Annotated in this window: 46 protein-coding genes (2 of these 46 only partly in view); 35 read left to right on the top strand and 11 right to left on the bottom strand. The window is 72.8% G+C overall.

Features of this window, described 5'->3' with window-relative positions:
* Nucleotides 1-3,177, bottom strand: partial view of an ATP-dependent helicase gene (locus IH54_RS0104935; protein WP_031513094.1) — the 5' portion only. 1,479 nt of this gene lie to the left of the window's left edge; only the first 3,177 of its 4,656 coding nucleotides appear in the window; the start codon lies at nt 3,175-3,177; the stop codon falls past the left edge of the window.
* A 91-nt stretch (nt 3,178-3,268) separates the two neighbouring features.
* Here IH54_RS0104935 and IH54_RS0104930 point away from each other — a divergent pair, with 91 nt between their 5' ends.
* From IH54_RS0104930 to recX, 7 genes are all read left to right on the top strand, one after another.
* Nucleotides 3,269-4,126, top strand: coding sequence for an AraC family transcriptional regulator (locus tag IH54_RS0104930; RefSeq protein WP_052397073.1), 858 nt, complete (start codon nt 3,269-3,271; stop codon nt 4,124-4,126).
* Nucleotides 4,127-4,133: 7 nt separating this feature from the next.
* A complete protein-coding gene (locus tag IH54_RS0104925) occupies nt 4,134-4,880 on the top strand; it encodes an AzlC family ABC transporter permease (RefSeq protein ID WP_052397089.1) in 747 nt (248 codons plus the stop codon).
* A complete protein-coding gene (locus IH54_RS0104920; RefSeq protein ID WP_234343362.1) occupies nt 4,877-5,206 on the top strand; it encodes an AzlD domain-containing protein in 330 nt (109 codons plus the stop codon). Before IH54_RS0104925 ends, IH54_RS0104920 begins: the two co-directional genes overlap by 4 nt.
* Nucleotides 5,207-5,263: 57 nt before the next feature.
* Nucleotides 5,264-5,458: a DUF3046 domain-containing protein gene (locus IH54_RS0104915; protein WP_031513085.1), complete on the top strand. Its 195-nt coding sequence runs from the start codon at nt 5,264-5,266 to the stop codon at nt 5,456-5,458.
* A 243-nt stretch (nt 5,459-5,701) separates the two neighbouring features.
* The gene (locus tag IH54_RS0104910) at nt 5,702-6,742 is read left to right on the top strand and encodes an AI-2E family transporter (RefSeq protein ID WP_107060095.1); all 1,041 of its coding nucleotides are present in this window, start codon (nt 5,702-5,704) and stop codon (nt 6,740-6,742) included.
* A gap of 228 nt (nt 6,743-6,970) precedes the next feature.
* Nucleotides 6,971-8,083 (top strand): recombinase RecA, encoded by a 1,113-nt coding sequence (gene recA / locus IH54_RS0104905; protein WP_031513081.1) that lies wholly within the window; start codon nt 6,971-6,973, stop codon nt 8,081-8,083.
* Between the two features lie 4 nt (nt 8,084-8,087).
* Entirely contained in the window at nt 8,088-8,678 is a 591-nt protein-coding gene (recX, locus tag IH54_RS0104900; RefSeq protein ID WP_063762205.1) for a recombination regulator RecX, read from the top strand.
* Between the two features lie 15 nt (nt 8,679-8,693).
* Here recX and IH54_RS0104895 read toward each other — a convergent pair whose 3' ends face one another.
* Nucleotides 8,694-10,415: an FAD-dependent monooxygenase gene (locus IH54_RS0104895; protein WP_078861943.1), complete on the bottom strand. Its 1,722-nt coding sequence runs from the start codon at nt 10,413-10,415 to the stop codon at nt 8,694-8,696.
* 326 nt (nt 10,416-10,741) lie between these two features.
* On the opposite strand from IH54_RS0104895, the gene IH54_RS0104890 reads away from it, so the two are divergent.
* Nucleotides 10,742-11,494 carry a response regulator transcription factor gene (locus IH54_RS0104890; RefSeq protein WP_031513075.1) on the top strand — a complete coding sequence of 251 codons (753 nt, stop codon included), beginning with the start codon at nt 10,742-10,744 and terminating at the stop codon, nt 11,492-11,494.
* Nucleotides 11,495-11,521: 27 nt separating this feature from the next.
* Nucleotides 11,522-12,949: a sensor histidine kinase gene (locus IH54_RS0104885; RefSeq protein ID WP_031513073.1), complete on the top strand. Its 1,428-nt coding sequence runs from the start codon at nt 11,522-11,524 to the stop codon at nt 12,947-12,949.
* Nucleotides 12,950-12,957: 8 nt separating this feature from the next.
* Here IH54_RS0104885 and IH54_RS0104880 read toward each other — a convergent pair whose 3' ends face one another.
* Nucleotides 12,958-13,974 carry a TAXI family TRAP transporter solute-binding subunit gene (locus IH54_RS0104880; RefSeq protein ID WP_052397072.1) on the bottom strand — a complete coding sequence of 339 codons (1,017 nt, stop codon included), beginning with the start codon at nt 13,972-13,974 and terminating at the stop codon, nt 12,958-12,960.
* 118 nt (nt 13,975-14,092) lie between these two features.
* Between IH54_RS0104880 and miaB the strand changes: the two genes are divergently transcribed.
* Both miaB and IH54_RS0104870 read left to right on the top strand, forming a co-directional pair.
* Complete coding sequence (gene miaB, locus IH54_RS0104875) at nt 14,093-15,583, top strand: tRNA (N6-isopentenyl adenosine(37)-C2)-methylthiotransferase MiaB (RefSeq protein ID WP_031513069.1); 1,491 nt, start codon at nt 14,093-14,095, stop codon at nt 15,581-15,583.
* Nucleotides 15,584-15,628: 45 nt separating this feature from the next.
* A complete protein-coding gene (locus IH54_RS0104870; RefSeq protein ID WP_031513067.1) occupies nt 15,629-16,360 on the top strand; it encodes a hypothetical protein in 732 nt (243 codons plus the stop codon).
* Between the two features lie 112 nt (nt 16,361-16,472).
* Here the strand turns inward: IH54_RS0104870 and IH54_RS0104865 are convergent, their stop codons facing one another.
* Nucleotides 16,473-16,730 (bottom strand): antitoxin, encoded by a 258-nt coding sequence (locus tag IH54_RS0104865; RefSeq protein WP_052397071.1) that lies wholly within the window; start codon nt 16,728-16,730, stop codon nt 16,473-16,475.
* 197 nt (nt 16,731-16,927) lie between these two features.
* Here IH54_RS0104865 and miaA point away from each other — a divergent pair, with 197 nt between their 5' ends.
* From miaA to hflX, 5 genes are all read left to right on the top strand, one after another.
* The gene (miaA, locus tag IH54_RS0104860; protein WP_031513063.1) at nt 16,928-17,851 is read left to right on the top strand and encodes a tRNA (adenosine(37)-N6)-dimethylallyltransferase MiaA; all 924 of its coding nucleotides are present in this window, start codon (nt 16,928-16,930) and stop codon (nt 17,849-17,851) included.
* Between the two features lie 105 nt (nt 17,852-17,956).
* Nucleotides 17,957-18,508: a membrane protein gene (locus IH54_RS0104855; protein ID WP_031513060.1), complete on the top strand. Its 552-nt coding sequence runs from the start codon at nt 17,957-17,959 to the stop codon at nt 18,506-18,508.
* Between the two features lie 44 nt (nt 18,509-18,552).
* Nucleotides 18,553-19,461 (top strand): diaminopimelate epimerase, encoded by a 909-nt coding sequence (gene dapF, locus IH54_RS0104850; RefSeq protein WP_031513058.1) that lies wholly within the window; start codon nt 18,553-18,555, stop codon nt 19,459-19,461.
* 195 nt (nt 19,462-19,656) lie between these two features.
* Nucleotides 19,657-21,870, top strand: a complete 2,214-nt coding sequence (locus tag IH54_RS0104845) for a RelA/SpoT family protein (protein WP_031513056.1) — start codon at nt 19,657-19,659, stop codon at nt 21,868-21,870.
* Between the two features lie 299 nt (nt 21,871-22,169).
* Nucleotides 22,170-23,666, top strand: coding sequence for a GTPase HflX (gene hflX / locus IH54_RS0104840; RefSeq protein ID WP_031513054.1), 1,497 nt, complete (start codon nt 22,170-22,172; stop codon nt 23,664-23,666).
* A 97-nt stretch (nt 23,667-23,763) separates the two neighbouring features.
* On the opposite strand, the gene IH54_RS0104835 is transcribed toward hflX, so the two are convergent.
* Complete coding sequence (locus IH54_RS0104835; protein ID WP_031513052.1) at nt 23,764-24,930, bottom strand: trypsin-like serine peptidase; 1,167 nt, start codon at nt 24,928-24,930, stop codon at nt 23,764-23,766.
* A 225-nt stretch (nt 24,931-25,155) separates the two neighbouring features.
* Here IH54_RS0104835 and IH54_RS0104830 point away from each other — a divergent pair, with 225 nt between their 5' ends.
* The 5 genes from IH54_RS0104830 to IH54_RS0104810 all read left to right on the top strand — a co-directional run bounded on the left by IH54_RS0104830 (nt 25,156) and on the right by IH54_RS0104810 (nt 31,756).
* Complete coding sequence (locus IH54_RS0104830; protein WP_031513050.1) at nt 25,156-26,550, top strand: diaminobutyrate--2-oxoglutarate transaminase; 1,395 nt, start codon at nt 25,156-25,158, stop codon at nt 26,548-26,550.
* Nucleotides 26,551-26,605: 55 nt separating this feature from the next.
* A complete protein-coding gene (locus IH54_RS0104825) occupies nt 26,606-28,465 on the top strand; it encodes an IucA/IucC family protein (protein WP_043179791.1) in 1,860 nt (619 codons plus the stop codon).
* 41 nt (nt 28,466-28,506) lie between these two features.
* Complete coding sequence (locus IH54_RS0104820; protein ID WP_324607742.1) at nt 28,507-29,217, top strand: GNAT family N-acetyltransferase; 711 nt, start codon at nt 28,507-28,509, stop codon at nt 29,215-29,217.
* A gap of 78 nt (nt 29,218-29,295) precedes the next feature.
* On the top strand, nt 29,296-31,059 hold the full coding sequence (locus IH54_RS0104815) for an IucA/IucC family protein (RefSeq protein ID WP_043179789.1): 1,764 nt from the start codon (nt 29,296-29,298) through the stop codon (nt 31,057-31,059).
* A gap of 73 nt (nt 31,060-31,132) precedes the next feature.
* Nucleotides 31,133-31,756 (top strand): FHA domain-containing protein, encoded by a 624-nt coding sequence (locus IH54_RS0104810; RefSeq protein ID WP_031513044.1) that lies wholly within the window; start codon nt 31,133-31,135, stop codon nt 31,754-31,756.
* Between the two features lie 4 nt (nt 31,757-31,760).
* Here IH54_RS0104810 and IH54_RS0104805 read toward each other — a convergent pair whose 3' ends face one another.
* Both IH54_RS0104805 and IH54_RS45290 read right to left on the bottom strand, forming a co-directional pair.
* Entirely contained in the window at nt 31,761-32,954 is a 1,194-nt protein-coding gene (locus IH54_RS0104805; RefSeq protein ID WP_159011642.1) for a serine/threonine-protein kinase, read from the bottom strand.
* 11 nt (nt 32,955-32,965) lie between these two features.
* Nucleotides 32,966-34,129 (bottom strand): FHA domain-containing protein, encoded by a 1,164-nt coding sequence (locus tag IH54_RS45290; RefSeq protein WP_052397069.1) that lies wholly within the window; start codon nt 34,127-34,129, stop codon nt 32,966-32,968.
* Between the two features lie 102 nt (nt 34,130-34,231).
* Here IH54_RS45290 and IH54_RS0104795 point away from each other — a divergent pair, with 102 nt between their 5' ends.
* Nucleotides 34,232-36,202, top strand: a complete 1,971-nt coding sequence (locus IH54_RS0104795; protein ID WP_031513038.1) for an ATP-dependent DNA helicase — start codon at nt 34,232-34,234, stop codon at nt 36,200-36,202.
* A 79-nt stretch (nt 36,203-36,281) separates the two neighbouring features.
* Here IH54_RS0104795 and lexA read toward each other — a convergent pair whose 3' ends face one another.
* Entirely contained in the window at nt 36,282-37,061 is a 780-nt protein-coding gene (lexA, locus tag IH54_RS0104790; RefSeq protein WP_031513036.1) for a transcriptional repressor LexA, read from the bottom strand.
* A 583-nt stretch (nt 37,062-37,644) separates the two neighbouring features.
* On the opposite strand from lexA, the gene nrdR reads away from it, so the two are divergent.
* The 7 genes from nrdR to IH54_RS0104755 all read left to right on the top strand — a co-directional run bounded on the left by nrdR (nt 37,645) and on the right by IH54_RS0104755 (nt 45,167).
* Entirely contained in the window at nt 37,645-38,157 is a 513-nt protein-coding gene (nrdR, locus tag IH54_RS0104785; protein ID WP_031513034.1) for a transcriptional regulator NrdR, read from the top strand.
* A gap of 118 nt (nt 38,158-38,275) precedes the next feature.
* On the top strand, nt 38,276-41,155 hold the full coding sequence (locus IH54_RS0104780; RefSeq protein ID WP_031513032.1) for a vitamin B12-dependent ribonucleotide reductase: 2,880 nt from the start codon (nt 38,276-38,278) through the stop codon (nt 41,153-41,155).
* A gap of 157 nt (nt 41,156-41,312) precedes the next feature.
* Nucleotides 41,313-41,918, top strand: a complete 606-nt coding sequence (locus tag IH54_RS0104775; RefSeq protein WP_078861941.1) for a YdbC family protein — start codon at nt 41,313-41,315, stop codon at nt 41,916-41,918.
* A gap of 95 nt (nt 41,919-42,013) precedes the next feature.
* Nucleotides 42,014-42,676: a phosphoglycerate mutase family protein gene (locus IH54_RS0104770; protein WP_031513028.1), complete on the top strand. Its 663-nt coding sequence runs from the start codon at nt 42,014-42,016 to the stop codon at nt 42,674-42,676.
* Between the two features lie 124 nt (nt 42,677-42,800).
* Entirely contained in the window at nt 42,801-43,706 is a 906-nt protein-coding gene (locus IH54_RS0104765; protein WP_031513026.1) for an ADP-ribosylglycohydrolase family protein, read from the top strand.
* 48 nt (nt 43,707-43,754) lie between these two features.
* Nucleotides 43,755-44,447: a ribonuclease HII gene (locus tag IH54_RS0104760; RefSeq protein WP_031513024.1), complete on the top strand. Its 693-nt coding sequence runs from the start codon at nt 43,755-43,757 to the stop codon at nt 44,445-44,447.
* Between the two features lie 54 nt (nt 44,448-44,501).
* The gene (locus tag IH54_RS0104755) at nt 44,502-45,167 is read left to right on the top strand and encodes a hypothetical protein (protein WP_031513022.1); all 666 of its coding nucleotides are present in this window, start codon (nt 44,502-44,504) and stop codon (nt 45,165-45,167) included.
* Between the two features lie 33 nt (nt 45,168-45,200).
* On the opposite strand, the gene IH54_RS0104750 is transcribed toward IH54_RS0104755, so the two are convergent.
* Together IH54_RS0104750 and IH54_RS0104745 are read right to left on the bottom strand one after the other, a co-directional pair.
* Nucleotides 45,201-45,794, bottom strand: coding sequence for a hypothetical protein (locus IH54_RS0104750; protein ID WP_031513020.1), 594 nt, complete (start codon nt 45,792-45,794; stop codon nt 45,201-45,203).
* Nucleotides 45,795-45,988: 194 nt separating this feature from the next.
* On the bottom strand, nt 45,989-48,172 hold the full coding sequence (locus IH54_RS0104745; protein ID WP_031513018.1) for a RecQ family ATP-dependent DNA helicase: 2,184 nt from the start codon (nt 48,170-48,172) through the stop codon (nt 45,989-45,991).
* Nucleotides 48,173-48,305: 133 nt separating this feature from the next.
* Between IH54_RS0104745 and IH54_RS0104740 the strand changes: the two genes are divergently transcribed.
* Complete coding sequence (locus tag IH54_RS0104740) at nt 48,306-49,562, top strand: DUF4192 domain-containing protein (protein WP_052397068.1); 1,257 nt, start codon at nt 48,306-48,308, stop codon at nt 49,560-49,562.
* Here the strand turns inward: IH54_RS0104740 and IH54_RS0104735 are convergent.
* Nucleotides 49,474-50,784, bottom strand: coding sequence for an alpha/beta fold hydrolase (locus tag IH54_RS0104735; protein WP_031513014.1), 1,311 nt, complete (start codon nt 50,782-50,784; stop codon nt 49,474-49,476). The genes IH54_RS0104740 and IH54_RS0104735 overlap by 89 nt on opposite strands.
* A 273-nt stretch (nt 50,785-51,057) precedes the next feature.
* On the opposite strand from IH54_RS0104735, the gene IH54_RS0104730 reads away from it, so the two are divergent.
* From IH54_RS0104730 to IH54_RS0104710, 5 genes are all read left to right on the top strand, one after another.
* Entirely contained in the window at nt 51,058-52,974 is a 1,917-nt protein-coding gene (locus IH54_RS0104730) for a glycogen debranching N-terminal domain-containing protein (protein WP_031513012.1), read from the top strand.
* Between the two features lie 82 nt (nt 52,975-53,056).
* Complete coding sequence (locus tag IH54_RS0104725) at nt 53,057-53,791, top strand: NUDIX hydrolase (protein WP_031513010.1); 735 nt, start codon at nt 53,057-53,059, stop codon at nt 53,789-53,791.
* Between the two features lie 64 nt (nt 53,792-53,855).
* Nucleotides 53,856-55,640, top strand: a complete 1,785-nt coding sequence (locus IH54_RS0104720) for an ATP-binding cassette domain-containing protein (RefSeq protein WP_063762201.1) — start codon at nt 53,856-53,858, stop codon at nt 55,638-55,640.
* A 105-nt stretch (nt 55,641-55,745) separates the two neighbouring features.
* Nucleotides 55,746-56,654 (top strand): FadR/GntR family transcriptional regulator, encoded by a 909-nt coding sequence (locus IH54_RS0104715; protein WP_043179843.1) that lies wholly within the window; start codon nt 55,746-55,748, stop codon nt 56,652-56,654.
* Between the two features lie 254 nt (nt 56,655-56,908).
* On the top strand, nt 56,909-57,671 hold the start of the coding sequence (locus IH54_RS0104710) for an RNA polymerase sigma factor (protein ID WP_031513004.1). The gene runs 809 nt beyond the window's last position; the window shows 763 of its 1,572 coding nt (coding positions 1-763); the start codon lies at nt 56,909-56,911; its stop codon lies off the right edge, out of view.

Below are 57,671 nucleotides of genomic sequence, written 5' to 3'. Positions count from 1 at the left end.
CCCGAACCGCGCCGCCGCCTCCGCCGTGGTGAAGGGCCCGTGCGTGCGCGCGTAGCGGGCCGTCAGGTCGCCCAGCGGATCCTTGACCGGCTCGGTGAAGGCAACGGGCACGCCCACCGGCAATGCCGTACCGAGCGCGTCCCGCAGCCGCCCGGCGTCCTCGACCGCCGCCCAGTGCTCGGCGCCGGCGATCCGCACCCGGATCGCGCGCCTGGCAGATTCCAGGTCGTGCGCCCACGCAGGTTCGGCGCCCCTGGCGGCAAGCTCGGGCCAGGTCAGCGGGCCGAGCATCCGCAGCAGATCCGCCACGCCCTCGGCGTCCTTGATCCGCCGTTCGTCGGTCAGCCACTGCAGTTCGCGGTCCAGCTCGGCCATCACCTCGGCGTCGAGAAGCTCCCGCAGCTCGGCCTGGCCCAGCAGCTCGGCGAGCAGCCGGGAATCCAGCGAGAGCGCCGCCGCCCGCCGCTCCGCCAGCGGGGAATCCCCTTCGTAGAGGAACTGCGCAACGTAGCCGAACAGCAGCGACCTGGCGAAGGGCGAGGGCTCGCCGGTGGTGACCTCGACCAGCCGCACCCGGCGCGCCTCGATGTCACCCATCAGCTCCACGAGCCCGGGAACGTCGAAGACGTCCTGCAGGCACTCGCGCACCGCCTCCAGCACGATCGGGAAGGACCCGAACTCCGAGGCGACCGCCAGCAGCTGCGATGCCCGCTGCCGCTGCTGCCACAGCGGGGTCCGTTTGCCGGGGCTGCGGCGCGGAAGCAGCAGGGCGCGGGCGGCACACTCGCGGAACCGGGAGGCGAACAGCGCCGAACCGCCGACCTGGTCCGTGACGAGCTGCTCGACCTCGCCCTTGTCGAAGACGACGTCGGCGGCGCCCACCGGCGACTGCTCCGGATCGAACTCCGCGCCCGGGTGGGCCGGCGCGACGTCCAGCAGATCCAGGCCCATCAGATCGGCGTCCGGCAGCCGCAGCACGATGCCGTCGTCGGCGTGCATCGCCTGGGCGTCCAGGCCGTACTTCTCCTGGAGTCGCGCGCCGAGCGCCAGCGCCCACGGCGCGTGGACCTGCGCACCGAAGGGTGAGTGGACGATCACCCGCCAGTCGCCCAGCTCGTCGCGGAAGCGCTCGACCACGATCGTGCGGTCGTCCGGCACGTGGCCGCAGGCCTGCCGCTGCTCGGCGAGATAGGCCAGCACGTTGTCCGCGGCCCAGGTGTCGAGGCCCGCCTCCGTCAGCCGCTGACGTGCCGGGCCCTCGGCCAGCGCACCCACCTCGCGCAGCCAGGCACCGAGCGCCCGGCCCAGTTCGAGCGGCCGGCCGAGCTGGTCCCCCTTCCAGAAGGGCAGCCGGCCCGGCACACCCGGCGCCGGGGACACCAGGACGCGGTCCCGGGTGATGTCCTCGATCCGCCAGGAGGTGGTGCCCAGCGTGAACACGTCGCCGACCCTGGACTCGTAGACCATCTCCTCGTCCAGCTCGCCGACCCTTCCGCCGCCCTTCTTCGGGTCGGAGCCCGCGAGGAACACCCCGAACAGACCGCGGTCCGGGATCGTGCCGCCGGAGGTCACCGCGAGCCGCTGCGCTCCGGGCCGGCCGGTCAGCGTGTTCGCCACCCGGTCCCACACCAGCCGGGGGCGCAGTTCCGCGAAGGCGTCTGACGGATAGCGGCCGGCGAGCATGTCGAGGACCGCCACGTACGCCGAATGCGGCAGGGAGGCGAAGGGTGCCGCGCGCCGGACCACGGCCAGCAACTCGTCGACGTCCCAGGTGTCCAGCGCTGTCATCGCGACGATCTGCTGGGCCAGCACGTCCAGCGGGTTGGACGGGACCCGCAGCGATTCGATGGCCCCCGCCCGCATCCGTTCGGTGACCACGGCGGACTGCACCAGGTCGCCGCGGTACTTCGGGAAGACCACGCCCTTCGACACCGCGCCCACCTGATGCCCGGCACGGCCGACCCGCTGGAGTCCGGAAGCGACCGACGGCGGGGACTCCACCTGCACGACCAGATCGACCGCGCCCATGTCGATGCCGAGCTCCAGGCTCGACGTGGCGACGACCGCCGGCAGCCTGCCCGCCTTCAGATCCTCCTCGACCAGCGCCCGCTGCTCCTTGGACACCGATCCGTGGTGGGCGCGGGCCAGCACCGGTGCCGCACCGCGGGCGGCACCCGACTGGGCCATGATCTCGGCAGGCGACTGGGCCTCGGGGAGCGGGGAGCCCTCGGCGCGCTCCTGGCCGATCTCGTTGAGCCGGTTGCAGAGCCTCTCCGCGAGCCGCCGCGAATTGGCGAACACGATCGTCGAGCGGTGGGCCTGCACCAGGTCGGCGATCCGCTCCTCCACATGCGGCCAGATCGACGGGCGCTCGGCAGGGCCCGCGGCCGGACCTGTGTGCTCCGCGGCATCCGCGACCGGCGAGCCGCCCAGTTCCGCCAGATCCTCCACAGGCACCACCACCGAGAGGGCGAACTCCTTGCGGGAAGCCGGCTGGACGATCGACACCTTGCGCTGCGGTGACAGATAGCGGGCGATCTCGTCCACCGGGCGGACGGTGGCCGACAGGCCGATACGCCGGGCGGGGCGGTCCAGCAGCCGGTCCAGACGCTCCAGGGACAAGGCGAGATGAGCGCCGCGTTTCGTACCCGCGACCGCGTGCACTTCGTCCAGGATCACCGTCTCCACCCCGCTCAGCGCCTCGCGCGCCGCGGAGGTGAGCATCAGGAACAGCGACTCCGGGGTCGTGATGAGAATGTCCGGCGGCCTGGTGGCCAGCGCGCGCCGCTCCGCCGGCGGGGTGTCGCCGGAGCGGATCCCCACCCGCACCTCGGGCTCGGGCAGCCCCAGGCGCACCGACTCCTGGCGCAGGCCCGCGAGCGGGCTGCGCAGGTTGCGTTCCACGTCCACCGCGAGGGCCTTCAGCGGCGAGACATAGAGCACCCGGCAGCGCTTGCGCGCCTCGGCCGGCGGGGGAGTGGCGGCGAGCCGGTCCAGCGCGGCGAGGAAGGCGGCGAGCGTCTTGCCGGAGCCCGTGGGCGCGACCACCAGCACGTCGGAGCCCCCGGCGATAGCCGTCCACGCCCCGGCCTGCGCGGGGGTGGGCTCGCTGAACGCACCGGTGAACCACGCGCGGGTGGCCGGTGAGAAGGCGTCGAGACTGCGGTGATCGGACATGCCACCATCCTGCCTCGCAGCACCGACACCCCGCCGAGCACGACGCACGACCTGTGGACAACCCCTGGCGCGAGCACGCCACAATGACCTCGTGACCCGAGGCGAGCAGGCCAGACACTGGGAGCATCCCGCGCTGCCCGGCGTGGACCTGCTGCGCGCCCGCTACATCCGGCACACCTTTCCCCGGCATGCGCATGACGGCTTCGTGATCGCCGCGGTCACCAGGGGCGTCGAGGGCATCGGCCTGCCCGGCGGAGCCGAGCGCGCCGGGCCCGGGGCCGTCGTCCTCATCAACCCCGAGACCCCGCACTCCGCGTACGCGGGCGCGGAGGAGGGCTGGGCCTACCGCGTCCTCTACCCGGCGTCCCAGGTCGTCACGGCGGTGGCCGCGGAGCTGTCCCTGCCCCGCGGTACCCCCTCCTTCACCACGACCGTGCTGCACGACCCCGGCACCGCCCGGATGATTTCCGACGTGCACGCCGCCGCGGAGCGCGACAACGCGCTCGCGGCGGACACCTGCCTGCGCCTGCTGCTCGCCCGACTCCTCTCCCGGCACGGCTCGGCGCCCGGGGCCGTACGCGGGGGTGCGGACGGGGGCCGGACCCTAGCCGCCCGCGCCCGCGAGCTGCTGCGCAGCCGGCTCCCGGACCCGCCGAGCCTGGAAGTGCTCGCCGCCGAGTTCGGCACCAGCCCTTTCGCCCTGCTGCGGGCGTTCAAATCCGCTTACGGACTCCCGCCGCACGCCTGGCTGACCGGGGAGCGGGTCAGGGCCGCCCGCCGGCTGCTCGACGCCGGTGTCGCGCCCGCCGCGGCCGCGGCCGCTGTCGGCTTCACCGACCAGCCGCACCTCAACCGCCACTTCACCCGGATCGTCGGCGTCCCGCCGGGCGCCTACCAGCGCGAGCGCAAGAACGTACAAGACCTTGGCGGCGGGCACTTCCTAGCCTGAACGGGTGATCGCATCACCGATACCCGGCCAGGCGGCCGAACGCCCGCTGTCCCCCTCCCGTACGCGCGTGGTCCGCGACGCCCTCGGCGTCGGCGTGGCCGTGGGCCTTTCCGGCTTCGCTTTCGGCGTGACCTCGGCCGGCGCCGGACTGAGCCTGCTGCAGAGCTGCGCCCTGTCCCTTCTGGTCTTCACCGGCGCCTCGCAATTCGCCCTGGTCGGCGCCCTCGGCGCGGGCGGCAACCCCTTCGCGGCGGCCGCGAGCGCACTCTTCCTCGGCGCCCGCAACGCCTTTTACGGGTTGCGCCTGTCCCAGCTGCTGGGCCTGCCGAGAGCGGTGCGCCCGGCCGCCGCGCAGTGGGTCATCGACGAGACCTCCGCTGTCGCCCTGGCCCAGCCGGACCGGGCGAGTGCCCGGCTCGGCTTCACCGTGACCGGCGCGAGCCTGTATGCGCTGTGGAACCTGACGACCCTGGGCGGCGCGCTGGGTGCCTCCGCGCTCGGCGACCCGGCGGCCTGGGGGCTGGACGCCGCCGGCCCGGCCGTCTTCCTCGCGCTGCTGGCCCCCATGCTCAAGGGGCGTACCGAGCGCGCGGTGGCGGGCCTGGCGGTGGTGCTCGCCCTGATCTGCCTGCCCCTGCTCCCGGCCGGGGTGCCGGTGCTGGTCGCCGCACTCGCGGCGCCACTGGTGCCGGCGGCCGGCCGGCGCGGCCGGGAAGCGGCATCCGGCCCGGCCGTACCCGGGGAGGCACGGTGACCGGCGGCGCGGCGGGTGTGTGGGCGGCGATCGGTGTCACGGCGGCCGGCTGCTACGTGGTGAAACTGCTGGGCCTGTCGGTACCGGCGGGGATGCTGGACCGCCCGCTGGTCAAGCGGCTCGCTGCGCTGGTGCCGATCGCGCTGCTCGCTGGGCTCACCGCACTGCAGACCTTCGGCACCGACCAGTTGCGCCTGACCGTGGACGCGCGGGCGGCGGGCCTTGCGGCAGCCTGTGCCGCCCTGCTGCTCAGAGCGCCCTTCCTTGTGGTGATCGGCGTCGCCGTGGCGGTGACCGCCGCCCTGCGCGCGCTGGGCAGGCTGTGAGCGGGGGCGACCGCGTGGCCTGCGTGATCCACTCGGCCGCGCGCGATACTTGCAGCCATGCGGCTGACGATTTTCTGGGAACGAATGCGCGCCCACTTCGGTGAGACCTACGCCGACTCCTTCGCGCGCGACCACGTGATGTCGGAGCTGGGCGGCCGGACCGTGGTCCAGGCGTTGGAGGACGGCTGGGAGGCCAAGGACGTGTGGCGCGCGGTGTGCGCCGCGATGGACGTCCCCGCCGCCCGGCGCTGACCGCGGGCCGCCGCGGGCCCGGAGGCCTGTGGCGGCCGCTCGTCCGGCGGCGGCCACGCCGCTCCCCGGCTGCTGCGCCGAATGACCCGATATCAGGACTTTCGAGGCGCGCGCGGCGAGACTTGGCGCGTGGCAGAAACCGGTGAGACCCCCGACCCGGCCACGCCTCCTGCCTCGCCGCCGGCCGACGGGACCGGCCCTCCCGGCCCTCCTTTCCGCGGCAGGCCAGGCCCCCGCGCGCGGATGCCCCGCTGGCTGCCCCGCGCGCTGCTGCTCGCCCTTGCCCTCCTCGCCTGCTACCAGTTCGCGCACTGGGTCTTCGGCCGGCTCGTCGGGCTTCTGGTCAACGTCCTGATCTCGTTCTTCTGTGCGGTGGCCATCGAGCCGGCGGTGGACTGGATGGCCACCCGGGGAATGCGCCGCGGCCTTGCCACCGGCCTGGTCATGCTCCTGGTCCTGGCCGCCTCCGCGGGCTTCCTGATCGCCCTGGGGTCGCTGCTGGTCGACCAGATCGGCACCATCGTCCGCAACCTGCCGCAGTACGTGGACGACGTCGTGGGCTGGATCAACCGGACCTTCCACTCCCACCTCGAGACCGGAAGGCTGCGGGAGAACTTCCTGCACTCCGACTGGGTGCGCACCTATCTCGCGAACGGGGCGAGCAGCGTGTGGGGTCTGTCGGCCACTGTCGTCGGCACGGTGTTCCAGCTCTTCACCGTGCTGCTGTTCACCTTCTACTTCGCCGCCGACGGCCCGCGGCTGCGGCGGGCGCTGTGCTCCGTGCTGCCGCCGGCCCGCCAGTCCGAGGTGCTGCGCGCATGGGACATCGCGGTCGCCAAGACCGGCGGCTACCTGTACTCCCGCGCGCTGATGGCCGTGATCTCCGGGATCGCGCACTACGTCCTGCTGCAGATCCTCGGCGTGCCCTACGCGCCCGCGCTCGGGGTGTGGGTCGGCCTCGTCTCGCAGTTCATCCCTACTGTCGGCACCTATCTCGCGGGCGCCCTGCCGGTCCTGATCGCGTTCGCCGAGGACCCCTGGGACGCCCTGTGGGTGTTCTGCTTCGTCGTGGTCTACCAGCAGTTCGAGAACTACCTGCTCCAGCCGCGCATCACCGCCCGGACCGTGGACATCCACCCGGCGGTCGCCTTCGGCTCCGTCGTCGCGGGAACGGCCCTGCTCGGCGCGGTGGGCGCGCTCATCGCCATCCCCGCGACCGCCACATTGCAGGGCTTCCTCGCCGCCTATGTGCGACGCTACGAGGTGACCGATCCGCGACTGTGACGGCACGGACGTCCCCCGGTGGGTCGCTTGACACGGAAATCGAACATCCATTCTGATGGGTGGACGCGGACCGATTTTCCGCGTCGGCGGCACGAATCCCGGCCGGATGACGGGCCGGAACCGCCCAAGTTATCCACAGGTCGGAGCGACGCTCCCGGCGCGTTGTCAGTGGCAGGCGCTAGCGTCGTGGACGTGAAGCGATCGAACCAGACATCCCGGGTGGAACCCATGGCAGGAAACGACCGCGACAAGGCGCTTGACGCCGCGCTCGCACAGATTGAACGGCAGTTCGGCAAGGGCGCGGTCATGCGCCTGGGCGACCGGCCGAATGAGCCCATCGAGGTCATCCCCACCGGGTCGACCGCCCTGGACGTGGCTCTCGGCGTCGGCGGACTGCCGCGTGGCCGGGTCGTGGAGATCTACGGCCCCGAGTCCTCCGGCAAGACGACGCTGACGCTGCACGCGGTGGCCAACGCCCAGCGGGCCGGCGGCACGGTGGCGTTCGTCGACGCCGAGCACGCTCTGGACCCCGAGTACGCCAAGGCCCTCGGCGTCGACACCGACAACCTGCTGCTTTCCCAGCCGGACACCGGTGAGCAGGCGCTGGAGATCGTGGACATGCTGGTCCGCTCGGGCGCCATCGACCTCATCGTGATCGACTCCGTGGCAGCCCTCGTGCCGCGGGCCGAGATCGAGGGCGAGATGGGCGACTCGCACGTGGGTCTTCAGGCCCGGCTCATGAGCCAGGCGCTCCGCAAGATCACCAGCGCGCTCAACCAGTCCAAGACCACCGCCATCTTCATCAACCAGCTCCGCGAGAAGATCGGTGTGATGTTCGGCTCGCCGGAGACCACCACCGGTGGCCGCGCGCTGAAGTTCTACGCCTCCGTCCGGATCGACATCCGCCGGATCGAGACGCTCAAGGACGGTACGGACGCGGTCGGCAACCGCACCCGCTGCAAGATCGTCAAGAACAAGGTGGCGCCGCCCTTCAAGCAGGCCGAGTTCGACATCCTCTACGGCCACGGCATCAGCCGCGAGGGCGGTCTGATCGACATGGGTGTCGAGCACGGCTTCGTCCGCAAGTCGGGCGCCTGGTACACGTACGAGGGCGACCAGCTCGGCCAGGGCAAGGAGAACGTCCGGAATTTCCTCAAGGACAATCCGGACCTGGCCGACGAGATCGAGAAGCGGATCAAGGAGAAGCTGGGCGTGGGCGTGCGGAAGACCGAGACGCCGGAAGCCCAGCCGGGAGCGGAGCCTGCCGGTGCCGAGGTGGCGGCCAAGGCCGAGGTGCCGGCACCGAAGAAGGCGACCAAGGCCACCGCAGCCAAGGCCTGACGCCGTGGCGGGCAGGCCTCAGAAGCGCGGCGGCTCTTCCGAGTCGAGGGCCTCGCAAGAGCCGCCGCTCAGTCCCGAGGAGCAGGCGCGGGCGCTGTGCCTGCGCCTGCTCACCGGGAGTCCCCGTACGCGCAAGCAGCTTGGCGACGCCATGCGCAAGCGGGAGATTCCCGAGGAAGTGGCCGAGAGCGTCCTGGAACGATTCCAGGACGTGGGGCTGATCGACGACCAGGCGTTCGCCAACGCCTGGGTGGAGTCCCGGCACCGTGGGCGCGGCCTTGCCCGCCGGGCGCTCGCGCTGGAGCTGCGCCACCGCGGAGTGGAAGCCGAACTGGTCACCGAGGCCGTCGGCCTGCTCGATTCCGAGCAGGAGGAGGAGACGGCCCGGGCCCTCGTCCACCGCCGGCTTCCCGGCACCCGCGGCCTGGACCGCGACCGCCGGATCCGGCGGCTGGCCGGCATGCTGGCGCGCAAGGGCTACGGCGAGGGCCTGGCGCTGAAGGTGGTCCGTGACGCCCTCGCCGCGGAAGCCGAGGGCGCTGACGACGGCTCCGGCTCCTGGCCCGTATCCCCGGGGCCGGACCCGTGGGAGTAAGTGAGCCGAAGGCTTCTACGGGGTGCGCCCGCTGACCCGGGCGCCCGCCGACCCGTCCTGCGGCATGCGGTCGGTGGCGTCGGGCTGACCGTCGTCCGTGCCGTCCACGCCCTCGCCGATGTCGCCGCCCACGGCCGTCGGCGGGCCGCCGCGTGCCAGATCGGCGTACGAGTACAGCTCGGCCGGACGGCAGCCGACCATCGCCGTGACCAGATGCCCGTCCGGCCGGATGAGCAGCACGCTGTGCGCCGTCGCCCCCGGATAGGACTCGGTGACCAGCAGCTCGGCTGCCGTGGGCAGTGCCGCGACCGCCGACGCCAGCCGGGGCATCAGCCCGGCCGTCAGCCAGTGCCTGCTCTCCCACACCCCTGTGCCCGGCGCGACCAGCAGGACCACGAGTCCCCGGCCCAGCCGGTCCCGCAGGCGCCCGACCGTACCGTCGAGCGCCGTCACCGGCACGTCGTCGACCCGCCCGCCCGGAGGCGTGTCGCACCCGGCCACCAGCGGCGACGCGCCCGCCCTGCCGCTGCCGGACTGCGCCGCGGGCACGGCGAGCGGCGAGCGCGCGTAGACCCGGGAAGCGGCGGACGTACCCCGCCCCAGGTGGCTGTCGGTCAGCAATTCCGCGTGGCCGCGCGCCGATCCCGACAGCAGCGACTGGCGGACCGTCTGCCACCCACCACTCGCCCGCAGCAGCGGAAGGGCCTGGTCGGTGGCCCTCAGCCGGCTCCCCACCGCCCCGCGCCGCTCGGCCTCGTAGCTGTCCAGCAGCACCTTCGACGCACCGTCGTGCCACGCCAGGGCCAACTTCCAGGACAGGTTCTCCGCGTCCCGCAGCCCCTCCTCGACGCTCTGCGCCCCCAGCGCCCCCATGACGTGCGCGGCATCGCCTGCCAGGAACACCCGGCGGATCCGCCACCGCCGGGCCAGCCGCTGATGCACGGTGTAGTCCGCCGAGCCCACGACCTCGTAAGGCACCACGCTGCCGCACCACCCCGCGAGCGTGCCGCGCAGCCGTTCCACCAGCGCGTCCGGAGTCAGCGCGCGGGCCTGCACCGGCAGCAGCCAGTCCAGCCGCCACAGCCCCCCCGGCAACGGGCGCGCCGTCACCTCCTGCCCGGCCGGCGCGCCCGGCGGGTCGCGGTGCAGCAGGGCCACGCCGGGCTCGGGCAGCTCGGCCCGCACGACCGCCACGGCGTGCCGGTCCACCGCCGTCCGGCCGGGGAAGCGCACCCCGAGCAGCTTGCGGACCGTCGACCGCGGCCCGTCGCACCCCACCAGGAAACTGCCCCGCCACCAGGTTTCGTGCGAGCCGCGGGTGTGCACAGTGACGCCGCGCGCGTCCTGCTCCACCGCGTCCACCCGGCAGCCGGCCACGATCCGGACCGAGCCGCAGCCCAGCAGAGCCTGCCGCAGCCCGTCCTCCAACCGGTGCTGTGCGATGTGCACGGGCGCGTCGTCCGCCGCGAATTCGAGCCGCGTCACCTCCGCGCGTCTGCGGACCGTACGCCAGCCCTTCCAGGCCGCGCCCTCGTTGTGGACGCCCGGGTAACCGAGCCGCCCGACCAGCGCGGCTGCTGCCGGGCCGAGCACGGCGGTGCGCGAGCGCCGCAGCCCCTCGGCGTCGGCGATCACCTCCGCCTCGTCCAGCAGGATGACGGGGACGTCACGACGGGCCAGCGCGAGGGCGAGGGTCAGGCCGACCGGGCCTGCCCCCGCCACGATCACCGGGTCCACTCAGCGGCCCCCGGAAGGAGTGCGGTCACAAAGCGTATGCAACTCACTGCGCCTGCCCACGTCAAGCGACAGTCGCACGTCGGCGCGGTGCGAGCGCGGCACAGCGGGCGCACCGGCGCACACCGGACGGCGCTCGGGACGCGTACCGGGTCGGTAACGGTCCGCACCACGAGCCGGTACCCCCTTGACGCACCCCCGCCGGATCGGGGTGGATGCCGTCACGAGAAGCGAAGGGGACCGGCGCGTACCGTACGCCGGGCGTCGTCCGCCCGGCGAGCCGGGTGCCCCCGCCGGACGCGCAGGCGACAGAAGGAGGAGTGGCACAGATGCGGCTGCTGCTGGTGGAGGACGACGACCGGGTTGCCGCGGCCGTCTCGGCGCTCCTCGGCAAGCACGGATTCGACGTCAGGCACGCGCGCAGCGGCGAGGAGGCGATCCAGGCCCTGCTGCCGGACGGCGGGCCCGCGTTCGACTGCGTCCTGCTCGACCTCGGCCTGCCGGACCAGGACGGCTTCGAGGTGTGCAGCCGGATCCGGCGCAGGACCGCGACACCGGTGATCATGGTCACCGCACGCGCGGACGTCCGCTCCCGCATCCACGGCCTCAACCTGGGTGCCGACGACTACGTCGTCAAGCCGTACGACACCGGCGAGCTGCTCGCCCGCATCCACGCCGTCAGCCGTCGCCCGCCGCTGCGCCCGGAGAGCGTCGGCGCACCTGCTCCTGGCGGTGGTACACCGGGCGGCACGGCGCAGACCGCTGCGCCCCCCGCACCGCGCACCCGGCTGCAGCTGGGGCCGATGGCCATCGAACCGGCCACCCGCAGGGTCACCGTCGAGGGTGAAGCGGTCGTGCTGACGCGGAAGGAGTTCGACCTGCTGGCGCTGCTCGCCGGACACCCCGGAGTGGTCTTCCGTCGCGAGCAGATCATCAGCGAGGTGTGGCGTACCGCGTGGGAGGGTACAGGCCGCACCCTGGAGGTCCATGTGGCGTCCCTGCGGTCCAAACTCCGTGTCCCGGCCATGATCGAGACCGTGCGCGGCGTGGGCTACCGGCTCGTCGTCCCGCCGGCCGGCTGACCCGCCCCGCGCCCCCGGTTCCCGACTGTGCGTTCCCGACTGCTCCCGCTGCTCATCGTGCTGATGGCGGGTGTCCTGCTGGCCCTCGGCATCCCGCTCGCCGTCAGCCAGGCCGCCGCCCAGCAGCAGCGCGTCGTCGTCGACCGGATCGACGACACCACGCGCTTCGCCGCGCTGGCCCAGTTCGTCACCGCGCGGAACGAGGAGCAGTCGATGGTCGACAGCGTGGACGGCGAGAGGCTGCATACATTGCGCACGGAACTCGCCCGCTACCAGCAGCTGTACGGCATCAGTGCCGGTGTCTTCTACCGCGACAGCGCCGCCATGGCCGAGGCGCCCGAGAAGTGGCGGCTGCCGGCGGAGGGCGAACTCTACGACGCCTACGAGTCGGCACTGCTGGGCCGGCGCGCTCACGACCCGGCGCAGGTCTGGCCGTGGCAGCACCGCAGGCTGGCCATTGCGTCGCCGATCGTGCGGGACGGCGACGTCGTGGCGGTCGTCGTGACCGATTCCCCCACCGGAGCCCTGCGCTCGCGCATCCTGCACGGATGGATGCTGCTCGCGGCCGGGGAGTTCGCCGCCATGGTCATCGCCGTGCTGTGCGCGGTGCGGCTGACCGCCTGGGTGCTGCTGCCGGTCGCGAAACTGGACCGGGTCACCCACGACATCGCCACCGGCCGGATGAAATCCCGGGTCCGGGCGACCGGCGGGCCGCCCGAGCTGCGCCGGCTGGTTCGCTCCTTCAACGAGATGGCCGACAACGTCGAGGCCGTGCTCGACCAGCAGCGTGCCTTCGTCGCCGACGCCTCCCACCAACTTCGCAACCCGCTCTCCGCGCTGCTGCTGCGGATCGAGCTGCTGGGCCTGGAACTGCCCGAGGGCCACACCGAGGCCGAGGCGGTCAAGGAGGAGGGCCTGCGGCTGGCCCAGGTGCTCGACGACCTGCTGGGCCTCGCCGTCGCCGAGAGCTCGGGAGGCCGTCCGGAAATGATCGACGTGGGGGCCCTGGTCCGTACGCGTACGGCCGCGTGGCGCCCGGTGGCCGACCGGGCGTGCGTCGGGCTGGACTTCGCCGGGCCGCCGCCGGACGGCGCGGGGGTGACCGGGTGGGCGGACGCCGTGGCCCTGTCCAGTGCGCTGGATGCCGTACTGGACAACGCGATCAAGTTCACCCCGGCGGGAGCCGGGGTCGGCGTCGTGGTGGAGGCCGGCGGTGACGCCGCCGCCGTGGTGGTCACCGACGGCGGACCGGGCCTGGCCGACGACGAACTGGCGAGGATCGGCGACCGGTTCTGGCGCAGCCCGCGGCACCAGAACGTGCAGGGCTCCGGGCTCGGCCTGTCGATCGCGCGGTCCCTGCTGCGGCAGGGCGGCGGCGCGATCGCGTACGGGCACCACGAGCCCACCGGGCTCCGGGTGACCCTCACGGTGCCGCGGACGGCTCCCGCGCCCTGAGGGGGCCCTCAGAGCTTCACCGAGCGGTAGTAGCGCACCGCGCCCTGGTGCAGCGGCAGCGGGTCGGTGAAGACCGCGGTGCGCAGGTCCACCAGCTGGGCCGCGTGCACCACGGTGCCGATCGCGTCCCGGCTGTCGATCACCGCCCGGGTCAGCCGCTCGACCAGTCCGGCGTCCGCCCGGTCGGTGGTGATCAGCAGGTTGGGCACCGCGACGGTGGGGACCGCCTTGTCGTCCTGCACCGAGGGATATGCGTCGGCCGGCATGGCGGCCTGGCGGTAGTACGCCATCTCCGACCCCATCGCGTGCAGCGGCGCCACCAGGTCGCCGAGCTGGACGAGCCTGATCCGCGCCACCGGCGTGGCCATGGCCGTGATGGCGGCCGTCGGCAGTCCGCCGGACCAGAAGAACGCGTCGAGCCTGCCGCCGAGCAGCATGGCAGGTGCCTGGTCGATGCCGACAGGTACCGCGGTGACGTCCTTGGTTATGTCCATGCCCGCGGCCTTGAAGAGCCGGTGGGTGATGAGGCTGACCCCGGAGTCGGCCTGGCCGACGCCGACGGTCATGCCGCGCAGGTCCCGGATCGACCGGACCGGGGAGTCGCGCGGCACGATCAGCTGCATGTAGTCGTCGTAGAGCCGGGCGACGGCGCGCAGTCGCGACTTGCCCGGCCCGCCGTAGCTGGCCACCGCGTCGGCGGCGGCGATCGTGAAGTCCGAACGGCCGGAGGCGACCCGCTTGATGTTGTCGACCGAGCCCTCGGTGTGCTCCAGGGTGACCCGCACCCCGGGCAGCGCCGTCCGCAGATCGCCCTGCAGAAGCATCCCGTACTTCTCGTAGACGCCGTTGGCGACGCCGGTCGCGAAGGACACCGGCCGGTGCGGATACGACGGGCCGTCCGACGGCACCAGCCACCAGACCAGCAGAGCCAGCGCCAGGGCCGCGCCCAGCCCGCCCTGCACACCGCGCCGCAGGCTGGCCCGGCGGCCCCGCGGCCAGAACAGGCGAAGTACGCGACGGTCCATGGCCAGGGATCCTGCCAGGCGGCGGCGGTGCGGGGGAAGGGCCGCCGCCCGGCCGCCGGGAGTTGTCCACAAGCGGGAGGCGGCGCGGCCGGGAGAGCACGTACTCTGGTTCATTGTTATGAGCGCGCGTACTTACGAGGTCCGCACCTACGGGTGCCAGATGAACGTCCACGACTCCGAGCGGCTGTCCGGTCTCCTGGAGGACGCCGGCTACGTCCGGGCGCCCCAGGGCTCGGACGGCGCGGACGTCGTCGTCTTCAACACCTGCGCGGTGCGGGAGAACGCCGACAACCGGCTCTACGGCAACCTCGGACAGCTCGTGCCGAAGAAGGCTGCTCGGCCGGGAATGCAGATCGCTGTCGGCGGCTGCCTCGCGCAGAAGGACCGCGACACGATCGTGAAGCGAGCGCCCTGGGTCGACGTCGTCTTCGGCACCCACAACATCGGACAGTTGCCGGTGCTGCTGGAGCGGGCCAGGATCGCCGACGAGGCGCAGGTGGAGATTGCCGAGTCGCTGGAGACCTTCCCCTCGACGCTGCCCTCGCGCCGCGAGTCGGCCTATGCCGCGTGGGTGGCGATCTCCGTGGGCTGCAACAACACGTGCACCTTCTGCATCGTGCCCGCGCTGCGCGGCAAGGAGAAGGACCGCCGGCCCGGCGACGTCCTCGCCGAGGTCGAGGCGCTGGTCGGCGAGGGCGTGATCGAGGTCACGCTGCTCGGCCAGAACGTCAACGCGTACGGCTCCGACATGGGCGACCGTGAGGCCTTCGGCAAGCTGCTCCGGGCCACCGGCGCGGTCGAGGGCCTGGAGCGGATCCGCTTCACCTCCCCGCACCCGCGGGATTTCACCGACGACGTCATCGCGGCCATGGCCGAGACGCCCAACGTGATGCACCAGCTGCACATGCCGCTCCAGTCCGGCTCCGACCGGGTGCTGCGGGCGATGCGCCGCTCCTACCGGCAGGACCGGTACCTGGGCATCATCGAGAAGGTGCGCGCCGCCATGCCGGACGCCGCCATCACCACCGACATCATCGTGGGCTTCCCGGGCGAGACCGAGGAGGACTTCGAGCAGACCCTCCACGTCGTGCGCGAAGCGCGCTTCGCCCAGGCCTTCACCTTCCAGTACAGCAAGCGGCCCGGCACCCCCGCTGCCGAGATGGACGGGCAGATCCCCAAGGCCGTCGTCCAGGAGCGGTACGAGCGCCTGGTGGCGCTGCAGGAGGAGATCTCCTGGGGGGAGAACAGGAAGCAAGTGGGCCGCACCGTCGAGGTGCTCGTCGCGGAAGGCGAGGGCCGCAAGGACGAGGCGACGCGGCGGCTGTCCGGGCGCGCGCCCGACAACCGCCTCGTGCACTTCGAGCGCCCCGAGGGGCAGCCGGTCCGGCCCGGCGACATGGTCACGGTCGAGATCACCTACGCCGCCCCGCACCACCTGCTCGCCGAGCGCCCTGCGCAGGCCGTGCGGCGCACACGCGCCGGCGACGCGTGGGAGCGGCGCACGGCGGCTGCCGCACAGGCCCCGGCCGGGGTCATGCTGGGCATGCCGGCGATCGGCGCCCCGGCGTCCGTGCCCGCCGCTGCAGCGGACGGCTGCTCCGTCTGCTGACGCGGTCCGGGGCCGCTGTCGGGGCCCGGCGGTAGGGTGTCGATCATGCTGGTTGCCGCCGCCGTCTGTCCCTGCCCGCCGCTGCTGGTCCCCGAGGTGGCGGCCGGTGCCGCGCCCGAGCTGGACGCGCTGCGGGAGGCTTGTACGGACGCCGTCGGACTGCTGGCTGCCTCCCGGCCCGACCGGCTGGTGGTGGTCGGGCCCGAGGACGGAGCGGGAAGCCGCGCCTTCCCCGCCGGTGCGCGCGGCGGCTTCCGGGTCTTCGGCGTCGCGCTCGACGTACGGCTGGGCCTGGCGCCGGGCGCCGCGGACGAGCCGGGCACCGTTGCGGCCGACGACGCGCCCCTGCCGCCGTCGCTCGCGGTGGCCGCCTGGCTGCTGCGGGGCTGGAGCGCCGGGGAGACGACCGGGCTGGCCGTGGGGGAGGCGCTGGATCCCGGACGCTGCGCGGCGGAGGGACGAGCCGCCGCCGCTTCCGCCGAGCGGGTCGCACTGCTGGTCATGGGCGACGGCAGCGCATGCCGGACGGTCAAGGCACCGGGTTACCTGGACGAGCGGGCCGAGGACTTCGACGCCGCGCTGTCGGGTGCCCTGGCCACCGCGGACGCCGACGCCCTGGCGGGCCTCGACGCAGCGCTCGCGGCGGACCTGCGGGTGGCAGGGCGCGCGCCCTTCCAGGTACTGGCGGGCGCTGCGGCGGACGCGCACCTGGGCGGCCAGTTGCTCCACGAGGGCGCGCCCTACGGCGTCGGGTACTTCGTGGCCTGCTGGACGTAGCGCCGGGCTTCCGGTACGGCGTGGGAAGTGGACGAGCCGCGGAAGGTGGAATTCCGCGGCTGTCCGGTCCGGTACGCCGCCCGGGGCGCAGGCCTCCGGGGGCGCGAAGTGATCAGGACTGGCCGGACTGGCCGGACTGGTCTGCCTGGCCGCCGCGGTCGCCCTTGCCGCTGAGGTTCTGAGCGGCGCCTTTGGCCTTGCCGGCCCCGGAGCTGATCTTGTCCGAGTACTTCCCGCCGGTCTTCGAGTCGGCGACCTGCGCGGCCTTGTCGATCCCCGACTCGATCTTGTCGCCGTGCTGCCGCGCGAGACCCCCGGCCTTGCCCTTGGCCATGCCGAGCTTGTCCTTCAACGTGTCCATGAAGCTCATCTGGCTTACCTTCCCTGGACGCTGGGGCGATGAGGGCGGCGGCTCCGCCGCTTCGCGGCGACGACGGTGCAAAGCGGGCTGAGCGGCGCAATACGCCCTCCCCGTTCCTTCGACCATACTCGCGCCCAGGGCCGTGCGCTGCCGGGCGGTGATCCGTACCGCGACAGGGCACGCCGGTTGTTTGGGAGGATTGCCGGGTGAAGAACCGTGTGATCACCGTCGTCGGTCCCACCGCGGCCGGAAAGTCCGACCTGGGCGTCGCGCTTGCCAGGGAACTGGGCGGCGAGGTGATCAACGCCGACTCCATGCAGCTCTACCGGGGCATGGACATCGGAACGGCCAAGCTCACCACCGCCGAACGGCAGGGCGTACCGCACCACCTGCTGGACATCTGGGACGTGACGCAGGCCGCCAATGTCGCCGACTACCAGCGGATGGCCCGGGCCGAGATCGACCGCCTGCATGCGGCAGGCCGGGTTCCGGTGCTGGTGGGCGGCTCGGGGCTGTACGTGCGCGCCGCGATCGACCCGCTGGAATTCCCCGGCACCGACGCGGAGGTACGGGCCCGGCTGGAGGCAGAGCTGGCGGAGGACGGGCCCGGCCCGTTGCACGCCCGCCTCGCCGACGTCGACCCGGAGGCCGCCCGGCTCATCCTGCCCAGCAACGGCCGCCGGATCGTGCGTGCCCTGGAGGTGGTCGAGATCACCGGCCGCCCGTTCACCGCGAGCCTTCCAGGCACCGAGTCGCAGGAACCGGTCTACGGCACCGTGCAGATCGGCGTGAACGTGCCCCGCCCCGTGCTCGACGAGCGCATCCTGCGGCGGGTGGACCGGATGTGGGAGGCCGGTCTGGTGGCCGAGGTCCGTGCGCTGGAGGCCGCCGGGCTGCGCGAGGGCCGCACGGCCTCGCGCGCGCTCGGCTACCAGCAGGTGCTGGCCGCGTTCGCGGGGGAGTGCACCGAGGACGAGGCGCGCGCCGAGACCGCCCGGGCCACGAAACGTTTCGCGCGGCGGCAGGATTCGTGGTTCCGCCGGGACCACCGTGTGCAGTGGCTCACGGCCCAGGGCGCGGAACTGTCCGACCGGGCGCTGACGTTGGTCGAGGAAGCGGTCACAGCCTGATCACGTGATGGCATCGGGACGCTCCGGCGTCCGGGACGAGCCCTCTGCACGTGCCATCATCAAGCAACCAGCTACGGTGTCGGAGACTCGGGAGGGCGCGTGGCGATGGCACTCGGCCCACGCGAAACCCCCCAGGGGCGCGACTCGACGGCGGACTCCTACGAGTCACATGCGTCACAGAGCACCGACGGTGTCCCGTCGGACGGGGCGGAGCGGACCGAACGGCTCGACGAGCCTCCGCCGTTGGAGCCGCTGGGCGACCCCATGGACCTCCTCGACCCGATGGCGGCGATGGACCCGGCCCTGCCACTCGACGGCGGCCAGTCCTTCCGCGAGTTGCGCCCGCAGCGGCGGTTGCGCATCTGGCAGCTCGCCCCGATAGTCGCGCTCGCCGTGGCCGGGTCGCTGATGTTCGCCTTCCCCCTCGCCTTCGAGTCCGGCGACGCCGGTCCCGTTGTCGCCATGCTGGGCCTGCTGCTGTGCGGCTGCTCGGCCGGATGGGGCCTGACGGCCGCCCGCCGGGTCGGCTACACGTGGCCGGGACTGCCGGCACGCGGCTCGGGCACCCGGGTGGACTGGCGGTACGTCGCCGGTTACGCCGTGCTGATCCTCCTGCTGGCCGCGCTCGCGGTCTGGCGCGTCGCCCGGCTGGGCTGAGCGCCCGCGACCGCCCTCCGGGGCCGGCCGCGTACGATCGACATGTGACAGACGCGCGCCACGGCACCGCCGCCCTGACCTTCCTCAAGGGCCACGGGACCGAGAACGACTTCGTGATCGTCCCCGACCCGGACGGTCTGCTCGACCTGTCCGCGGCCCAGGTGGCGCGGCTGTGCGACCGGCGTGCCGGGATCGGTGGTGACGGCCTGCTCCGGGTGGTGCGCTCGGCCGCCCACCCCGAGGCCGCCGCCCTCGCCGACCGAGCCGAGTGGTTCATGGACTACCGCAACAGCGACGGCAGCATCGCCGAGATGTGCGGCAACGGCGTGCGGGTCTTCGCCCGGTACCTGCAGCGTGCGGGCCTTGCCGAGGCCGGCGACCTGGCCGTCGCGACCCGGGCCGGGCTGCGGCAGGTCCACATCGCCAAGGACGGCGACGACGGCACTTCCGGCGACGTCACCGTGGGCATGGGCCGTGCCGCCTTCCCTGGCGGGGACGTCACGGTCACGGTCGGCAGCCGCGCGTGGCCGGCGCTCAACGTCAACATGGGCAATCCGCACGCGGTCGTCTTCGTGGCCGACCTCGACGACGCGGGCGACCTCTACCGGGCTCCGGGCGTCGTGCCTGCCGAGGCCTATCCCACGGGCACCAACGTCGAGTTCGTCGTCGACCGCGGCCCCCGCCACGTGGCCATGCGCGTCCACGAGCGCGGTTCGGGCGAGACTCGTTCCTGCGGTACGGGCGCCTGCGCCGTCATGGTCGCCGCGGCCCGCCGCGACGGCCTCGACCCCGCGGAGACGGGCCGCCCGGTCACGTACACCGTCGATGTCCCCGGCGGGCGGCTGGTGATCACCGAGAACACCGACGGGCGGATCGAGATGACCGGTCCCGCGGTCGTCGTCGCCGAGGGCGTCGCCGAAGCGGCCCTGGTGGCCGGTATCCTCCCGGTCTGACCTCGCCGCCCCGCTTGCACCGCGGGGCACATTCCGCCGGGAATCCCCGTACACCATCCCTCGAACGGGTGACGGGGATCACTCTCGGCGAGAGCGTGGCAGGCGCACGTGGTGGGCTCGGTAGCATCAATCACCGGCGCGGCCCCGCGGGTCGTGCGAGGCTTCCGCGGCCGGTCCACGCTGCCGGAGGTGTCGATGAGCGCAGACAACGCAGTGGATGCCGGGCAGGCCGCCGAGATCCCGCGACGCGGCCTGCGGCGCATCGATCTGCGCAGGCTCGGGCGGGCCGCTCTGCTCGGCCCGGGCACCCGGGACCGGCTGCCCGGTGCGATCGAGCACCTCATCAAGGTCCACCGCGCCCGGCACCCGCATGCCGGCTCCGAGGCGATCGAGACGCTGCGCCGGGCGTATGTGCTCGCCGAGTCCTCGCACCGCGGACAGATGCGCAAGAGCGGCGAGCCGTACATCACCCACCCGCTGGCCGTCACCCTCATCCTGGCCGAACTCGGCGCGGAAACCACCACCCTGACGGCGTCGCTGCTGCACGACACGGTTGAGGACACCGAGGTGACGCTGGATCAGGTGCATGCCGAGTTCGGAGCCGAGGTCACGCATCTCGTCGACGGCGTCACCAAGCTGGAGAAGGTCGACTACGGCGCTGCGGCCGAGCCCGAGACCTTCCGCAAGATGCTCGTCGCGACCGGCAGCGACGTGCGGGTGATGGCCATCAAGCTCGCCGACCGGCTGCACAACGTCCGCACTCTCGGGGTGATGCGCCCCGACAAGCAGGCAAGGATCGCCGGCGTCACCCGGGACGTCCTGATTCCGCTTGCCGAGCGGCTGGGTGTCCAGGCGCTGAAGACGGAGCTGGAGGACCGGGTCTTCGCGATCCTCCATCCCGCCGAGTACGCCCGCACCCGGGCCATGATGGCCGCCAACGCCGAGCGGCCGGACGCGCTGGCCGCGGTCGCCGAGGACGTGCGCAAGGTGCTGCGTGACGCGGACATCGCGGCGGAGGTGGCCATCAGGCCGCGGCACGCCGTCTCGGTGCACCGTCTGCTGCTCAAACGCGGCGGGACGGAGCTGGAGAGCGGCGACTTCGGACGGCTGCTCGTGCTGGTCGGGGAGCCCGCAGACTGCTACGCCGTGCTCGGCGAACTGCACACCTGCTTCACTCCGGTCATCGCGGAATTCAAGGACTTCATCGCCGCTCCCAAGTTCAACCTCTACCAGTCCCTGCACACCGCCGTCGCCGACGCCCAGGGGCGGATCGCCGAGGTCCTGGTCCGTACCCGGCAGATGCACCGGGTCGCGGAGACCGGGGTGATCGCGCTCGGCCATCCGCAGGCCGCCGCCGAGCAGCCGCGCTCCTCCGGCGGCGCGGTAGCCCAGGCTGCGGGTGCTGCCGCGGCGCACTCCGGCGAAGCGTCGGCCTCCGCAGCCGAGGCGTGGGGGAAGGTGGACCTGTCGCGGCCCGGGTGGCTCGCCCGGCTGCTGGAATGGCAGCGCGACGCGCCGGACCCGGACATCTTCTGGACGGCGCTGCGGGACGACCTGGCCCAGGACCGCGAGATCACGGTGTTCACCGCGGACGGAGCCGACGCCTCCGGCACGGTCCGGCTGCCCGCCGGCGCCAGCTGCGTCGACGCCGCCTACGCCGTGCACGGTGAGAACGGGCACCGATGTATCGGCGTGCGGGTCAACGGCCGGCTGGCGCCGCTGAGCACGCGGCTGCAGGACGGTGACAGCCTGCAACTGCTGCTGGACGACGCGGCCACGTCGCGTCCCGGTGCCGACTGGCTCGACCACGCCGCCACGCCCGCGGCCCGTATCGCGATCAGCCGCTGGCTGGCCCTGCATCCGGCCCCCGCCGACGACGAGCAGCCCGCGGCGCTCCCGGCGCTGCGCCCGGCCAAGGAGGCGTCCGGTCCCCGGCCCGAGCTGCCCCTCGTGGTCGCCGACCTGCCCGGCGCCACGGTCCGGCTGGCCCGCTGCTGCACGCCCGTCCCGCCCGACGCGGTGACGGGCTTCGTCATCCGCGGCGGCACCGTGACCGTTCACCGGGCCGAATGCCCCTCCACCGCGCGGATGGCCGCGGCGGGCCGCAGGCCCGTACCGGTCGGATGGCTTGACGGCACGCCGGCCGGCGGCTACCGGGCCACTGTGCTGGCGGAGGCGCTGAGCCGGCCCCGGCTGCTGGCGGACCTGACCGAGGCCATCGCCGCCGAGGGGGTCGGTATCGTCTCCGCGGCGGTGGAGCCTCCGCAGGAGCTCAGGGTCCGGCACACCTACACCGTGGAACTTCCCGATCCCCGGGCTCTGGCCGGACTGATGCGCGCCATGCGTGCGGTGCCGGGCGTCTACGACGTCTACCGGTCGCGCCCTGCCGTCACCACCCGGCGTGGCTGACTCAGACGTCGTCCCACCACAGGCTGCCCCGCCGTACCTCCGTGCGTTCAGCTCGTCGCTCACCGCGCCCACCCCTTCACTCGGAGCCGCCACCGGTCGTCGCGGCCCACCGTCGATCACTCTGAGTGAATGCCCGGGTGCGCACGGGTCCTAATCCTCGTCCCGCGTCACTCGTCCGAGTGGTCGCCCCGCGGTGCCCCGGCCGGGAAACCCGCGTGACCGCGGCGGCCCGGCGTGCGACCATCGTAATGACGGCACAAACGCGTGCCCGACTCACAACCGCGCTACCAAAGGATCAGATGACCTCCTCTTTTTCTTCCTCCACGCACGATCGCCAGCGCCTCGCCGAGAGCCTTCGGGCCGACGCCCTGATGGAGGAGGACGTCGCCTGGAGCGCGCGGATCGACGGAGACCGGGACGGCGATCAGTTCGACCGCGACGACCGCGCATCGCTGCGCCGGGTCGTGGGGCTCTCCACGGAACTGGAGGACGTCACCGAGGTCGAGTACCGGCAGCTCCGCTTGGAGCGCGTGGTGCTCGTCGGGGTGTGGACCTCCGGGACGGTGCACGACGCCGAGAATTCCCTCGCGGAGCTCGCTGCGCTCGCCGAGACCGCGGGCGCCCTCGTCCTGGACGGAGTCGTTCAGCGCCGCGACAAGCCCGACCCGGCCACCTACATCGGCTCGGGCAAGGCCAACGAGCTGCGCGACATCGTGCTCGAAACGGGTGCGGACACCGTCGTGTGCGACGGCGAGCTGAGCCCCGGCCAGCTCATCCACCTCGAAGATGTGGTCAAGGTCAAGGTCGTCGACCGGACGGCCCTGATCCTGGACATCTTCGCCCAGCACGCGAAGTCCCGTGAGGGCAAGGCGCAGGTCTCGCTCGCGCAGATGCAGTACATGCTGCCGAGGCTGCGCGGCTGGGGCCAGTCGCTGTCGCGGCAGATGGGTGGTGGCGGCTCCGGTTCGTCCGGCGGCGGCATGGCCACCCGTGGTCCCGGTGAGACCAAGATCGAGACCGATCGGCGGCGCATCCGCGAGAAGATGGCCAAGATGCGCCGGGAGATCGCGGAGATGAAGACCGGCCGCGACCTCAAGCGCCAGGAGCGCCGGCGTCACAAGGTGCCGTCGGTGGCGATCGCCGGCTACACCAACGCCGGCAAGTCGTCGCTGCTCAACCGGCTCACCGGTGCGGGCGTCCTGGTGGAGAACGCGCTGTTCGCCACCCTCGACCCGACCGTACGCCGTGCGGAGACGCCCGGCGGGCGGCTCTACACCCTCGCCGACACCGTCGGGTTCGTCCGGCATCTGCCGCACCACCTGGTGGAGGCCTTCCGCTCCACGATGGAGGAGGTCGCCGATGCCGACCTGATCCTGCACGTGGTCGACGGCTCGCACCCCGCGCCCGAGGAGCAGCTGGCCGCGGTCCGCGAGGTGTTCCGCGACGTGGGCGCGCTCGACGTGCCCGAGATCGTCGTGGTCAACAAGGCGGACGCGGCCGACCCGATGGTGCTCCAACGCCTGCTGCGCAACGAGAAACACGCCATCGCGGTCTCGGCCCGCACGGGCCGGGGTATCGCCGAGCTGCTGCAGGTGATCGACGACGAGCTCCCCCGCCCGGATGTCGAGGTGGAGGCCCTGGTGCCGTACACCCACGGCGGGCTGGTCTCCCGTGTCCACGCCGGTGGCGAGGTCCTCTCCGAGGAGCACACCGGTGACGGAACGCTGATCAAGGTGCGGGTGCACGAGGAACTGGCCGCGGAGCTGGCCCCGTTCGCCCTCGCCGTCCAGCACTGACCCCGAGGGCGCCCGCCCTTCGGCAGGGAACCTGCGCACCGGGCAACAGGTAAGGGGCGCGTCACCATGGTGACGCGCCCCTTACACATTCGCTGCCTCAGCTGAACTTGGCGACCACCGAGTCGTAGACCTTCTTGGCGTCTGCGCCCAACCGGGGCCCTGCGAGCCAGGTCGCCGTCACCGGGCCGATCGAGGTGTTGCTGACCAGCGCCGTCGTCCCGTCGGGCTTCGTGGCGAACCAGCCGCCGCCCGACGAACCCGCCGTCATGGTGCAGCCGATGCGGTATTCCGTCGGCTGCGCGGAATCCAGCGACAGCCGCCCCGGCTTGTCCGCGCAGTTGTACATCCGCTGGCCGTCGAACGGCGGGGCCGCGGGATACCCCCACGCGTCCAGCGTGCCGACCTGGGCGGTCGCCGGGGCGTCGAACCACACCGGCATGGCGGAGCCGACCGTCTCCTCGAGGGACTTGCCGCCCTTCTCCGGAGTCACGTGCAGCACCGCGAAGTCGTACGGCGACCCGCTGCCGCCCTCTTCCGCCCCGGTGTCGATCCACTGCTGCGACGTGGCCGCGCCGTCGGCCCAGAACACTCCGTACGGCGCGAGCGCGTCCCGCTTGGCCCCCTTCAGCGCTGCCGCGCTCTGGCCCTGGTCGTTGTAGGCGGGCACGAAGGCGATGTTGCGGTACCAGCCGCCGTCCGCCCCCGCGTGCACGCAGTGGCCCGCCGTCCACACCAGGTTGGACTTGCCCGGGTGCGCCGGGTCCTGGACCACTGTCGCCGAGCACACCATCGATCCCTTGGGGCTGTCGAAGAACAGCTTCCCGACGTCGGGGGCACTTCGGTGGTAGGGCGTGGCCACGGACTCGGCGAGCACCGGCGTGGGCGTCCGGTCCGTCTGGCCCTGGTCGGCGGGGACGTCCGCCGGGACGTTCTTGTCACCGGGATCGGCGCCCTTCATCCGGTCGTCGTTCCACAGCCCGGCGATCACCGGGTTGACGAAGTCGGCCGCCTTGCGCAGCCATTGGTCCTTGCCCCAGTTCTTCCACGCGCCGCGCTTGTACGCCTCCTCCCACTTCTTCAGGTCGGTGACGCTGGTGGGCAGGGCGGTCGGCAGGGAGAGGTCGAGTTTCTGCTTGGCCGTCACCGTCCGGGTGGGTGTGGGCTTGCCGTCGCCCCCGTCGTCCGACGAATCGCACGCGGCTGCCGTGGCGACGAGCACCACGGCGGCTGCGACTGCCAGGAACGGCCGGCCTATCGATGACATGAACGTGAGCCCCCTGCGGAGTCGGCGTGCCGAAGGGTTCTCGCACGTCCGGCACGGGTGGCGCCTCGGGCACGCCACCGGATTGAGGGACGGTCAGCCGGCGTCGGACGGTTCCCGCCCGGAAAGATCTGGGTGCGGCCCGTGATCGGTCCGTCACCGCGTCGTTAGTACGGAAGGGGGACGACCGAACAGCAGGCGACTCGGAGGAGACAGCGCGTGGCGGCCATTTCCAGCGTGCCGGGACAGCTCACGGCGCCGGCCGACGACTTCACGGCCGCCGAGGGGATCCTGCGCAGACAGGCGCAGCGCGAGTCGGCGGCCCGTACGTATGCCCGTGCGCTGCCCGTCGTCCCGGTCCGCGCACGCGGTATGACGGTGGAGGGCGCGGACGGCCGGCGCTATCTGGACTGCCTGTCGGGGGCGGGCACGCTCGCGCTCGGCCACAACCACCCCGTGGTGCTCGAAGCGATCAGGAGCGTCCTCGACTCCGGCGCCCCGCTGCACGTCCTCGACCTCGCGACCCCGGTGAAGGACGACTTCACCACCGCCTTGTTCGAGACCCTGCCGCGGGAGCTCGCTGAGCACGGACGCATCCAGTTCTGCGGCCCGGCCGGGACGGACGCGGTCGAGGCGGCCATCAAGCTCGCCCGGATCGCCACCGGACGCGACGGCCTGCTGGCCTTCTCCGGCGCCTACCACGGCATGACGTCGGCGGCTCTCGCCGCGACCGGCGACACCGCGGTACGGGAGGCGGTGCGCGGACCCGACACGCAGGTCACCCGGCTGCCGTACCCGTACGACTACCGCTGCCCGTTCGGTGTCGGCGGCGACCGCGGGGCCGCACTTGCCGCGCGCTGGACGGCGCACCTGCTGGACGACCCCAAGGGGGGCGTCCAGGCACCCGCTGCGATGCTGCTGGAAGCGGTGCAGGGCGAGGGCGGTGTCGTGCCTGCTCCCGACGGCTGGCTGCGGCGGATGCGGCAGATCACCGCGGAGCGCGGCATCCCGCTGATCGTTGACGAGGTGCAGACCGGCGTGGGCCGGACCGGCACCTTCTGGGCCGTGGAACGCAGCGGCATCGTGCCGGACGTGATGGTGATGTCCAAGGCCATCGGGGGCAGCCTGCCGCTCGCCGTCATCGTCTACCGCGAGGAGATGGACGGCTGGCTGCCCGGCGCCCATGCCGGGACCTTCCGCGGCAATCAGCTGGCCATGGCGGCGGGCACCGCGACGCTGCGCTTCGTCCGGCACAACGCCCTGCACGCGCGCGCCGACTCACTCGGCACCCGGATGCTCCGCTCGCTACACGGATTGGCCGCGCGGCACCCCTGCATCGGCGACGTACGCGGCCGCGGCCTGATGATCGGTGTGGAGATCGTCGACACCGGCGGGGAGACCGACGACCACGGCGCCCTGCCCGCCGCACCCCATCTGGCGGCCGCCGTCCAGCGCGAGGCCCTGCGGCGCGGCCTGATCGTCGAACTGGGCGGCAGACACGGCAGCGTCATCCGGCTGCTGCCCCCGCTGACCATCACCGACGAGCAGGCCGAGGCCGTACTCGACCGCCTCGCCGGAGCCATCGAAGCCGCCCGCGCCGCCGCACCGGGCGCGGCCGCATGACGCAGGTCCCCCGCACCCTCCGCAGCCCAGCGGCCGTCACCAGTGGAGCCCCCGTATGACCGCCCCCGCAGAATCCGGTACGGCCCCGGTGGCCGAACCGATCACCGTGCCGTTCCCACGCCTGCCGCTTCCGGACACCGCCGCGCCCCCGGCGGAGACGGGCCCCGACCCGCTGCACCAGCCGGACGCCTATGCAGTGGCCGACGCGGCGGGCACCGACAACCTGCTGCGCTGCTGGGTACGCGAGCGGGCGCTGCCCGCCCCCACCGACGCCGAGCTGCGGATCCCGCTGCCGGCCAGCGGCACCGAAGCCCGTGCGGCAGTCCGCTACTGGTCGCCGACCGGCCACCACCGCTTCGGTCCCGTCCGGCTGACCGCCGAGGGGCCCGCGCTCACCGCAGTCGGCCTCTCCGCGCTGCTCGCCCGTGAAGGCGGCGGTGTGCCCGCGGAAGCCGCCGACGTGGTGGCCCGGGTGGCCGACTCCGTGCGCCGCACGGCTGGGTTCGTCGCCGAACGGCGCGAGCGGGGCCGCTCCGCGGCGTCCGACGACCCCGAGCTGCCCTTCCTGGACTCCGAGCAGGCCCTGGTCTTCGGCCATTCCATGCACCCGGCGCCGAAGAGCCGCGAAGGGCTCAGCGACGCCGAATGCGCCACCTACTCCCCGGAGACACGCAGCTCCTTCCGGCTGCACTGGCTCGCCGTCGACGCCTCCGTGCTCGCCACCGACTCCGCCTGGACCGAGGGCGGGCGGCCCATCGGGGCGGTCGACCTGATCGGCTCCCTCGGCGGACCGCAGCCATCCTGCCCCGGCGCCGCCGTGCTGCTGCCGCTGCATCCGTGGCAGGCCCGCGACATCCGCCACCGGCCGGGGGTGCAGGCGCTCTTCGACGCCGGGCTGCTGCGTGATCTGGGCCCCCACGGCGACCCGTGGCATCCCACCTCCTCGGTCCGTACCGTCTACCGCCCCGACGCGCCAGCGATGCTCAAGCTGTCGCTCGGTGTGCGGATCACCAACTCCCGGCGGGAGAACCTGCGCAAGGAACTCCTGCGGGGCACCGAGGTGCACCGGCTGCTGCGCAGCGGCCTCGCCGCCCGGTGGCACGCCGCCCACCCCGGCTTCGACATCGTGCGCGACCCCGCGTGGCTCGCCGTCGACACCCCGGACGGCGTACCCGTCCCCGGGCTCGACGTCGTCCTGCGGCACAACCCCTTCGGCCCCGGCGATCGGGCCCACTGCCTCGCCGGGCTGACCTCGCCGCGACCCTGGCCCGGGGACGGCTCCGCCCTCGTGCTGCGGTCCCGGCTTGCCGGCACCATCGACCGTCTCGCCGCGCGCACCGGACGGTCCGGGCCCGCGGTCGCCACCGAGTGGTTCCTGCGCTACCTCGACGCGGTGGTCCGCCCGCTACTGTGGCTGGACGGGGAAGCGGGCATCGCCCTGGAAGCCCACCAGCAGAACACCCTGGTGCTGCTGGACGCCGACGGCTGGCCCTGCGGAGGGCGCTACCGGGACAACCAGGGCTACTACTTCCGCCTCTCGCACCGGGCGGACCTGGAAGGGCAACTGCCCGGCATCGGGGTCGAGAGCGACACCTTCGTGGCCGACGAGGTCGCCGACGAGCGCCTTGCCTACTACGTCGGCATCAACAACGTCTTCGGCCTGGTCGGCGCCCTCGGATCGCAGCGGCTGGCCGACGAGCGCGTGCTCCTCGCCGCCTTCCGCCGCTTCCTCACCGCGGTCGCGGCCGAACCCGGCAGCGCCCGCCGGAGCGGCCTTCCCGAGCGGCTGTTGAGCAGCCGGGAGCTGCGCTGCAAGGCCAACCTGCTGACCCGGCTGCACGGTATGGACGAACTCGTCGGGCCGGTCGACACGCAGTCGGTGTACGTCACCGTGCCCAACCCGCTGGCCGCCTGAGCGCACGGCGGCCGGGCCTGCCGAGGAGAGGAGGAGCCACCGTGCCACCAGCGGACTCCGATACCGAGGACACTCTGGATCTGAGGCTGCCACCGGAATTCCTCGCCCTGCCCGGCATCCCCGGGGAGGGCGGCCCGCGGGCACCCGGCGCCGCCGCGGGGCCGCCCGCGGTCCGCGGCGGCGCCCTGGTCGGACGCATCGCGGACTGGGCTGCCGCCGGCACCCGCGCGGGGGCCTTCCGCCTCGTGCCCGCCCACGCCGACCGCGATCTGGACCTCGTCAGCGGCTGGATGAACGACCCGGCCGTCGCGGCTTTCTGGGAGCTGGCGGGGGAACCGTCGCTGACCCGGCGGCACATCGCGGCGCAGACTTCTCGCGACGGGCGCAGCGTCCCGTGCCTGGGCCTGCTCGACGGCCGGGCGATGAGCTACTGGGAGATCTACCGCGCCGATCTGGACCCGCTGGCACGCCACTACCCGGCCCGGCCGCAGGACACCGGCATCCACCTGCTCATCGGCGGCGGGGCCGATCGCGGCCGCGGTCTCGGCGCCACCCTGATCAGGGCGGTCGCAGACCTGATCCTGCAGCACCGCCCCGGCTGCACCCGCGTGGTCGCGGAACCCGACATCCGCAACACCGCTTCCGTCGCCGCCTTCCTCGGCGCCGGTTTCCGGCTCTCGGCGGAGGTCCCCCTGTCCGGCAAGCGGGCTGCCCTCATGGTCCGCGACCGTGCGCTGCGGCGCGTGCTCTGACCATCCGCCCGCCATCCGCCCGCCCCCTTTCGCCTCTCGCCCCGTTCCGTCGGCACCCCGGCCCCGCAGGAGTCCATCGTGATCACCACCTCCCCGCCCTCCGACGCCGCCGCCTGGCAGCGAGCGGCCCGGCGTCTGCTGGCGAAGATGCTCGCCGAATTCGCCTACGAGGAGGTGATCGCACCGGAGCCCGATCCCGCCGCCGGGCCGGCCGCCTACCGGCTCGCGCTCAGCGACACGCTGACCTACCGCTTCCACGCCCGCCGGGGCGCGTACGGCAGCTGGCAGGTGGACCCGGGAAGCATCGGCCCGAGCGGCGACCCGCTGCACTTCCTCAGCCACGCCCACGAGAGCGTGCTCGGGCTCAGCGGTGACACCACGGGGCACCTGATGCGTGAGATCCTCACGACCTTGCGTGCCGACCTGCGGCTCGACGCCGACGCGCTCTCCGCGGCGGAGCTCGCCGACCTCGACTACGCCGAGTTGGAAGGGCACCAGACCGGGCACCCCTGGCTGGTCGCCAACAAGGGGCGTATCGGATTCTCGGACGCCGATGCCGCGCGCTGGGCCCCCGAGAGCCGCAGACAGCACCGGCTGCCGTGGATCGCCGTCCACCACAGCCTCGCCCGATACCGCGGTGTCGACACCCTGGCCACCCCCGATCTGCTCTACGCGGACGAGCTGCCGCCGGCCACTCTCGACGCCTTCCACCACGCCATCGCCGACCGCAACCGCAACCCCGCGGACCACCTCCTGCTGCCCGTGCACCCCTGGCAGTGGGAGAACGTCGTCCTGCCGCTCTTCGCGCCCGCGATCGCCGACGGATCCATCATGCACCTGGGCACCGACAACGACCTCCGAGTGCCCCAGCAGTCCGTCCGGACCTTCCTCAACGCCAGCCATCCGCAGCGCCGTACGGTCAAGCTGCCGCTGTCGGTGCTGAACACCCTGGTGTGGCGCGGACTGCCCACCGAGAGGACGCTCGCCGCACCCGCCGTCACCTCCTGGGTGGACGGCCTGCGGGCGGGCGATTCGTTTCTGCGGGACGAGACGCGGGTCATCCTGCTCGGCGAGGTCGCCTCGGTGTCGGTGGCGCACCCGCAGTACGACCGGCTGCCCACGGTGCCGTACCAGTACCGCGAACTGCTGGGCTGTATCTGGCGCGAGCCGCTGACCGCGCATCTGGAGGCCGGTGAGCGCGCCCGTACGCTGGCCGCGCTGCTGCACACCGACCCGGACGGCCGCTCCTTCACCGCGGAGCTGGTCGAGCGCTCCGGACTGGCCCCCGCCGTCTGGCTGCGGCACCTCTTCGGTGCGCTGCTGCCACCGCTGCTGCACTTCCTCTACCGCTACGGCACGGTCTTCTCGCCGCACGGGGAGAACGCCATCGTGGTCTTCGACGACCACGACGTCCCGGTGCGGCTCGCGGTCAAGGACTTCGTCGACGACGTCAATGTGAGCGCGGAGCCGCTTCCCGAGCACGCCGCCATGCCCGGCGAGGTCAGGTCGGTGCTGCTGACGGAGAAGCCTGCCTTCCTGACGCAGTTCATCCACTCCGGGCTCTTCGTGGGCGTGCTGCGCTACCTGGCGCCGTTGTGCGAGGAGCAGCTCGGAGTGCCGGAGGCCGGATTCTGGCAGCTGGCACGCGACGAGATCCTCCGCCACCACGACCGCTTCCCCGAACTCAAGGAGCGCTTCGCCGCCTTCGACCTTCTGACCCCGCGCATCGACCGGCTGTGCCTCAACCGCAACCGGCTGCACCTCGACGGCTACCGCGACCGTGCCCAGCGCCCGCACGCCGCGGTCCACGGCTCGGTGCCCAATCCGCTGTACGCGCTCTGACGACGGGCGGCGGCATCCCGCGCGCGGAAGATACGATCGCCGCAGGGTCGTACCGCGGAGGGATGAGGGGCGGATGCGCGAGGAAGTCGGGTCCTGCCCCGAATGCGGCACGCCTGGTTCGTTCGCCGGGCAACTGGTGTGCCAGGGCTGCTTCGTGCCCTTCGCCCTGATGGCGTCCGTGCACGCCGCGGCCGTCCCGTCCGTCTCCCCGACCGCCGTCACCGAGCGGCTGCCGCGCCCCGCGGCGCACGGCCCCGCAGAGCCGCGGGACATGGTGCCGGGGCACGGCGCGGCCGACATGGACGTCGAAGACACCGAGCACACCCGGGTCATCAGCGTCGTCCCGGGGGCTCCACCCCGGCCTGCCGGCACCCGCCGCGACGTTCCCCTGCACGTCATGCGCCTGCATTTCCCCGACGGGGAGATCGTGGAGCTGGCGGCCGGCTATTCGATACGGCTCGGCCGCGACCCGCAGCTGTGCCCGGCCGTCACCTTCCTCGCCCGGCGCGACAACCTGTCCCGCATCCACGCCAGGGTCGGCATCGAGACGAACGGGTCGGCCTGGATCACCGACGAGGACTCCACCAACGGCACCTTCGTCCGCGGCTACCGCCTCACGCCCAACGAGCCCGCGCCGCTCCGGCCGGGCGACACCTTCCGGCTCGCGGCGGACGTGCACGTCAACGTGCTGCCCTGACCGATCAGCGTGCAGCCCTGACCGATGCGTAGGCGGCGGTGCAGCGGGCCAGCGGATGGTCGGCGCCCAGGGCTGCCGCCGTACTCTCGGCAAGCTCCTCGAACTGCCGGCGCGCGGCCTGCACCCCGTTCAGGCCCTCCAGGGCGCGGGCACGGCCGAAAAGCGCGGCAAAAGATGCCGGTTCGTTGTCCGCACCCTGGCGCACGACCTGCTGGCGGGCCTGCCAGTAGCGCTCGTCGGCCTCGTGGAAGCGTCCCGCGGACAGCAGCGCCTCGCCCTCCTCGATCAGGGTCCAGACCAGGTGGCGGGCCCCGCGGTCGAGGGCGGTGGGTGTCCGCCGCAGCGCGGCGGGCCGCATCATGGCACGCAGCCGCTCGGCCACCTCCGAGGCGCCCGACGGCCGGTCGGCAGGTTTCTTGGCCAGCAACTGGTGCACCAGACGGGCCAGTTCCGCGGGAACCTCGGGCCTGCGGTTGACGATCGGCTCGGGTTCCTCGTGCACGTGGAGATATGCGTAGCCGATGTAATTACCCGCGGCAAAGGGCGGGCCCTCGGCGAGCATGGCGTAGAGCACGCAGCCGAGCGAATACAGGTCCGACCGGGCGGTGACCTCCCCGCCCTGCGCCTGCTCGGGGGCGAAATACGGCGGCGATCCCAGCAGCGCCTGCGGCTCGGTATAACGTGTCGCGTCGGAGTCCCGGTGGGTGACCAGACCGAAGTCGCAGATTTTGACGACCCCGTCCGGCAGCAGCATCAGATTCTCGGGCTTGATGTCGCGGTGCACCAGGCCGCGTTCGTGCGCATGCTGGAGCCCCGCGCAGATCTGTGCGCCGTAGGCGATGACATCCGGTACGGGCAGCCCGCCGCGGTCCAGCAATACCCGCCGGAAATCGGTGCCGGCCAGCAACTCCATGACGAGGAAGGGCCGTCCCTGGTGCTCGCCTGCGTCGTGGATCGTCGCCACGTTGGGATGGCTCAGCGCGGCCGCGGCGACGGCCTCCCGGCGGAAGCGTCCCTGCCGTTCGCTGCGCTCGATCTCCGCCCATTCGGCGCGCACCATGAGCACCTTCACCGCGACCCGGCGCCCCAGGCTCTGGTCGACGGCCGCGAAGACCTGTCCGAACCCGCCGCCGCCCAGCAGCTCCTCCAGCCGGTAGCGGCCGTTGAGGACCGTGCCGACAGCCACCTCGCCCGTCACGCGCACCCCGTTCAGTCGATGTCGTGCAACGGCAGACGCATCATGGTGGGTTCCGCATGCGCGCCGCCGTCCTGCGGTCCGACCGTACCGTCCGTCGGGTCCTCCTCGAAGACGAACTGGCGCCCGCTCGGCAGTAGCTCCAGCCGCTCGTGCAGCACCACCGACTCGCCCCTGCGCAAAGCGCGGACGACACCGTGCGGCAGCGGCTCCACCGTGTCGTTGCCGGGCAGCCGGCGCCGCACCCTCGTCCCGTTGGCGCTGCGCTCGTCCAGCACGCTCAGCGTCCTTCCGTCGTAGCTGAGCACGACATGGCTGCGGCTCACCGAGTCGACCGCGGTGTCGTCGATCCACGCGCCCAGCGCCACCCCGCCGCCCGCCGGTGCCCGGCCCACCGTCACCGGTTCGCCCTCGGTCACCATGAAGCGGCCGCGTACCGTCCCGTCCATCACGACCTTGACCTGGGCGCGGGGGCGGCGCGGACCGGCGTCGGCGAGCGGTACCCCGTGGGTCGGACACAGCACCTGCTCCTTGCGGCGGCGCGGCAGGGCGGTGCCGGGTCGGTCGGCGGAGCCGAACAGCGGGCAGCCCGGCTCCGGGCACCGCCACTCGCGGCCGAGCGCCGCGCGGTGCGCAGCCGAGTGCTCCCATCGGCGGACCACTCCCGCCTGGAGCAGCAGCCCCTCCTCCTCCTTGCGCGAGACCTGCCATTCCTCGGGCACGGGCATGATCCGCGGGCGCACCCCGATCCGCCCGTCGGGGAGGAGCACCGGGCGTAGGAAGCGGTCCCGGTTGCCCGGTATCCACGGGTAGGCGCGGTGGAAGTCGAGGAAGTTGTCGGCGCTGACCACGCGCAGGCCCAGGGCGTCGGCCAGTTCCAGGATGCGGTCGTCCGCGCGGGGCAGCACCTCCAGCCTGCCGTCCGCGTACCAGCGGTTCAGATCCTGCCGCTCGGCGGGGGTCAGGCGGCCGTCGGTGAGCAGCGACCGGTCGGTGATGGCATAGACCTGGACGGAAGGGTCGCGCGCGAAGCCGGCGAGGGCGTCGAGGACGCCCGCGAGTCTGTTCAGATCCGCGGCGCGCTCCCCGCCAAGGGCCGGTTCGCGCACCACGTTGGCGACGTCGATCACGTACTCCGCGGCTGAGGTGTCCAGAGTCAGGCGGCGCTCGAACGGCATGTGACCAGAAATTAGCACCGCGGGACGGGACCGGTCCCGCGGACGACCGGGTGAGCGCTTCCGGACGGCGTTGTCGGTGGCTGCCCGTAGGCTTGCCTTCCTATGACTGACACGCCACCACCCGCACTCACCGACCTGCTGCACGCCGCCGTCACCGCCGTCGGCGGGGTGGAGCGGGCCGGCCAGGTCACCATGGCCGAGGCCGTCGCCGCCGCCGTGGACGACCAGTCGCATCTGCTCGTCCAGGCCGGTACCGGGACCGGCAAGTCCCTCGGATATCTGGTGCCCGCTCTCGCCCACGGCGAGCGGGTGGTCGTGGCCACGGCCACCCTCGCGCTCCAGCGCCAGCTCGTCGAGCGCGACCTCCCGCGGACGGTCACCGCGCTGCGGCCGCTGCTCCGCCGAGAGCCGCAGTTCGCGATGCTCAAGGGCCGGTCGAACTACCTGTGCCTGCACCGCCTGCACGAAGGAGTGCCGCAGGACGACGAGGAGGGCCTCTTCGACCCTTTCGAGGCCGCCGCGCCGACCAGCAAGCTCGGTCAGGACCTGCTCCGTATGCGGGACTGGGCGGACGAGACGGAGACCGGTGACCGCGACGGCCTGACCCCCGGCGTGTCGGACCGGGCGTGGGGCCAGGTGTCGGTCAGCTCGCGCGAATGCCTCGGCGCCACCAAGTGCGCGTACGGTGCGGAGTGCTTCGCCGAGGCCGCCCGCGAGCGCGCCAAGCTGGCGGACGTGGTCGTCACCAACCACGCGCTGTTGGCGATCGACGCCATCGAGGGCACACCGGTGCTGCCGAGCCACGAAGTGCTGATCATCGACGAGGCGCACGAACTGGTCTCCCGCGTCACCGGCGTCGCCACCGGCGAACTCACCCCCGGCAGCGTGAACCGCGCGGTGAAGCGTGCCGCCCGGCTGGTCAACGAGAAGGCGGCGGACGCGCTGATGAGCGCCTCCGAGGGCTTCGAGCGGGTCATGGAACTGGCCCTGCCGGGCCGCCTGGAGCCGATCCCCGAGGATCTGCTGTACGTCCTGGCGGCGCTGCGCGACGCCTGCCGCCTGGTGATCACTTCGCTGGGCGACACGCGCGACAAGTCCGTCCAGGACGAGGACGCGGTGCGCAAGCAGGCCCTGGCCGCAGTCGAGCACGTGCACGAGGTGAGCGAGCGGCTCGTCTCCGCATCCGAGTACGACGTGGTCTGGTGCGACCGGCACGACCGCTACGGCGCCTCGCTGCGCGTCGCCCCGCTCAACGTGTCCGGCCTGCTGCGCGAGAAGCTGTTCACGGAGCGCTCGGTCGTCCTCACCTCGGCCACCCTCAAGCTGGGCGGCGACTTCAACGGAGTCGCGGCGTCCCTCGGCCTGGCCGCGGAGGGCACGGCGGGGGAGGAGCAGGCGCCCTGGAAGGGCATCGACGTCGGATCGCCCTTCGACTACCGCAAGCAGGGCATCCTTTACGTCGCCAGGCATCTGTCCGCCCCGGGCCGGGACTCCGGCCGGGCGGACATGCTGGACGAACTGGCCGAACTCATCGAGGCCGCCGGCGGCCGGACGCTCGGGCTGTTCTCCTCCATGCGCGGCGCCCAGGCCGCCGCGGAGGCGATGCGGGAGCGGCTGAAGAATCCCGTGCTGCTCCAGGGCGAGGAGACGCTGGGCGAGCTGATCAGAACCTTCTCGGAGGACGCGGAGACGTGCCTGTTCGGCACGCTGTCGCTGTGGCAAGGGGTGGACGTGCCGGGGGCCAACTGCCAGCTGGTGGTGATGGACCGGATCCCGTTCCCGCGCCCCGACGATCCGCTGATGAGCGCGCGGCAGAAATCGGTGGAGGAGCACGGCGGCAACGGATTCATGGCGGTGGCCGCCACGCACGCGGCGCTGCTGATGGCGCAGGGCGCCGGCCGGCTGATCAGGGCCTCCGGCGACCGCGGTGTCGTCGCCGTGCTGGACCCGCGGCTCGCCAACGCCCGGTACGGCGGCTTCCTGCGGGCGTCCATGCCTGACCTCTGGTACACGACGGACCGCAATCAGGTGCGCCGCTCGCTGGCCGCCATCGACGCGGCGGCCAAGGCCTGAGCGCTCGGGGCCGCGGGGAAACGGGCCCGGCCCCGGAACCGCCGTACGGTTTCCGGGGCGCGTGGAGGACCCGGCGGTGTCAGACCCGGCGCAACACCGCCACGACCTTGCCCAGGATGGTGGCCTCGTCCCCGGGGATGGGCTGGTAGGCGGCATTGTGCGGCAGCAGCCATACGTGGCCGTTGTCCCGCTTGAAGCGCTTGACCGTGGCCTCTCCGTCGAGCATGGCCGCCACGATGTCGCCGTTCTCGGCGACGGGCTGCCGGCGGACGGTCACCCAGTCGCCGTCGCAGATCGCGGCCTCGATCATGGAGTCGCCGACCACCTTGAGTACGAACAGCTCACCGTCGCCCACGAGCTGGCGGGGCAGCGGGAAGACGTCCTCGACCGACTCCTCGGCGAGGATCGGACCGCCTGCCGCGATCCGCCCGACGAGCGGGACGTAGGACGCCGACGGCTTGCCCGAGGTGTCGGTGGGCTGCGGGTGCCCGGCGTCGGAGGCGCGGACCTCGTACGCCCTGGGCCGGTGCGGGTCGCGCCGCAGAAAGCCCTTCCGCTCCAGTGCCATCAGCTGATGGGCGACCGATGACGTGCTCGACAGGCCCACGGCCTGCCCGATTTCCCGCATGGACGGCGGGTATCCGCGGCGCTGGACCGAATCCCTGATGACGTCGATGACCCTGCGCTGGCGTTCGGTGAGACCGGAGCTGTCGGCGCGAATACCCGGGGGCCGTCCGGGGAGGGAGCGCGCGGGCTTCGGGCTGTTCTCTTCGTTCATCACGTCCAACGGGCCGATTCGATCGGGGGAGCGGTCATGGGCGGTCAATGTCGCTGTGGCGCTCTCTGCGGCGGTGGTCACGGCGGCCCCTTTCGAGATGTTCTCCCACCGCGTGAAGTGCGGGAGGCCCGCTTCCCAGCCGCGGGCAGTTAGTACAACGGTAGTGGGTTTCGAAAGGTTGCGCCAAACACACGTTCGAGTGAATTTGCATAAATCCGCTGACGTGATCAAGGTACCGGGTGTATTGATCGAAGGGAAGTTCGATTCTGAAGGGGCTGCGTGAGTCCCGGTGGGTCCCCCGAAGTCGCTCGCCGCGACCCGCACGCCCGCAGTCCGTATCCCGGCCGAGGGCCGCCGTGACGCTCGGGCGGCGCCGCTTTCCAGTGTGTCACCACCTCCCCCGTGCTGCCCCGGTATGCGCCCCCGCGGCCTCCTCCGCCCCGCGAGCCGCGACACGCGCCAAGGGTGGGGTCGGATGCGGCGAACCAACATCTAGTGGTTGGATAGGGTTCCACCACCACCGGTTGTGGTCCGGTCGACGGCCTCGAGGGGCCAACGCCCGGGGAATCGCCTATGCTTGGGGCTGCTCCACGGGGTCGTACGACACTGCGGAAGCCCTGTCGTCGTGCGCGCTCGTCATGGAGCGAGGGAGGGAGTAGGAACGATGCACTGCCCCTTCTGCCGGCACTCCGACAGCCGCGTCGTCGACAGCCGCACCACGGACGACGGCGCCTCGATCCGCCGGCGCCGCCAGTGTCCGGACTGCGGCCGCCGCTTCACCACGGTGGAGACGGCGTCACTGATGGTGATCAAGCGCAGCGGCGTCACCGAACCCTTCAGCCGCAGCAAGGTCATCGCCGGCGTGCGCAAGGCCTGTCAGGGCCGCCCCGTCACCGAGGACGCCCTCGCCCAGCTGGGGCAGCGCGTCGAGGAGGCGGTCAGGGCCACCGGCAGCGCGGAGCTGTCGACCCACGACGTGGGACTGGCCATACTCGGCCCGCTTCAGGACCTCGACCTCGTCGCGTATCTGCGGTTCGCCTCGGTCTACCGCGCGTTCGATTCGCTCGAGGACTTCGAGAGGGCCATCACGGAGCTGCGCGAGCAGCTGCCACCCACCACTCCTGGCGGGCTCGACGAGGACCTCGGTGTCCCCGCGCCCGCATCCGCCGCCGACTGAGCGGCGCGCAGGACACAGACACAGCTGCCGGAGCGCCCCGCGCCGAGGCCATGAACATCACCGTGCCGCGGGGAAGATCCGGGCACATCAGGGCGTTTTGCCCGTATAGGGAGGCGGCATGACAGAGACGACGAGCGGCCCGGCACGCGGTTCCCGCACCAAGGGGTCCAAAGCAGGCAAGGGGCTGCGCATGGAGCGCATCCACACCACTCCCGGCGTGCACCCGTACGACGAGGTGGAGTGGGAGCACCGTGACGTCGTCATGACCAACTGGCGCGACGGTTCGATCAACTTCGAGCAGCGTGGTGTCGAGTTCCCCGGCTTCTGGTCGGTGAACGCGGTCAACATCGTCACCAGCAAGTACTTCCGCGGCGCTGTGGGCAGCCCGCGGCGCGAGAAGAGCCTGCGCCAGCTGATCGACCGGGTCGTGCTCACCTACCGCAAGGCCGGTGAGCAGCACGGCTACTTCGCCTCCCCCGAGGACGCCGAGGTCTTCGAGCACGAGCTGACCTACGCGCTTCTGCACCAGGTCTTCAGCTTCAACTCGCCGGTCTGGTTCAACGTCGGCACCGCGCAGCCCCAGCAGGTCTCCGCCTGCTTCATCCTGTCCGTCGACGACTCCATGGAGTCGATCCTCGACTGGTACAAGGAAGAGGGGATGATCTTCAAGGGCGGCTCGGGCGCGGGCCTGAACCTGTCCCGTATCCGCTCCTCCAAGGAGCTGCTGTCGTCCGGCGGAAACGCTTCGGGCCCGGTCTCCTTCATGCGCGGCGCCGACGCGTCGGCGGGCACCATCAAGTCGGGCGGTGCCACCCGCCGCGCCGCCAAGATGGTCGTGCTGGACGTCGACCACCCGGACGTCGAGGCCTTCATCGAGACCAAGGTCAAGGAGGAGGAGAAGATCCGCGCCCTGCGGGACGCGGGCTTCGACATGGACCTGGGCGGCGACGACATCACCTCCGTCCAGTACCAGAACGCCAACAACTCGGTCCGCGTGAACGACGAGTTCATGAAGGCCTACGAGTCGGGCGCGCCCTTCGGCCTGCGCGCGCGGATGACCGGTGAGGTCATCGAGCAGATCGACGCCCGGTCGCTCTTCCGCAAGCTCGCCGAGGCCGCCTGGGCGTGTGCCGACCCCGGCATCCAGTACGACGACACGATCAACCACTGGCACACCTCGCCGGAGACCGGTCGTATCACCGCGTCCAACCCGTGCAGCGAGTACATGCACCTGGACAACTCCAGCTGCAACCTGGCCTCGCTGAACCTGCTCAAGTTCCTGCGCGACGACGGCAAGGGCAACCAGTCCTTCGACGTCGAGCGGTTCGCCAAGGTCGTCGAGCTGGTCATCACGGCGATGGACATCTCCATCTGCTTCGCCGACTTCCCGACCGAGAAGATCGGCGAGACCACGCGTGCCTTCCGCCAGCTGGGCATCGGCTACGCCAACCTCGGCGCCCTGCTCATGGCCACCGGCCACGCGTACGACTCCGACGGCGGCCGCGCGCTGGCCGGCGCGATCACCTCGCTGATGACCGGTACGTCCTACAAGCGGTCCGCGGAGCTCGCCGCGGTCGTCGGCCCGTACGACGGCTACGCCCGCAACGCCGACGCCCACAAGCGCGTCATGAAGCAGCACGCCGACGCCAACGGCGCCGCCCGCCGGATGGACGACCTGGACACCCCGGTGTGGGCCGCGGCGACCGAGGCCTGGCAGGACGTGGTGCGTCTCGGCGAGAAGAACGGATTCCGCAACGCCCAGGCGTCGGTGCTCGCTCCCACCGGCACCATCGGCCTGATGATGGACTGCGACACCACGGGTGTCGAACCGGACCTGGCGCTGGTGAAGTTCAAGAAGCTGGTCGGCGGCGGCTCGATGCAGATCGTGAACAACACCGTTCCGACCGCGCTGCGCAGGCTCGGCTACCAGCCCGAGCAGATCGAGGCGATCGTCGCCCACATCTCCGAGCACGGCAACGTCGTCGACGCCCCCGGCCTCAAGCAGGAGCACTACGAGGTCTTCGACTGCGCCATGGGCGAGCGGGCGATCTCGGCCATGGGCCACGTGCGGATGATGGCCGCCGCGCAGCCCTTCCTGTCCGGCGCGATCTCCAAGACGGTGAACCTGCCGGAGTCGGCCACCGTCGAGGAGGTCGAGGAGGTCTACTACGAGGGCTGGAAGCTCGGCCTCAAGGCGCTCGCGATCTACCGCGACAACTGCAAGGTCGGCCAGCCGCTGTCGGCGAAGAAGAAGGACGACACGAAGGCCGAGAAGGCCGCCTCAGCGCCCGCGGCGGCCGAGAAGGTCGTCGAGTACCACCCGGTGCGCAAGCGGCTGCCCAAGGGCCGTCCGGGCATCACGACGTCCTTCACCGTGGGCGGCGCCGAGGGCTACATGACGGCGAACTCGTACCCGGACGACGGCCTCGGCGAGGTCTTCCTGAAGATGTCCAAGCAGGGCTCGACCCTGGCGGGCATGATGGACGCCTTCTCCATCGCCGTGTCCGTGGGCATGCAGTACGGCGTCCCGCTGGAGACGTACGTCTCGAAGTTCACCAACATGCGCTTCGAGCCGGCCGGGCTCACGGACGACCCGGACGTGCGGATGGCGCAGTCGATCGTCGACTACATCTTCCGCCGCCTGGCGCTGGACTTCCTGCCGTTCGAGACCCGCTCCGCCCTCGGTATCCACTCCGCCTCCGAGCGGCAGCGGCACCTTGACACCGGCTCGTACGAGGCGGCCGAGGACGACGTGGACGTCGAGGGCCTGGCGCAGTCCGCGCCGCGGCAGGTCGAGCCCCGCACGCCGCTGACCGTGGCCAAGCCGGCTGCGGCCGCACCGGCGCCCAAGGAGGCGCACAACTCCACGGAGCTGCTGGAGATCCAGCTCGGCCTCAACGCCGACGCTCCGCTGTGCTTCTCCTGCGGTACGAAGATGCGCCGCGCGGGCAGCTGCTACCTGTGCGAGGGCTGCGGCTCCACGAGCGGCTGCAGCTGATCGGGCGGATCGCACGTTCGGCTGATCCGCTGACCGGCCGGTTTCGCGGGTGACAGGGGTGGGGACACGGCCCTGGCCGTGTCCCCACCCCTGTCCGCGCCCGGGCGGGTGCGGCGGAGGGGACGAACGACGGGCTGCGCGCCACTACGATGGCGCGGTGTTGGTGAAGTGGATACGCTGCGGAGTCCTCGACCAGGACGGTTTCGACCGGGGTCAACGCGGGTGGGCGGCGCTCAGGAACCGCCCGGGATTCCACGGGCAGGGCGGCGGCTGGAGCCGTTCGCAGCCCGGGGTGGCGCATCTCTTCGCCTTCTGGGACGGGCAGCGGTCCTACGACGCGTTCATGGCCGGTCCGCACGACGAGCTGGCATCGGCGCAGACGGGCACGTACGAGATGCTCGCCGCACGGACCTTCGCCCACCGGCTGGACGTGAAGGTCGGGTTCGAGCCGCGCTTCTCCGACGCGGACCTGCTCCGGGTGGCGCTGTGCAAGGTGCGTCCGGACCGCGTGGGCCACTTCGTCCAGATGCAGGAGCGGGTCTGGAATCCGGCCATGGCCGGCTCGCCCGGGATGCTGCGCGGTGTCTTCGCCGAGGGGGCGGACGGCGACTTCCTGGTGCTCTCGGCGTGGGACTCCGCGACCGAGCACGGCAAGTACCGCGAGGGCGCGGTGGCGCGGTTGTCGCAGCGGGCCGACCTGGACGCCGACGTGCTGTCCGTGGCGGGGGACGTCGTGGACGTGGTGCCGGAGTGGACGGTCTGAGCACGGGCCCGCGCCGCCGCCCCCAGACGCCGCGAGGGGCTGCCTCCCGGGGCCCCGACGAGCCAGGGGCCGGATCGCACCATAGGGTGATCCGCATGGGACGTCCTCGCCGTATCGTGCTCATCCGCCACGGTGAGTCCCAGGGCAACTACGACGACACCATCTACGAGCGGGTGCCGGACCACGCCCTGGAGCTGACCGAGAAGGGCCTGCGCCAGGCCACCGAAGCAGGGGCGCGGCTGCGGGAGCTGTTCGGCGACGAGCGCGTCCAGGCGTTCGTGTCCCCGTACCGCCGTACGTGGCACACCTACCGCGCGCTGGGGCTGGACCCGCGGCTCACCCGGGCCAGTGAGGAACCGCGGCTGCGCGAGCAGGACTGGGGCAACTGGCAGGACATCGAGGACATCCACCGGCAGCGCAAGGCGCGCGACGCCTACGGCCACTTCTTCTACCGCTTCGCGATGGGGGAGAGCGGCGCGGACGTCTACGACCGGGTCGGGGCCTTCCTCGAAACGCTCTACCGCGCCTTCGACAAGGACGACTTCCCGCCGAACGTCCTGCTCGTCACCCACGGGCTGACCATGCGGCTCTTCTGCATGCGCTGGTTCCACTGGACGGTCCAGGACTTCGAAGCCCTGTCCAACCCGGACAACGCCGAGACGCGGATGCTGGTCCTCGGAGCGTCCGGCAGCTACAGCCTGGACCGGCCGTTCGAGCGCTGGTGCACCCCCGGCCAGCCAGGCGGCGGCGACATCTGAGCGCGAGGCCGCGCATTCCCGGAGCCGCCGAAGCGGTGCGGGGCCGGAGAAATCTGTGAGGCGGGTGAGTTTCGGCACAAGGAGATTGACCCGGAACAGGTGCGATGTCAGAGTTTCCGACGTCATGACGGCTCACACCTCCCCTTCCGCGCGGGCCGCCCGCGCGCTCGGCAGCCTCCGCGGCCTGGCCGTGGGCGACGCCCTCGGCTCGCAGTTCTTCGTCCCCGCCCACTACTCCGCACTCCAGAACGGCGAGCTGCCGCCCGGTACGTGGCAGTGGACCGACGACACCGAGATGGCCAGCTCGGTCGTCGCCGTCCTTGTCGCCCACGGGCGGATCGACCAGGACGCCCTCGCGGCGTCCTTCGCCGAGCACCACGACTTCGACCGCGGCTACGGCCCCGCCGTGGGCCGCATGCTGCGGCTGATCCGCCAGGAGGGCGCGGACTGGCGCGAGCTTGCCGCCGCGCTCTTCAACGGCCAGGGGTCGTGGGGGAACGGCGCCGCCATGCGGATCCCGCCGCTCGGTGCCTGGTACGCGGGCGATCCCGTCCAGGCCACCCACCAGGCCGAGATCTCCGCCTACACCACCCACCAGCACCGGGAGGCGGTGGCCGGCGCGATGGCCGTCGCCGCGGCCGCCGCCCTCGCCGCGGACCCGGCGGGCCCGCAGGACCCCGCCGGCCTGCTCGCCGCCGTGGTCGACCTGGTGCCGCGCAGCGCCGTCCAGGCAGGCATTCGGCGGGCCGGCGACATGCTGGACTACGCTGACGTCGGCACCGTCGCTGCCGTGCTGGGTTGCGGGCGGCGGACGAGTGCCCACGACACCGTGCCGTTCGCCCTGTGGGCCGCCGCACGCCATCTCGGCGACTACCGGCAGGCGTTCTGGACCACCGCGAAGGCGGGCGGCGACGTGGACACCACCTGCGCCATCGTCGGCGGCATCGTCGCCGCGAGCCCCGGCGGCGAGCCCCCGGCCCTGTGGACCGAGCGGACCGAAGCACTGCCCGACTGGGCCACGGCGTCCTGAAAGCCCCGTGGAGACGGCGCGCGGACGGCGAGTAGGCTGGTCCCCGCCATGGTTCAGCCACCACCCACCCACACCGTCGAACGCTCGATGCGCGCCACGCTCGGCGTGAGGACCGTCGCAGGCATCGACGAGGTGGGCCGTGGCGCTTGGGCGGGGCCGGTCACCGTGTGCGCGGCCGTCACCGGCCTGCGCCGCCCGCCCGAGGGTCTCACGGACTCCAAACTCATCACACCCAACCGCCGCACCCGCCTGGCTGCCGTGCTCACCGGCTGGGTGACGTCCTACGCGCTCGGACAGGCATCGTCCGAGGAGATCGACGAGCTGGGGATGACGGCCGCCCTGCGGCTGGCAGCGCTGCGCGCCCTCGACGGACTCCCCGAGCCCCCTGAGGCCGTCATCCTCGACGGCAAGCACAACTACCTCGGCGGCGGCGGGCCGTGGCGTGTCCGTACGGTGATCAAGGGCGACCAGTCGTGCGTCGCCGTCGCCGCCGCCTCCGTGATCGCCAAGGTCCACCGCGACCGGCAGATGGCCGAACTCGGCACGGATTACTCGCCGTTCGCCTTCGCCGACAATGCCGGTTATCCGTCGCCCGTCCACCGCTCGGCGCTCGCGGAGTGGGGGCCGACGCCGTTGCACCGGCTCACGTGGTCCTACCTGGACACGCTGCCGCGCTGGCAGCACCTGAAGAAGGTCCGCGCCACGGAAGACGCAGGGGAACAACTCGGTTTCGATTTCTGATCCGGCACCCACCCCCCGCTGCGCATTCGGTGCGCATTTGATAGACATCAACTCATGCCTCTCACCCCCGAGGAGCCTCAGATTCACGAGAGCGTCCCGGGTCCCCGCACTGCTCCGACCAGCGGCCGGAGTGCGTCGACCCCCCGTCCTGTCCCTCACCCGCCCCGGCCTGCCGCGCCGCGGCCCGGGCCGCCGAGGGCAGTCGCCGCCGTCGGTTCCGCCTCCGCTGCCGCCCCGCGCGGCCCTGTCGGCACCGCCGCCCCCGCGGCTGCGAACCATCCGCCTGCGGCTGCCGCCCCCGCCGCCTCGGACCAGCGCGACTCCGCCCCCGGCGCCGCGCAGATCCAGCTCATCCCCGCCCCCGCGCAAGGAGCGCTCGACGCGGCGGAGGAGACTGTCGACCTGCTGCTCGACACCGGGCGCGCGCCCGGCGAGATCCTGGTGCTCACCACCGGCGAGCAGCACCCGTGGGCGTCGCACGAGCTGAGCTTCGGCGAGGCCTCCTACTGGGCCCAGCACGACGCCGCCGACGACGTGTTCTACGCCGACATCTCGGCCTCGCGCGCTGCCGGGCGGCCCGTCGTGGTCGTGGCGCTCAACGGCGGCAGCGACGAGACGCTGCCCGAGGCCCTGGCCGGTGCGCTGTCCCGGGCCGGGGTGCTGCTGATCGTGTGCGGGGACCCGACCCGCATCAACAGCCTTCTGGGCGCCAGCGCCTGAGCGTCCGGGCCGGCGGTCCGCCTGCCCGGGCGCTCAGCGCACCGACGCCTGGCGAAGGGCGTTCGCCATGGCGGTCGCCGGATCCGTCCGGTGCGGTTCGGGGCGCGCGTGCGACCAGGAGGCCGCGTTGGGAGTGCGCCCGGCGCGGTTCTCCCCGATGACGTTCCAGCCGTCGCGGGTGAGCGTCACGTACGATCCGCAGCGCAGCCCGTGCAGGGTGCACGCGTCCCGCAGTCCCCACATCCAAGCTCCGTCCTGGGAGGTCCAGCCGGGAATTCCGTCCCGGCTGACCATAAGGACCGCTGTGCGTACCGGGTTGCGCAGCCGCAGGTCGTGCGGGATGACCCGGCGGAGATGGGACAGCAGGGCGTTGCGACGCTCCCATCCGTCGACCACGCCGGTGCGGTAGCCGAAGGAGGCGCTGGCGCGGATCCGTCCGTCCGGGTCGTAGGCCGCGACCACCGCGGTGGGCGGGGCCGGGAGGTGTCGCGCGTACAGGTCCTTGACGACTTCGCGGGGGCTGGCCAGCAGCGGCACGTCCATGTCGGCCCACTCGGTGGGCTCCAGCGTGCGGGCGACAAAGGACGCGGTGGCGGAGGACGTCTCCGGAACGAACCCGATGGTCACGGTCCTCCCTTCGCGGATACACCCGTGGACCGGCCGCGGGCGTGCGCCGGTCAGGGGGCTCGGAGAGCCGTTCGGGGATCCGTGTCCAATTCTTCCCCGCCTATTGCCTTGCGGCAACGGGCAATTGCCATCGCGGACCGGAATGAGCCCGTCCGTCGGATAGATCCCGTGGCCCGTACAGCCGGTGGGATCTGTCAGCCCTGGACCGCCAGGACCAGCGGAAACACCGCGGTCGCGCCGGCCCGGCGGAGCAGCCGGGCGGTGACGGCGAGTGTCCAGCCGGTGTCTGCCATGTCGTCGACGAGCAGCACCGGGCCGCCCGCCGTTTTCACGGCTTCAAGCAATTCCGGCGGCAGGACGAATGCTGCGTGCAGTGCCCGTACGCGCTGGGCACTGTTGCTGCGGTGCACGGAGCCGGGGTCGGCGTCGGGGGCGTACTCGACCCTGCCGAGCAGCGGCATCCGTCCGACCTCGGCAATAGCGGCGCCGAGCGTGTCCACCAGGGTGCCGTGGCGCCGAGAAGCGACGGTGACGACGCCGGCCGGGCGCGCGGGAGCCCCGGGTTCGCCGCTCGCCCAGCCCCCGGGGCCACGCGCCCAGTCCGACAGGACCTGCACCACCGCGTCCACGGCGTCAGCGGGGACGGGCCGGTCGGGGGCACCCTCCGTGAACAGCGGCCGCAGCCGGTTGCCCCAGCCGATGTCCGACAGCCTTCCCAGCGCCCGGCCCGTGGCCGCCTGCTCGCTCGCCGGGATGCGTCCCTTGAAAGGGACGCCGACGGCTTCGAGACCCGTGGGCCACATCTTGCGCGGCTCCAACTCCGCTCCCGGGCGGCCCAGGGCCTGGCGCGCCAGGGCGAGGGACTTCTCGGAGACCTCGGCGGGGAAGCGCGCCCCGGCGCAGTTGTCGCAGCGTCCGCACGGACCGGCCTCGTCGTCGTCCAGTTGGCGTCGCAGGAACTCCATCCGGCACTTCGTCGTGCCCGCGTACTCCCGCATCGCCTGCTGCTCGGCGGCGCGCTGGCGCGCGACCCAGGCATACCGCTCCGTGTCGTACTCCCAGTGCTCGCCCGTCGACGTCCAGCCGCCCCGCACGCGGCGGACCGCGCCGTCGACGTCCAGCACCTTGAGCATGATCTCCAGCCGGGAGCGGCGCAGGTCGACCCGGCTCTCCAGGGCGGGCAGCGACAGCGGGCGGTCCGCCGCCGCGAGTTCCGCCAGCGTGCGGCGCACCTGCTCCTCCGGCGGGAAGGCGAGGGAGGCGAAGTAGCGCCAGATCGACTCGTCCTCGCGGCCGGGAAGGAGCAGGACCTCCGCGCTGTCCACGCCGCGGCCCGCGCGGCCGACCTGCTGGTAGTAGGCGATCGGTGAGGACGGCGAGCCGACGTGCACCACGAAGCCGAGGTCCGGCTTGTCGAAGCCCATGCCGAGCGCCGATGTGGCCACCAGCGCCTTGACGCGGTTGGCGAGGAGATCCGCCTCCGCCTCCTGCCGCTCGGCGTTCTCGGTGCGGCCCGAGTAGGAGGCCACGGCGAATCCGCGCTGCCGCAGGAAGGCGGTGATCTCCTCGGCCGCCGCCACGGTGAGCGTGTAGATGATTCCCGAGCCGGGGAGCGTGTCGAGGTGGTCGGCGAGCCAGGCCAGCCGGTGGGCGGCGTCCGGGAGGGCGAGCACGCCCAGCGACAGGCTCTCCCGGTCCAGCGGACCGCGCAGGACGAGCGTGCCCTCGGCGTCGTCCTCCGGTGTCGTGCCCGTTCCGAGTTGCTCGGCCACGTCGGCGGTGACCCGGGCGTTCGCCGTGGCGGTCGTCGCCAGCACGGGGACTCCCGGCTTGAGTTCGGCAAGCATCGTGCGCAGCCGCCGGTAGTCGGGGCGGAAGTCGTGGCCCCAGTCGGAGATGCAGTGCGCCTCGTCCACCACGAGAAGCCCCGTGGTGGCCGAGAGCCGGGGCAGCACCTGGTCCCGGAAGTCCGGGTTGTTCAGCCGCTCGGGGCTGACCAGCAGCACGTCCACCGCTCCGGCTGCCACCTCGGCCTCGATCCCGCTCCACTCCTCCGCGTTGGAGGAGTTGATGGTGCGGGCCGTGATGCCGGCGCGGGCGGCGGCCTCCACCTGGTTGCGCATGAGCGCGAGCAACGGGGAGACGATCACGGTCGGGCCCGCGCCCCGCTCGCGCAGCAGCGCGGTGGCCACGAAGTACACCGCCGACTTGCCCCAGCCCGTGCGCTGGACCACAAGCGTTCTGCGCGCGTGCGCGACGAGGGCCTCGACCGCGCGCCACTGGTCTTCGCGCAACCGGGCGGCACCCGGCTCGGCGCCGACGAGGCGGCTCAGGACGATGTCGGCGGCGGCACGCAGCCCGCTGGTGGTTTCCGTCATGGCTCCATGCAACAGGACGCCACCGACAGAGCGCCAACCCTGCCCGACAGACGTGGACAACCACGGTCCGGAGTTGTCCACAGCCGTTCGGGGGATCTGGTGCGGGATGTGCCCTGTGCGGCAAGCTCGAATCATGACACAGAGCAACGACACACACCACGGAGAGTCATCATCGATCGACGGCCTCAAGGTCGTCCTGAGCGGGCCCGGCGAGCTGGCCGACGCACTGCCCTTCCTCATGGGGTACAACCCGACCGACTCCATCGTCCTGCTGGCCCTGCACGGGGAGGAGGGGCGGTTCGGCGGCCGCGTGAGGATCGCCCTGCCCCGGAAACCGCAGGATTTCGAGGAGTGGCCCGATGTCGCCAGGCACCTGGCCGACTGCCTGGTGGACGGCAGCCTTCGCCGTGGCGGCCGGCCGGCCGCGATCATCGCCTTCCTCTGCCAGGACCCGCACGAGGGCGAGCGCCCGCCGGAGGTGAAGGAGCGACTGCGGCCGCTGGCCCAGCAACTGCGTGTCGCCTGCGGGGCGCTGGACGTGCCGGTGGTCGAGGCGCTGTGCCTGTCCGGCGGGCGCTGGTGGTCCTACTGCGGACCCGAGCAGGACGGGGATCCGGGCGCCGAGGACGAGGGCGCGCCGCTCGCCCTGCCCGGCACGTCAGCAATCGCCGCGGCGGCCGCCTACGCCGGTATCCCGATGCCGGCCTCGCTGCGGGATCTGGAGGCCCGACTCAGGCCGAACGAGCCCCGGGCTGCCGCGCACGAGGCCGCACTGGACCTGGCCTGCGCCGAAATCGTGCCGCGCATGCTCGACAGGGCTGCGGGCCCGTCCGTCGCCGACCGCACGGTCGAACTGGCCCGGACCGCCCTCGACGCCTTCGCGGCGGCGCCCCCGATCGGCGACACCGCGCTGGCCGACCGGCGGGACGACGCCCTGCTCGCCGACGGCGCGGCCGCGGAGATGATCCTCGGGCTTCAGGACCGGGAAGCGCGCGACCGTGTGGTGGAATGGGCCGACCCGCAGCGGGCGGGCGCGGCCCTCCGGCTCTGGCGCGCGCTGGCCCGCCGCTGCCCCGGGCCGTACGCGGAGCACGCCGCGGCCCTGCTCGCCCTGACCGGGTGGGTCGCATGGTGTTCGGGGGACGAGGCGGAGGCGCGGGTCGCCCTGTGGACGGCGCTGGAGCTGGAGCCGCACTGTTCCTTCGCTCTCCTGCTCCAGCACGCCGTCAGCCAGGGGCTCGACCCGGAGGCGGTGCGCCGGGCGCTGCGCGGTACCAGGCGCCGCAGGGCCGTGGAGGCGGCTACAGCTCGCCGCGGACCATCCGGACCAGCCGGTCGAGGACCCGGCCGTCGCTCACCCGGAGGCCGTCGTGTTCGTATTCGTCGGTGATCCAGGTACGCAGGCCCCGGATCGACTGCGCCGTCGCCAGCGAGTGCACGGTGTCGACGTACATGTCGTCGTGGTAGACGGCGGCGACGACCGGAACGTCGTTGTGCGCGAGCCGCGCCGGGTCGTACAGGTCGGGCCACTGCCCGCGCTGCGCCAGAAGCTCCGCCGTCTCGCGCAGTGGTGCAAGCGCCCGGTCGGACTCGAACATCCAGGGGTGGATGGTCTCGCCGGAGAAGAGCACCGGCGCGTCGCCCTCCAGCGCGGCCTCGGCGTCGAATTCCGGGAATTCGGGCCTGACGCGCTCGGCCGCCCACCGGGTTCCCTCCCGGGAGACGGACTGCTGGCCGTAGCTCGGCTCGTGGAGCAGCGCGTAGAGAGGGGCTCCCGCGAAGGAGAGATGGCCCTGGGCCTGGGCGAGGAAGGAGTCGGAAAGGACGGGACCGGCAGGCCCGCTGACGAAGGCGTCCTCGACCAGGTAGTGCAGGGTGTGCGAGCCGCTTCCGGAACCGAGCATCAGGCCGAGTGCCTGGAAGGCGCGCGGGGTGAGCGGCCCGCCGCCCGGGAGCAGAACGGAGTGCTCGCGCAGATGGCGGACGATGTCCCGGACCCTGGCGACGTCCTCGGGATAGCACGTGTAGTGGGCGGTGTTCTTGCTCCGGATGCGGGGGTAGGCCGCGCGGTAGACGTCCTCGGGCGTCACCCGCAGACCGGGCAGTCCGCCGGTGATGAGCACCTCGCGGAGTGCTTCGGGCGCGAAGGAGAGGTAGGTGACGGCGCAGAAACCGCCGAAGCTCTGGCCGAGCACGCTCCACCTGCCGCCGTCACCGAGCAGATGGCGCCGGAGGAGTTCGCAGTCCTTGACGATGGAGTCGGCCCGGAAAAGGGCCAGGTAGTCCGCCTGGGCCGCGGCGTCGCCGCGCAGCGGCAGGGTCTGGCGGTTTGCGGGCGTCGAGCGGCCTGTGCCGCGCTGGTCGAGCAGCAGCACCCGGTAGTCGTCGAGTGCCCGGGAGAGCCACCCGTCCCGGCCCAGCGGCCGCGGGCTGCGGTTGCCCGGTCCGCCCTGCAGGAAGACCAGCCAGGGCAGCCGCTCCGGGGCCTTGCCCGCCGCCACCACTTCCCGGGCGAAGAGGTCGATCTGCTCGCCGTCCGGCGCGGCATGGTCGAGCGGCACGGGGAGGACGTGGTCGGTGACGACGACGCCGGGTCGGCGGTGGACGAGCATGCTGCCTCGCTTATGCGGTTGGGGGCGGGCGCGCCGCAGCGTCGACGGCGCCTTTCGTCCAGGAACGGTAGACGGCCCGTGACCTGGCCGGTCGGCGCACCGTTCATCAGTCGTGCAGCACTCACCGCAGCAGCCGAAGCAGCTTCCGGGAGCGGCCGGGCAACCCGCCGTGCGGCGGTGCCTCGTGCGGGCCGGCGGGAATCGGTGACGGCACCGCCGCGCGCGGCGCGGGCCGGGCGGCGGACGGCGGCCGTCCACGACACGCTGGTCTGTGTGGCTGCTCCGGCGCTGGCCGTGTCGGACCGGGACGGCCAGTTGCGGGGCGAAGGGGTCGCCGGTCTGTACCGCGACGGACGGCGGGTGCTCGCCCGGTGCCTACTGACGGTGGCGGGCGCGGAACCGGTCGCGGTGCAGGCGGTGATGCTGGGCGCCGACCGGGTCCGATTCGTGGCCGTTGCGGGAAGCGCCGCCGGCCGCGGGCCCGATCCTGCCGTTACGGTCGAGCGGTTGCGGACCGCCGGGGGAGTCGAGCGGATCACCGTCACGAATGCCGGCTCCCGGCCGATACGGCTGCCGGTCGAGATCGTGCTCGGCACCGACCTCGCGGCGCTCGCCGCGGTGGCGGCCGGAGGCGCGGGGAGCGTGGTGTCATGCACCGTCAGCGGGGCGGGGCTGCGCTGGACGGACGGCGAGCGTGCGGTGCTGACGACGGCCCGCCCCGTCCCGGACGAAGTGTTCGCGGCGACGGGTGCGCTCGTGTGGCGGCTGGATCTGCCGGCCGGGGGAGCGCGGACGGTCGAGCTGCGGACCGGGCCCGTCCCGGTGTCGGGGGCGGTGGGACGCATACCGCCGCTGCCGGCGCGACTGCCTGCGCTCTGGCCCGCCGCGGAACTGGAGGCGGACGACGCCAGGGCGGGAGCGTTGCTCCGCACGTCACTCGACGACCTGCAGAGCCTGCTGCTGCGGGACCCTGCTCACCCCGCGGACCTGCACCTTGCGGCCGGAGCCCCGTGGCGGCTCGCGGGGGTGCCGCCCGACGCGCTGTGGGCGGCGCGGATGCTGCTCCCGTTCGGCACCAGGCTCGCGGCGGGCACGCTGCGTACGCTCGCGCGGGCCCAGGACCCGGGCGGGGGCATCCCCGGCCCGGCACGCGACGCCGGGCCGCACCAGCCGCCGCTGTCCTGCGCGGTGGAGGCGGTGCCGCTGTTCGTGACCGTGCTGGCGGAAGCCTGGCGGTGGGGGCTGCCGGCACGGGAGGTCGAGACGCTGCTGCCGGCGGCGGAGCGCTGCCTGGTCTGGTTGGACCGGGCCATGGGGACGCCGGGGACCGGCGGGCTGGTGGCCGATCCCGTGCTCGGCGGCCCGCTGCGGGCCGAGGTGCAGGCGCACGCGCACCGGGCGGCCCTGCACGGCGCGGATCTGCTGGAGGCCTTCGGCCGGCCGGCGGGGGAATGGTGGCGGGAGCGGGCGGCGGAGTTGCGGGTGGAATTCCGGCGGCGGTTCCGGGCGGAGGAGCCCGGAGGGGGCCGCCTCGCGGTGGCCTGCACGGCGGAGGGCGGCGTGCTGGGCATGCCGACCTCCGCGCTGGCCCATCTGCTGGACACGGGACTGGGCGCCGGTGGTGAGGCGGCGCCCGGGCTGCTGGACGCGGAGTGGACGGTACGGCTCGCGCGTCTGCTGGGGGCACCCGGTCTGGACAGCGGCTGGGGGTTGCGCACGCTGGCGGCCGGGGCCCCGGGGTTCAGCGCGTTCGGGCATCGCAGCGGCGCCGTGCGTGTGCACGAGACCGCGGTCGCCGTCGCGGGACTGGCCGCCGCCGGGTACGAGGACGCGGCGGCCACGCTGCTGACCGGGACGCTCGACGCGGCCGCGGCATTCGGGATGAGGGTGCCGGAGATATACGCGGGGGAGCAGCGTGCGGTCGGCCGTGTGCCGTGCCCGCACCCCATGGCGTGCCGGCCCGCGGCGCTCGCCGCGGGAGGGGCGGTACACCTGCTGGCCGCACTGGCAGGGGTGCGGCCCGACGTGCCGGGAGGCTCCGTCGCACTGCGGCCGCTGGCCGGCACGCCCGCGGGGGCGGTCAGGGTGAGCGGGATGCAGGTCGCCGGCGCGCCGTTCGCGGTGCGGATCGGCAGGCTGGGGACAGCGATGGTCGAGGAGGCGGCGCCGGGGCTGCGGCTCGGTGCGTGACGGGGCGGCACGGCTCATGACGTGATCGTCGAAGGTGCCGATCCGGCTGATTATCGTCAGGCAGACGACTAAGATCACCACCATGTCGCCCTACGACCCGTCGGCCTTCCCGCCCTTCGCCGTGACCGTCGACCTGGTCGTGCTCACGGTGCGGCAGCATGCCCTGTGCGCGCTGTCGGTGCGCCGCGGCGAGCCTCCCTTCCAGGGGAGGTGGGCGCTGCCCGGCGGCTTCGTCCGGCAGGACGAGGACCTGTCCCAGGCCGCGGCCCGGGAGTTGGCCGAGGAGACGGGCCTGCGGGCGCAGAGCGGCGCACACCTGGAACAGCTCGCCACCTACGGCGATCCGCAGCGCGACCCGCGGATGCGAGTGGTCAGCGTCGCGCATCTGGTGCTCGCACCGGATCTGCCCGCGCCGCGTGCGGGCGGCGACGCGCGCAGTGCCCGCTGGGCGCCGGTCGGCACGCTGCTGGGCGAGGACGGCCAGGAGCACACCGCCGACGCTCCGCCGCTGGCCTTCGACCATGCGCAGATCCTGGCCGACGGGGTGGAGCGGGCCAGGTCGAAGATCGAGTACTCGTCGCTGGCCACGGCCTTCTGCCCGTCCGAGTTCACGGTCGGCGAGCTGCGCAGGGTGTACGAAGCGGTGTGGGGGGTGGCGCTGGACCCGCGCAACTTCCACCGCAAGGTCACCGGGACGGTGGGCTTCCTGGTGCCCACGGGCGGGACGACGACGCGTCAGGGCGGCCGCCCCGCACAGCTGTTCCGGGCGGGCGGGGCCACCCTGCTCAACCCGCCGATGCTCCGGCCCGAGGTGTAATCTCCCGGCGAGCACCGGTCGGATATCGGGCATTTCTGGCTAATTCTGGCGCTATGGTGCTGGGGTGATCCAGGCCATCGGACTGACCAGCTTGCCCCGGCGCAACACCCCGCCCGCCGTCGCCGACCTCACCTTCGACATCCGCCCGGGTGAGGTCACCGGGCTGCTCGGCCCCGCCCGGTCCGGGAAGACCACCGCCGTGCGCCTGCTGCTGGGCGTGCAGTCCGGCAAGGGCGCCACGCTCGTCGACGGCTGCCCCCTGCGCGATCTGGCCCGTCCCGAGCGCGCCGTCGGCGCCGTCCTCGGAGACGTCCCCGGACACCCCCGCCGCACCGCCCGCGGTCACCTGCGGATGCTCTGCGCGGCTCACGGGCTTCCCGCCTCCCGGGCCGACGACCTGCTGGAAACCGTCGGACTCGGCGCTACGGCCGACCGGCGGCTCGGCACGTACTCGCTCGGCATGGACCGGCGCCTCGCCTTCGCCGTCGCGCTGCTGCCCGACCCGCACGCCCTCGTCCTCGACGACCCGGTGCGGGACCTGCCGCCGCGCGAGGCCGCCTGGATGCACGCGCTGGTGCGCCGCCACGCCGCCGCGGGCGGCGCCGTGCTGCTCACCGGCCGCGACCCCGGCGCGCTCGCCAGGACGGCGGACCGGATCGTCGTGCTGGACGGCGGCCGGATCACCGCCGACGAGCCGGCGGACAGCTTCGCCGGCACCCGGCTGCGCGCGCACGTCGCGGTGCGCTCGCCCTACGCCCAGCGGCTGGCCGGCCTGCTCGCCGAGGGCGGCGCCGAGGTGGTCGCCGCCGGCGGCAGCCGTATCGCCGTCTACGGGGCCACGTCCGCAGCCGTCGGCGAGACCGCCCACCGGCACGGCATCCTGCTGCACCAGCTCGCGGACCGTCCGGCCGGGTCCGCGGCCGCACCCCGGGAACCGGGCCCCGACCATGAGGCCGGTGAACGTCCCGTTCGCCGCGGGGCCGTTCCCCGCTCCCGGCCCGCCCCCCTGCGCACACCGCACGGCCCGCTGCAGCCGCTGCGCTACGAGCTGCGCCGCTGCTTCGGGCTGCGCACCCCCTGGCCGGTGGCGGCGGCCGCGGTCGCCGGATCCGCGCTCGGCGCGCTGGCCGTCGCGCGCGGGGGAGCGGCGCACACCCCGCCGCTGCGGCTCCTGTCGGGGTGGCCGACCGGGCTGCCGCTGCCCCCTGCTGCACTGGGCGCGGCATTGCTGGGCGCGCTGTCGTACGGGCAGGAGTTCGCCTTCCCCGCGCTGACCCCCGGCCTCGGCCCCGAGCCCCGCGCACCCCGGCTGCTCGCCGCCAAGCTCGCGGTCAGCGGAGCCCTCGCACTGCTTCTCGCCCTGCTCGCGGCCCTCGCGGACACCTCGGCGCTGCGACTGGCACTGGGCCCCGCCGGGGTCCCGGACCCGCTGGTGTTGTCGGCCACCACCGCCGGCTGGGCCGCGCTGTGCGTGGCCTGCGCGTGGACGGGGGTGCTGGCGGCGTGCGCGTTCCGCACCACGGCGCTCGGGCTCGCCGCGGTGCTCTCCGTGCCGCTGCTGGTGGCGCCCGGTCTGCGGTTCCTGCTCGGCGGGCGGACGGGAGCGCAGTTCCGCGACGCGGCCGAGGCGCTGTGGTCCGTGGCCACGGGGGCGCCGCGTACGGACGACCGGGCTGCCCTCGCCGCGCTGCGCTCGGCGACCCAACCGCTCGTCGTCGCCCTGGTGTTGTCGCTGTCGTGCCTGGTCATCGCCTATCTGGCAAGCGCGTTGCGGGAACGCAGGCGCGGGCGCGGGTCAACTCCTGTGCACTCCACCGGAGCTGTGCGTATCGACCACGAGGAGGCGTGATTCGTCCTGATAAAGCGTCAATTATCAGGTGATGAGCGCTCACCCTTTCGTGTGCTTTTCAGCAAAGCCCTCAAGGCCTGCTCCGGCATCGCCGACAAAGGATGCGTGAGTACCCTTGCGCACACCATGATGACCGCGGCTCGTTCCGCTGACTCCGGCATCGCCGGCCCGGGCGAGCTGGACCGCTACTCGTACGCCGACGGCCCCGCCGGCGACCGCCCAGGAGGCGGGATCACGTCCTGGGAGGGCATGGATCCGGACGTGGGCCGGGTGGGTCGCCGAACCGGCGGCAGCCGTGGCCGCGGACTGCACGGCCAACTCGTCCAGCAGCTCGGCCAGATGATCGTGTCCGGCGACCTCGGTGCCGACCGACCGCTGGTGCCCGAGGAGATCGGCCAGCGCTTCGAGGTCTCCCGCACCGTCGTCCGCGAATCACTCCGGGTGCTGGAGGCCAAGGGCCTGGTCAGTGCCCGGCCGAACGTCGGCACGCGGGTCCGTCCCGTCAGCGACTGGAATCTGCTCGACCCCGACATCATCGAATGGCGCGCCTTCGGCCCGCACCGCGAGGAGCAGCGCCGCGAGCTGCTCGACCTGCGCTCGACGATCGAACCGCTCGCTGCCCGGCTCGCCGCCGGCCACGGGCGCGAGGACGTCCAGCAGCGGCTCGCCGACATGGCCGAGATCATGGCCCACGCAGCAGCCCAGGGCGACGCGCTCACCTTCACGCGCGCCGACGTGGAATTCCACGGGCTGCTGCTCACCGTCGCCGGCAACCGCATGCTGGAGCACCTGTCCGGGATCGTCCTGGCGGCCCTCCAGGTATCCGGCGGTACGGTCACCGGCTGTGAGCGCCCGGGCGACACCTCGGTAGGGCTGCACCACCGGATCGTCGAGGCGCTCGCCGAGGGCGACGGCGGCACCGCCGAGGCGGCGATGCGCCAGCTGCTCGCGGGTTCCACCGAGCAGTCCTCGGCCGCCGCCGACCATGTCGTCCCGGCCCCCCGGGAGCACTGACCGCCCCGCCGGCCGCCGTGGGCCCCGTGTCACCGGGGGTCGGCGGCGGCTCGTGCGCGTCACATGTCCGACTTTGCCGCTGATCTGCACAATTTGGGGTGTGACTCGGGCCACGTAAGCTGGGCGTAACGCCAGGCGAGGCAGTGCGATGACTTAAGAGGTGGCGGCCGTACGAGGAATATTCGGCATCGATTCCGACGCTGAGTCGCCGTACGGTTCCACCGAGTCGTTCCCATCGTTCCGAGAGGTTGTTCGTGTCGGCCAGCACATCCCGTACGCTCCCGTCCGAGATCGCCGAGTCCGAGTCTCTGATGGCGCTCATCGAGCAGGGTAAGGCCCAGGGGCAGATCGCAGGCGACGACGTGCGTCGGGCGTTCGAAGCGGACCAGATTCCGGCAACCCAGTGGAAGAACGTTCTGCGCAGCCTCAACCAGGTCCTCGACGAGGAGGGTGTGACGCTGATGGTGAGTGCCGCCGAGGCGCCCAAGCGCACCCGCAAGAGCGTCGCAGCCAAGAGCCCGGCGAAACGTACTGCCACCAAGACGGTCGCCGCGAAGGCGGCCCCTGCCAAGAAGACCGTTGCGCCCAAGGCCCCGGCTCCCGAGCCGGTGGCCGAGGCCGAGACCACGGTGGAGCCATCGGTGGAGGCGGAGAACTCAGCAGCCAGGAAGGCGCCGGCGAAGAAGGCCGCCGTGAAGAAGACGGCTGCCAAGAAGGCGCCCGCGAAGAAGACGGCGGCAGCCAAGAAGTCCGCCGCCGCTCCGGGCGAGGACGACGCCGTCGAGGTGGAGGAGTCGCTGGAGGACGTCGCGCCCGGCAAGGGCGACGAGGAGGCGGAGAAGACGGAGTCCGAGAGCTTCGTTCTCTCCGACGACGACGAGGACGACGCGCCCGCGCAGCAGGTGGCTGTGGCCGGTGCCACCGCCGACCCGGTCAAGGACTACCTCAAGCAGATCGGCAAGGTCCCGCTGCTCAATGCCGAGCAGGAGGTGGAGCTGGCCAAGCGCATCGAGGCGG

Origin of the sequence: Streptomyces sp. NRRL F-5123 (assembly GCF_000721495.1) — a bacterium.
Taxonomy (GTDB): Bacteria; Actinomycetota; Actinomycetes; order Streptomycetales; family Streptomycetaceae; genus Actinacidiphila.
The sequence above is the reverse complement of the archived record's forward strand: the minus strand, read 5'-3'. Positions and strand labels throughout refer to the sequence as shown.

Bases quoted from the DNA above. Each gene is read 5' to 3' on its own strand.
- IH54_RS0104915 (WP_031513085.1), top strand. From the start codon at position 5,264: ATGCGGCTGACGATTTTCTGGGAACGAATGCGCGCCCACTTCGGTGAG.
- IH54_RS0104910 (WP_107060095.1), top strand. From the start codon at position 5,702: ATGCCCCGCTGGCTGCCCCGCGCGCTGCTGCTCGCCCTTGCCCTCCTC.
- recA (WP_031513081.1), top strand. From the start codon at position 6,971: ATGGCAGGAAACGACCGCGACAAGGCGCTTGACGCCGCGCTCGCACAG.
- IH54_RS0104890 (WP_031513075.1), top strand. From the start codon at position 10,742: ATGCGGCTGCTGCTGGTGGAGGACGACGACCGGGTTGCCGCGGCCGTC.
- IH54_RS0104880 (WP_052397072.1), bottom strand. From the start codon at position 13,974: ATGGACCGTCGCGTACTTCGCCTGTTCTGGCCGCGGGGCCGCCGGGCC.
- miaB (WP_031513069.1), top strand. From the start codon at position 14,093: ATGAGCGCGCGTACTTACGAGGTCCGCACCTACGGGTGCCAGATGAAC.
- IH54_RS0104870 (WP_031513067.1), top strand. From the start codon at position 15,629: ATGCTGGTTGCCGCCGCCGTCTGTCCCTGCCCGCCGCTGCTGGTCCCC.
- IH54_RS0104865 (WP_052397071.1), bottom strand. From the start codon at position 16,730: ATGAGCTTCATGGACACGTTGAAGGACAAGCTCGGCATGGCCAAGGGC.
- IH54_RS0104855 (WP_031513060.1), top strand. From the start codon at position 17,957: ATGGCACTCGGCCCACGCGAAACCCCCCAGGGGCGCGACTCGACGGCG.
- IH54_RS0104845 (WP_031513056.1), top strand. From the start codon at position 19,657: ATGAGCGCAGACAACGCAGTGGATGCCGGGCAGGCCGCCGAGATCCCG.
- hflX (WP_031513054.1), top strand. From the start codon at position 22,170: ATGACCTCCTCTTTTTCTTCCTCCACGCACGATCGCCAGCGCCTCGCC.
- IH54_RS0104835 (WP_031513052.1), bottom strand. From the start codon at position 24,930: ATGTCATCGATAGGCCGGCCGTTCCTGGCAGTCGCAGCCGCCGTGGTG.
- IH54_RS0104825 (WP_043179791.1), top strand. From the start codon at position 26,606: ATGACCGCCCCCGCAGAATCCGGTACGGCCCCGGTGGCCGAACCGATC.
- IH54_RS0104810 (WP_031513044.1), top strand. From the start codon at position 31,133: ATGCGCGAGGAAGTCGGGTCCTGCCCCGAATGCGGCACGCCTGGTTCG.
- IH54_RS45290 (WP_052397069.1), bottom strand. From the start codon at position 34,129: ATGCCGTTCGAGCGCCGCCTGACTCTGGACACCTCAGCCGCGGAGTAC.
- IH54_RS0104795 (WP_031513038.1), top strand. From the start codon at position 34,232: ATGACTGACACGCCACCACCCGCACTCACCGACCTGCTGCACGCCGCC.
- nrdR (WP_031513034.1), top strand. From the start codon at position 37,645: ATGCACTGCCCCTTCTGCCGGCACTCCGACAGCCGCGTCGTCGACAGC.
- IH54_RS0104780 (WP_031513032.1), top strand. From the start codon at position 38,276: ATGACAGAGACGACGAGCGGCCCGGCACGCGGTTCCCGCACCAAGGGG.
- IH54_RS0104770 (WP_031513028.1), top strand. From the start codon at position 42,014: ATGGGACGTCCTCGCCGTATCGTGCTCATCCGCCACGGTGAGTCCCAG.
- IH54_RS0104765 (WP_031513026.1), top strand. From the start codon at position 42,801: ATGACGGCTCACACCTCCCCTTCCGCGCGGGCCGCCCGCGCGCTCGGC.
- IH54_RS0104760 (WP_031513024.1), top strand. From the start codon at position 43,755: ATGGTTCAGCCACCACCCACCCACACCGTCGAACGCTCGATGCGCGCC.
- IH54_RS0104755 (WP_031513022.1), top strand. From the start codon at position 44,502: ATGCCTCTCACCCCCGAGGAGCCTCAGATTCACGAGAGCGTCCCGGGT.
- IH54_RS0104745 (WP_031513018.1), bottom strand. From the start codon at position 48,172: ATGACGGAAACCACCAGCGGGCTGCGTGCCGCCGCCGACATCGTCCTG.
- IH54_RS0104740 (WP_052397068.1), top strand. From the start codon at position 48,306: ATGACACAGAGCAACGACACACACCACGGAGAGTCATCATCGATCGAC.
- IH54_RS0104735 (WP_031513014.1), bottom strand. From the start codon at position 50,784: ATGCTCGTCCACCGCCGACCCGGCGTCGTCGTCACCGACCACGTCCTC.
- IH54_RS0104725 (WP_031513010.1), top strand. From the start codon at position 53,057: ATGTCGCCCTACGACCCGTCGGCCTTCCCGCCCTTCGCCGTGACCGTC.